The organism is Streptomyces sp. NPDC056128, from assembly GCF_042263835.1.
Taxonomy (GTDB): Bacteria; Actinomycetota; Actinomycetes; order Streptomycetales; family Streptomycetaceae; genus Streptomyces.
In genome coordinates this window covers 57,672-112,444 of record NZ_JBHJVQ010000005.1, presented here as the reverse complement: position 1 = coordinate 112,444, position 54,773 = coordinate 57,672, and the positions used below count along the sequence as shown (strand labels likewise).

Genomic DNA, 54,773 nt, shown 5'->3' with positions numbered 1-54,773 from the left:
TGCGGGTGCGGAGGCACCTGCATGCCGGGCTCGTCGGCGATGTCGTCGGGACCGTAGTGGTCGACGAAGCACCAGGCTCCGACCATGCGCCGGCCGAGGTTGGGCAGCAGTCGGCGGACCTCGGTGGACTCGCCGAGCTTGACGTTCCGAGGGCTGAGGAGTTCGCGCACGGGTTCCGTCACGACGAAGCCGCGGCCGCCGCACAGGCTGGGTACCGCCTCGCGATCAAGATTGCTCATGACGCCCAACCTAGCCCCGGACGGCCCCACGCGTCAGACGGTCGCCGGGGCGTCACCTTCGTGGGGCGGCAACCGGCCCGCGCCGAGGTGGTGGAATGTTCAACCACCTGTCGTGGTTGCAGGCTGTCGAAGGAGGTCACGAGTGGACATGACGTACTACGACCACGGAACGCCGGCCGAGCGCTGGGAGCGCGCGCGGATGTTCTTCGACGCCAAGGACTACGCGGCCGCCGCGCGCGTCCTGGACGGGCTGGTCGGGGAGGTGCCCGAGCAGACCGGACCGCGCCTGCTGCTGGCGCGCGCCTTCTACCACTCGGCGCAGCTGCGGCGGGCGGAGTCCGAGCTCCGGATTCTCGTCGAGCGCGATCCCGTCGAGCAGTACGCGCGGCTGATGCTGGGCCGGACCCTCGAACGGCAGGGGCGGCAGGAGGAGGCCGACGCCCAGCTGCGGATCGCCGCCGCCCTGGCGGGTGACTTCGCCGGGCGCTGAGCGGCGGCCGGGGCGCGGATGCGGTGGAGGAGCGAATACGGCGGAGCGGCGGGTGCGGCGGAGCGGCGGTGCGTGGCATCGGCGCCCCGCCGCCCGGTCAGCGGCCCGCCGCCACGCCTTCCGTCCGTGTCCGGCGTCCCCTCCGGTGGGCGATCTCGCCGAGTACGACGTCGAGCGCGACGAAGGCGGCCAGGGGAATGCCCAGCAGCGGGACGAAGTAGCCGAGCACGGCGACCGCCGCCAGCAGCGGGACCAGGAGCAGCGGCGGTACCTGCTGCCACGCGCCGCGCGGGATGGGACGGCCGAAGGCTGAGCCCCGGCCGCGCCGCCACCACATGAGGTAGCCCCAGACGATCAGCAGGATCAGGGACGCGGCGAGGAGCATCAGGCCGATCTGGTTGGGCAGCCCGAACAGGCTGCCGGTGTGCAGGTCGATGCCCCAGCGGCTGAGCTTGGCGAGCACCGGGTAGTCGGCGAAGCGGAGTACGTCCGTCACCTCGCCCGTCGCCGGGTCCACGGCGACCGAGTCCTGCTTCTCGGGCCAGCTGCGCTGCACCTGCTTGACGACGTAGGCGGAGGACGCGTCGGCGGGCGGCACGATCTCGACGGGGTCGCCGAGGCCCCTCGCACGGGCTGCGGCGAGGACCTTGTCGAGGCCGACGCCGTGCGCCGCGTCCCCGCCGGCGCCGGCCGCCGCGCCGTGGCCCGAGTGCTCGCCGCCCCCGGTGGCCGACGCCGACACGGACGGCGTGGTCTGGCCGAGCGAGACGCGCAGGTCCTCGATGTTCGCGCCGGCGTACGTCGACCAGGTGAGGCCGGTCGCCGAGAGGAGGATGAACCCGGCCGCGGCCCAGACGCCGACCGTGCCGTGCAGACCCAGGGTGCGGCGCCGGCCGGTGGTCCCGCGCAGCTTGCGCCGGGCCCGGCGGCGGGAGAACCACAGCACCAGCCCGGCGCTCGCGATCACCCACAGCCAGCTGGCGGCGAACTCGCTGTACAGCCGCCCGGTCTCCCCCAGGTGCAGGTCGCGGTGGAACTCGTCGATCCAGGTGCGCAGGGGCAACGCCCCGCTGGAACCGTACTGTTCGAGGGCGCCGCGCACCTTCGCCGTGTACGGGTCGACGAAGACCGCGAGCGTGCGGCCGGGGTCGACGCCTTCGACGCCGGACAGCATCACCCTGGTGGTGGCGTCGTCCTCGGGCGAGGGGCGTACGGCCGACACACCGCCCTCGGGGTGGGCCTGCCGGGCGGCGGCGACCTGCTCGGATATCGGCAGCTTGCGCTCGCCCACGTCGTCGACGGTCAGTTCGTGGGCGTAGACCAGCTTCTCGGCCTGGAACGAGGCGGCGTAGAGCAGGCCGGTGGTCGCCGCGACCAGCAGGAAGGGGGCCACGAAGAGACCGGCGTAGAAGTGCAGGCGCAGGATGAGGGGGCGCAGGGTGGACCATCTGCCGCGGGTGGGCGGCGGCGGCGCGGCCGTGTCCGGGGACTCGTCCGTCGAGGCCGGGGAGGTGGTGGTCATCGGTGGGCGCTCCGGGGACGTCGTGGGGAGGGGACGGTCCCAGTGGTCGGTTCGGACGCGCGTCGGGTTCCCGGCCTGTGAAGTGGCGTACGTCACAAGGGCAGCCTCGGCGGGGGTGGCGGCCGTGGCATGCTGGCGCGATGGGAACTCCGCGTAAACGCTCCCCTCTTGCCGAGCGGGTCGAGGAACTGCTGGCTCCCGGCGGTCCGTTGCCGATCGTCGAGGCCGGGGATCCAGTGCTGCGCCGCGCGGCCGAGCCGTTCGACGGGCAGCTGCCGCCCGCGTTGCTGACGCGGTTCGTCGAGGCGCTGCGGCTGACCATGCACGAGGCGCCGGGCGTCGGACTGGCCGCGCCGCAGGTGGGGGTGGGGCTGCGGATCGCGGTGATCGAGGACCCGGCGCCGGTGCCGGAGGAGGTGCGGGTGGCGCGGGGGCGGGTGCCGCAGCCGTTCCGGGTGCTGGTCAATCCCTCGTACGAGCCCGTCGGCGGCGGGCGGGCCGCGTTCTTCGAGGGCTGTCTGAGCGTGCCGGGCTGGCAGGCGGTGGTGGCACGCCCGGCGCGGGTGCGGCTGCGGGCGGTGGACGAGCACGGGCTCGCGGTGGACGAGGTGTTCTCGGGGTGGCCGGCCCGGATCGTGCAGCACGAGACGGATCATCTGGACGGCGTGCTGTACCTGGACCGGGCCGAGTCGCGGTCGCTGTCGTCGAGCCGGGCGGTGGCCGAGCTGTGGGCGCAGCCGACGCCGGAGCGGGCCGCGGCGGCGCTGGGGTTCGAGCTGCCGGGTCCGGCGGCCTGACCGGCCGCGGACCCGGCGGGCGCCGTCAGTTGTCGCGGTACGCCTCCAGGAGCCGCAGCCACACCTCGCTGATCGTCGGGTACGACGGGACGGCGTGCCACAGGCGGCTGAGGGGCACCTGGCCGACGACGGCGACGGTCGCGGAGTGGATCATCTCGCCGACGCCGGGGCCGACGAAGGTGACGCCGCGGATGATCTCGTCCTCCAGGTCGACGACCATGCGGGCGCGGCCCTTGTAGTCCTCGCCGTAGAGGCTCGCGCCGGCCACGGTGCCCAGGTCGATGTCGACGGCGCGGACCCGGTGCCCGGCCTGCTCCGCCTCGGCGAGGCTCAGGCCGACGGAGGCCGCCTCGGGGTCGGTGAACACCACCTGGGGTACGGCGGCGTGGTCGGCGGTCGCGGCGTGCGCGCCCCACGGGTCGGACTCCAGGATCGGCACCCCGGAGGCGCGGGCGGCGATGGCGGCGCCCGCGACGCGCGCCTGGTACTTGCCCTGGTGGGTGAGGAGGGCGCGGTGGTTGACGTCGCCGACGGCGTACAGCCAGTCGTGGCCGTCCACCCGGAGGCTGTCGTCGACGGACAGCCAGGAGCCCGGTTCCAGGCCGACCGTCTCCAGGCCGATGTCGCCGGTGCGGGGCACCCGGCCGGTGGCGAAGAGGATCTCGTCGGCCTCGATGCGGTCGCCGGTGTCGGTGACGGCGACGACGGTGCCGTCCTCGCGGGTGACGGACCGGACGGAGGTGCCGGTGCGGAGGTCCACGCCGGCCTCGGTGAGCGCCTCGGCGACCAGTTCTCCGGCGAAGGGCTCCATCCGGGCGAGCAGCCCGCCGTCGCCGCGCACCAGGAGCGTCACCCGGGAGCCGAGGGCCTGCCAGGCGGTGGCCATCTCGACGGCGACGACTCCGCCGCCGACCACGATGAGCCGGCCGGGAGCGCTCTCGGCGCTGGTGGCCTCGCGGCTCGTCCAGGGGCGCACGTCGGCGAGCCCGGGCAGGTCGGGCAGGGCGGCGCCGCTGCCGGTGCAGACGGCGACGGCGTGCCGGGCGGTCAGCACCCGGCGGGTGCCGTCGGGCGCGGTCACCTCCACCGTGCGCGGCCCGGCGAGCCGCCCGAGCCCGCGGTAGAGGTCGGCGCCGATGCCCTCCACCCACTGGACCTGGCCGTCGTCCTTCCAGTGGGATGTGAATCCGTCGCGGCGGGCGAGGACCGCCGGGGTGTCGAGGGGGCCCTGCGCCGAGTCGGCGAGGCCGGGCAGGCGGCGGGCGTCCGCGCGGGCGAGGACCGGGCGGAGCAGGGCCTTGCTGGGCATGCACGCCCAGTAGGAGCATTCGCCGCCGACCAGTTCGCTCTCCACGATCGCGGTGGACAGACCGGCCGCCCGGGTGCGGTCGGCGACGTTCTCCCCCACGGGGCCCGCGCCGATCACGACGACGTCGTACGCGATGGAATCCGATTGCGTCATGGGGTCAGTCTGGTGGGTGGTGTGCGACGTGGCCACATGGGTACGTGCGCGGAATACCCACCAGGTCGGCAGTGTTGTGCCGGCGGTTAGACCCCGATTCAGGAAGAGGGATCACCTCATGACCAGCACCGTGGAACTCACCAAGGAGAACTTCGACCAGACGGTCACGGACAACGAGTTCGTTCTGATCGACTTCTGGGCGTCGTGGTGCGGTCCGTGCAAGCAGTTCGCGCCCGTCTACGAGAAGGCCGCGGAGGCCAATCCCGACCTGGTGTTCGGGAAGGTGGACACCGAGGCGCAGCCGGAGCTGGCTCAGGCCTTCGGTATCCAGTCGATCCCGACGCTGATGATCGTCCGGGACCAGGTGGCCGTGTTCGCGCAGCCGGGCGCGCTGCCCGAGGACGCCCTGACGGACGTGATCGGCCAGGCCCGGAAGCTGGACATGGACGAGGTGCGCAAGGCGGTCGCCGAGCAACAGGCGCAGGCCGAGGGCGAGAGCGGCCAGTAGGACGGGCTCAGCTCGACTCGCGGTGGACCACCGCCGCGCCCAGCACCTTGTGACGCTCGGGCGCGGCGCCGGGGTCGTGGACCGCGCGGTCGACCAGTGCGGCCAGGTCGCGGCCGGAGGGCAGCTCCAGGTGGACGGTGCTGAGCCGGGGCCGGAGCAGGCGGCCCAGCATCAGGTCGTCGGCCCCGATCACGGCCGCGTCGCCGGGTACGGCGAGGCCGGCGTCCTGGAGGGCCCGCATCAGCAGCATCGCGTACTCGTCGTTGTACGCGAACACCGCGTCCAGACCGAGGGAGCCCCAGCGGGCGGCCAGCCGGGCGGCGTCCCGCTCCTCGTAGGCGAGGGGCAGTTCGGTGACGGTGGCGTCGGTGCCGCGCACGGCACGGCGGGCGCCGTCGAGGCGGGGCGCCGAGAAGACGTCGAGGCCGTGTTCCGCGGGCACGACCACGCCGATGGCGCGCCGGCCCCGGTCGTAGAGGTGGCGGACCGCGCCGTGACCGACGCTCTCCTGGTCCGTGAGCAGGGCGTGCGCTCCCTCGACGGCCTCGGGGCCGAGGGTGACGACCGCGCGGGCGCCGGAGCGCTTGAGGACCTCCACCCCCTGCGGGTCCAGGTCGGCGCCGGGCACGAGGACGGCGACCGGGCGCAGCTCCGCCCAGGCACGGGCGGCCTCGTAGCCGTGCAGCCCGACGCTGCCGTACTGCACGACCGTGTAGTCGAGGCGGGCCAGGGCCCACTGGAGTTCGCTGAGGAACCGGCTGTAGAGCGGGCCCGCGGGGAAGGACGGCGCGGGCATCAGGACCATCCGGCTGTGTCCGGCGCGCAGGGAGCGGGCCGCGGCGTGCGGGACGTATCCCAGCTCCCTGGCCGCCTCGTGCACCCGGCGGCGGGTGGGTTCGCTGATCCGGACGGCGCCGGTGTTGTTCAGGACGTAGGAGACGGTCGCGCGCGAGACGCCGGCCAGCCGGGCCACATCGGCGCTCGTGGGCACGGAGCGCGGTGCGAGGGACTCGGCGGCGGACGGTTTCGGTATCTGCACCATGACGTACGGCATCTTGGCAGAAGCCGGATACGGGGCTCCGGTCGGGGCTCAGGCGACCGGGGGCTCGGTGCGGGTGACCCGTGCGACCAGGTCCAGCCAGCCCTCGCGCAGCCGCTCCGAGGGCATCCCGCACTGTTCGGTGAGGTGGTGGATCAGGGCGACGTCGAGGTAGGCCAGCAGCGTGTGGGAGAGCAGTTCACTGTCTCCGTCCGGGACCGCCTGTCGCAGCAGCAGGGCCAGGTGACCGCGTAGGAAGCGGCGCGGCGCGAAGGTGTGGCGGCGCTCCGCGCTGGGCTCCGCGGCCAGTTGCAGGTCCAGTTCGTCGATCGAGCGGCGCAGCATCGCGCAGCCGAAGGCGCGCAGCCGCTCGACGGGCGGGGCGCCGGGGCCGAGCGGCGGCGGTCCGCTGAGCAGGGCGGCCTGGAACTTGCGCTCGGAGTGGTCGAGGAGGGCCGCGAGCAGCCCGGTGCGGTCGCCGAAGCGGCGGAAGACCGTCCCCTTGCCCACCGAGGCCGCCGCGGCCACCGCCTCCATGGTGACGCCGGCCGCGCCGTGCTCGGCGACCAGCCGCGCGGCGGCCTCCAGCAGCCGGGCTCGGTTGCGGGCGGCGTCGGCGCGCAGGCAGGGCTCGTCCTCGGCCGGTCCCGGGCCGAGTTGCAGCAACTCCAACTCGGTCTGGCCGACGGTCTCTTCGGACTTCGGGAAGGGCGGCGGGGCGGCGGACATGAACCCAGCGTAAAGCATGGGAAGAAAACTGGACCGCGGTCCGTTTGAGATGTTAGAAGTTAAACGGACCCCGGTCCGGATCTATCGCGGCAATCGTTTCAGTGGGAGTACTCATGTCTGTCCGCATCCTTGCGCTCGTCGGCAGCCTTCGCGCCGGTTCGCACAACCGCCAGCTCGCCGAGGCGGCCGTCAAGTTCGCGCCGGAGGGCGCCGAGGTGCACCTGTTCGAAGGGCTCGCCGACATCCCCTTCTACAACGAGGACATCGACGTCGAGGGCAGCGTCCCGGCCGCCGCCGCGAAGCTGCGCGAGGCCGCCCAGGCCTCCGACGCCTTCCTGCTCTTCTCCCCCGAGTACAACGGCACCATCCCGGCCGTCCTGAAGAACGCCATCGACTGGCTGTCCCGCCCGTACGGCGCCGGCGCCTTCGCGGGCAAGCCGGTCGCCGTGGTCGGCACCGCCTTCGGCCAGTACGGCGGCGTGTGGGCGCAGGACGAGGCCCGCAAGGCGGTGGGCATCGCCGGCGGCAAGGTGATCGAGGACCTCAAGCTGTCCATCCCCGGTTCGGTGACCCGTTTCGCCGAGACCCACCCGGCGGACGACGCCGAGGTGGCCGCCCAGCTGACGGAGGTCGTCGCGCGGCTGCACGGCCACGCCGACGAGACCATCGCCGCCTGAGCGGCACCCAGGACGCGTACGGGACCGGGGCTCGCCCGAGCTCCGGTCCCGTACGCGTGTGTGCCCGGCAAGCGTGACCGGCGTGTGTCAGGCCACCGCCGCGGCGGCCAGCGTGCGCAGTTCCGCCAGCGCCTGCGCGACCGCCGGCCGCCGGTGACCACCGCTCCGTGTGCAGGTCAGCAGCTTGCGGTGCGGGCGGTCCGCGCAGGGCACCCGGACGATCGGCAGCTCGGGGGTCAGCTGGGCGAGCCGGGGTACCAGCGCCACGCCGAGCCCGTGGGCGACCAGGTGGGCGGTGACGTTCCAGTCCAGCGCGTGGTGCACCACGTCGGGGGTGAACCCGGCGGCCCCGCACGCCGACATCACGTGCGGCCGGCAGGGGCTCTGCGGCACCGGCGCGATCCACGCCTCGTGCGCCACGTCGGCGAGGTCCGCCCCGTCCCGTCCGGCGAGCGGGTGGCCCGCGGGGACGACCAGGTCGAACGGGTCGTCCAGGAGCGGACGCTGGTCGAAGCGCGCGTCCGACCGCGTCGGGTTGGACGGCGTCGCCTCCACCACCGCCAGGTCGCTCTCCCCCTCGAAGAGCAGGTCGAAGCTCTCCGCCACCTCGACCTCCCGGATCCGGACCGACAGCCGGGGGTGCCGCTCGCGCAGCCGCGCGGCCATGGGCGCCAGCAGCACGGAGACGGCGACCGGGAACCCCGTGACCCGCAGCGGCCCGGCGGGGGCGCCCTCCCCCGCCCGCAGATCCAGTTCGGCCTCGTCCCAGCGGGCCTCGATGGCGTCGGCGTGCGCGAGCAGGCTCTCCGCGGCCGGGGTGAGCCGTACTCCGCGCCCCTGCGGTTCCAGCAGGTCCACGTCCAGGTCCCGGGCGAGCTGCCGGATCTGCTGGGAGGCGGCGGAGGGGGTGAAGTGCAGGGCGCGGGCGGCCGCGGTGACGGTGCCGTAGTGGGAGACGGCCCGGAGGACGTGCAGCCTGCGCAGATCAATCATGAAGTGCACGCTTCACGGTGGTGTCCGTAAAGTCAACCTGGACGTGAACGGATGCAGAGCCGCACTCTGGCTGTGTCGCGGCGGTCGACGCCGCGTCAGCTCCGCCGGCCCCACCGGCGCACCACCGAGGCACGAGGAGTCGCCATGCCCTGCACTACCGGTGTCGTCTGCCCGCACTGCGGGTGGCCCGACGGTGCCGAGCCCTTCCAGGTGCTGTCCGCGCACCCCACCGGGGCGGGCGGCACCCTGTGGACCCGGTGCGCCTGCGGTTCGCTCCAGGCCCGCGTCGTCGACGGCGGCGGCAGCCGCGTCGTCTCGCGCGGCCGGCCGTCACGGGCGGGCCGCTGACCCGCCGCCCCGCCCTGCGGATCAGGGCTGCTCCTGCCGCCGCGCCGCCCACAGGCTCGTCGCCGTGGTGACGGCGAGGACGAGCACGATGAAGCCGAGCGAGAACGGGATGCTGATCTCGGGGACGTGCACGCCGGACTCGTGCAGGGCGTGCAGCACCAGTTTGACGCCGATGAAGCCGAGGATGACCGACAGGCCGTACGAGAGGTGGACCAGCTTCTTCAGCAGGCCGCCGATGAGGAAGTACAACTGGCGCAGGCCCATCAGGGCGAACGCGTTGGCCGTGAACACGATGTACGGGTCCTGCGTCAGACCGTAGATGGCGGGGATGGAGTCCAGGGCGAACAGGATGTCGGTGAAGCCGATGGCGAGCATCACGACCAGCATCGGCGTCATGACCCGCCGCCCGTTCTCCTCCACCCACAGCTTGGTGCCGTGGTAGCGGTCGGCGACACCGAAGCGGCGCTCGATCGACTTCAGCAGCTTGTTCTCCTCGTACTCCTCGTCGTGGCCCCCCTTGCGGGCGTCCTGGATCAGCTTCCAGGCGGTCCAGATGAGGAAGGCGCCGAAGATGTAGAACACCCACGAGAAGGCGGAGATGATCGCCGCGCCGGCCGCGATGAAGGCGGCGCGCAGCACCAGGGCCACGATGACGCCGACCATCAGCACGCGCTGCTGGTACTGCGACGGCACCGCGAACTTGGCCATGATCAGGACGAAGACGAAGAGGTTGTCGACGCTGAGCGACTTCTCCGTGATGTAGCCCGCGAAGAACTCGCCGCCCGGACCGCCACCGCCGACCAGAATCAGCCCCACACCGAACAGACAGGCCAGGATCACCCAGACGGCGGTCCAGATCCCGGCCTCCCGGATCGACACGTCGTGCGGCTTGCGGCCGATGAAGAAGTCGGCGGCGACGAGGACGCACAGGCCCGCGACGGTCAGCAGCCAGACGCTGAGGGAGACGTTCACCGGTGCTCCTCGGGCGGGCGGGGACGGGAAGCGCGTACGGGTTCTCCGTCAGGTTGTTTCCGGGATGCGGCCCGGGCAACCCGGCCGCGCGTCCGGCCCGCGCACCGGTGTGGTCAGCTCGCCCACTCCAGCAGGCGGTCCCGGGTCTCGGGGGCGCGCAGATGGGCCAGCGAGGCCTTCTCCAGCTGGCGGACGCGTTCCCGGGTGAGACCCACGTGCTGGGCCACCTGGTGCAGGGTGCGGGGGCGGCCGTCGTGCAGCCCGTAGCGGAGGCTGAGGATCAGGGCCTCGCGGGGCGCGAGGGTGCCGACGGCCTCCCGCAGCTCGGCCGCGAGCGCCTGGAACTCGGCGACCTCCGGGGCCCGCAGGACCTCGGTGTCCGGGATGAGGTCGCCGACGACGGTCTCGCCGGTCTCGTCCACCGGGGTGTCCAGGCTGACCGCGTCCCGTCCGACCCGGCGCAGCCAGACGACCTTGTCGACGTCGATGCCGCTCTCGGCGGCGACCTCCTCGATGGTGGGCTCCCGGTCGAGGCCGCCGCGGAGCTTGCGTTCGACCTTGGCGAGCTTCTGGAGCTGCTCCACGACGTGGACCGGCAGCCGCACCGTGCGCGCGTGCGTCGCCAGGCCCCGTTCGATGGCCTGGCGGATCCACCAGGTGGCGTACGTGGAGAACTTGAAGCCCTTGGTGTGGTCGAACTTCTCCACGGCCCGGATCAGTCCGAGGTTGCCCTCCTGGATGACGTCGAGGAGGGGCAGCCCGCGGTGGGCGTGGCGCTTGGCCATCGACACGACGAGCCGCAGGTTGGCCCGCACCATGTGGTCCTTGGCCGCCTGCCCGTCGTGGACGGTCTCCTCCAGCGCGCGGCGCGTTCCGGGCGTGGGGGCGGGTTCACCGGTGTCGGCCGACTCCAGTTCCTCCCTGGCCCGGACGCCGGCCTCGATGCGTACGGCCAGCCGTACCTCGTCCTCGGCGGTCAGCAGGGGTGTGGCACCGATCTGGCTCAGGTACTGGCCGAGCAGGTCGGGTTCCTCGTCGGGTTCCGGGATCCGGCTGCGCAGCCGCGCGGTGCGGGCGGTGGCGCGGCGGTCCTCCCCCGTACCTGCCCGGGGGGTTCGTGCCAGGGGGGCCATGTCGCTTCCTCCGTCCCTGCCCGGCGCCGTGCCGTCGCGCTGCCGGCGCCCGGGTACGTCAGTGGTCGGGTGCGGCCCGGCTGATGTCCGCCAGCGCGGAGTGCGGGTCGTCGGCGGTGGCGAGGTCGCCGAGGGTGACCACGCCGACCGGGACGCCGCCGTGCTCGACCACGGGGAGCCGGCGCACGGCGTGGTGCCGCATCAGTTCGGCGGCGTGGTCGGTGGTGTCGTCCGGGTCGAGGGTGACGACGGGCGGCGGCGTGCACACCGCGCCGACGGTGGTCTCGTCGGGGTCCCGGCCGTCGGCGACGCCGCGGATCACGATGTCGCGGTCGGTGAGCATGCCGAACAGGTCGCAGTCGTAGGTCACCAGGACGTCGCCGACGTTCTCCTCCCTCATCAGCCGGGCGGCCCGCGCCACCGTCGTCATGGGCTCGACGGCCACCGCGGCCGGTGACATCACGTCTCGGATGCGCCGTGTCATGATCGCGCCTCCTGGGCGTCGCTACGGGGTTCCGCACGGCCCGGGTCGATCAGGGCCAGGCCGATGTCGGGGTGGTGGGTCTTGGCCAGTTCGGCCGGGCTGTCCCGCACGACGACCTCCAGCGTCGGCCAGACCCGGCCGGACAGCAGGTGCCCTCCGCGGGTGGAGCCGTCGGAGAGGCCCAGTACGGCGTGCAGGTGCGGGGTGGGCCCCTGGTCGGCCACGGCGACGTCGCCGATCAGCGACAGCACCTCGCACTGCTCCTCCACCGGGATGCGCCGGTAGTCCTTCGCCCGCCGGTCGAACCAGCCGACGACCGCCTCGGAGAAGGCGCCCACCGCGGTCACCTGGGACGCTCCGAGCGACCGGTCGCGGGCGAAGGCGCCGAGTTCGGCGACCGCGTCCTCGCCGGCCTCCAGCACCACCACGTACACCGCGGACGGACCGTCCTGCACCTGCTGCCACTTCATGCGCACCGGGTACCCGACGCGGGTCCGGGCAACCGGGCGACGGCCGGCCGCGAGGCCGTCGGCGGTCCGTGCGTCAGGGGCCCACCGCGAGGTCCGCCTCCAGGACCCGCGCGTGCACCCAGCCGTCCTCGCTACGACCCACGCGGCCTGCGCTCCCTGGTCGCGACGCTCGAAGCGGCCTCCCTGGCTGGGACGCGGTGCTCGCCTCGTACGAGGCGGTGCGCGTGGAGCACTGCCGCCGGGTGCGGTCCACCGCGCTGACCCCCGACGAGGAACCCGCGATGTTCACGCCGATCCCCCTGTCCCCAGCGCCCGCCTGATCGCCGCGAGCCAGTCGTCGACCGGCCCGAAGGTGAGCAGCCCGCTGCCCGCGCCCGCGAGTTCGCCGGACGCGGGCAGCAGCCGTTCGTGGGTGCGCTCCAGGGCCGCGCGGTCGCCGAGTCTTAGGGCGAGCGCGGCCTCGGCGCAGCACAGTGCCTCGTACAGGAGGTCGGGCGGCGGCCGGGTCAGGGCGGCGAGGGCCGTCCGGGCCTCGGCGGTGCGGCCGTCGGCGAGGAGGGCGAACGGCTCGGCCCACGGGCGGTACGGCCCCCAGTCCGCGCCCGGGTCCACCTCGGCCGGCCGGCCGTGGGCGAGGCGCAGGCCGAGCAGGGCGAGGGGCAGCAGCCCGCGTTCGAGGCCGGGCATGCCCGCGCCGTCGAGCCGGGTGGCGGCGGAGCGGTAGGCGGCCGCCGCGGTGTCGTACGGGCTGCCCGTGGCGGCCAGGCGCAGGGCCCGGTACCAGTCGGTGAAGACGGCCACCAGCGGCCGGTCGTGCCGTTCGGCCAGCCGGTCCACGGCCGTGGCCTGCTCGTCGGCGGCGGCGAGGTCGGCGAGGGCCGAGCGGGCCTGGAGGCGGATCAGGTGGCCGAGGACGGTGTGGTTGACCAGGCCGTGCCGGGTGCCGAGGGCGACGAGTTCGGCGCCGAGGGTGTCGCGGCGGGGGGCCAGCCCGGCTCTGGTGCAGGACTGCATGAAGACACCGTTAAGGGCGAAGGCGAGCAGCGCGGGGTCGTCCAGGCGGCGGGCGACGCGCTCGGCCTCGGCCGCCGCGCGCGGACCGCGCTCGGACCGTACGCCCCGGGACTCCAGGGCGACGGTGGCCAGCAGGCGGCAGCGCGCCGCGTCGGCGGTGGCGTCGTCGGGCAGGGCGGCGAGGGTGCGTTCTGCCGCCTCGACGATCCGGCGGGCGCGTTCGGGGTCGTCGCTGCGGGTCCAGATGGCGGGGACGTCGTAAGCGCCGATCACCCGGGCCGTCAGCTCCGCGTCGCCCGTCTCCTCGGCCGCCGCGATCGCCGCCGTCCGGTGCTCCCGGGCCGCCTCCAGCCCGCCGCCGCCGGTGACGGCGAGGGTGCGCAGCAGGCCCACGGTGGACTCCAGACGGGCGTGCGCGCCGGCGGCGACGGTGCGGTCGTACGCCTCGGTCGTCGCCGCCCACAACCGGGCCGCCGCGTCCGCCGGTTCACCGGGCGGGTCCAGTTCCGGGTCCTGGGCGAGGATGCGGGCCTCCAGGCGGCGCAGCCGGGGGCCGGGGTCGAGGCCGAGCTGTCCGGCCAGCCGGCCGCGGGCCCTGCGCAGCACGGCGAGGGCGTCCCCCTGACGGCCGGTCCGGTACAGGGCCAGGGCGAGCAGGCGCCAGGCCTCCTCGCGCCAGGGGTGCCCGGTGAGGTGCGCGTCCAGGTCGGGGACGGCCTCGGCGGCCCGGCCCAGGTCCACGAGCAGTTCAGCCCGGCGTTCCACGGCCCGCAGCCGCAGTTCGGTGAGCCGGGAGCGCTCGCCGCGGGCCCACTCCGCCCCGCTGAACTCGGTGTACGCGGGACCCCGCCACTCCTCCAAGGCCGCCCGGAGCCGCTCCGGGGCCTGCGCGGCGGGCCCCCGGTCGGCCTCGGCGACGGCCGTTTCGAAACGCCACGCGTCCACGGAGCCGGGCGCCGCGCGCAGGGCGTATCCGGGGCCTTCGGTGACCAGCAGGTGGGCCGGGGCGCGTGGCGGGCGGTCGGGCTCCAGGGCGCGGCGCAGGTCCCCGACGAAGGTGCGCAGCGCTCCCACGGCTCGCGGCGGGGGTGCCTCCCACAGGTCCTCGACCAGGCGGGCGACGGGGACGACCCGCCGCCGGGCCAGGACCAGCCGGGCCAGTACGGCACGGTGCCGGGGGCCCTTGAGGGCGAGCGGGTCGCCGCCGCGCTCGGCCGTGACCGGTCCGAGCACACCGAACGTGACCGCTTCCATGTTCCGTCCGTTCCGATCCGCCTCGCCCGTGCGAGCACCACGGTACGCGTGCTGATCGCTTGCTGATCCGGGCCCGGCAGGCTCGGAGGCAGTCACCGGCACGACGTACGGCAGAAGAGACGACGTACGACGGAAGACACGGCGTACGGCAGAAGAGAGGCACGGCTCCCCATGACACCGACCATCCCCGATTTCACCCACGACCGCGTCACGGTCGCCGACGGTGTCGCGCTGCATGTGGCGGTCGGCGGATCCGGCAGCCCGGTCGTACTGCTGCACGGCTTCCCGCAGACCCATCTGATGTGGCGGCATGTCGCCGCCGACCTCGCGGCCGACCACACGGTCATCTGCCCCGACCTGCGCGGCTACGGCGCCAGCGACAAGCCGTCCGATCCCGACGGCACCGCCTACTCCAAGCGGACCATGGCCGCCGACGTCGTCGCCCTCGCCCGGGCCCTCGGGCACGAGCGGTTCGCGCTGGCGGGGCACGACCGGGGCGCACTCGTCGCGGTGCGGGCGGGGCTCGACCATCCGGACGCGGTGACGCACCTGGCGGCGCTGGACGTGCTGCCGACCCTCGACATGTGGGACGTCCTGCACGGCACCACGGCCGCGGTCGGCTTCCACCTGTATCTGATGGCGCAGCCGCCGGGACTGCCGGAGCAGCTCATCGGCGCCGCGCCGGACGCGTTCTTCGGTCACTTCCTCGACGTCTGGACCCGCGACCCGGGGGCCCTGCCCGCCGATGTCCGGGCCGCGTACCTCAAGGCGTCCCGTGAGGCGGTGCCCTCCATCGTGGCCGACTACCGGGCCTCGGCCGGCATCGACGTCGAGCACGACCGGGCCGACCGGGAGCGCGGCGCCCGGCTGCGGATGCCGGTGTCCGTGCTCCAGCAGGACTGGGGCGCGGCCCTCGGTTACGACGCCGCCGCGTTGTGGCGGGCCTGGGCGCCGGATCTGTCGCACGACACCGTCGACTGCGGGCACTTCATGGCGGAGGAGGCGCCCGGTGAGGTCACGGGGGTGCTGCGGAAGCTGCTGGCGCGGTAGGGGCACGCCGGGGTACTGACGGCTCGGTCTTCGCGCCCCATCGGTACACAACTGCCAGTTGTGCTACTTCGGTGGTCGGTTGTTTGATCCGGGGGCGTCCGCTCGCTTGGATTTCGGGCGTGACGGAATCGGGTGCGGCGGAATCGGGCGGGACGGGCGGCAGGTCGCTGGGGCGGGGGTTCGGGTGGCTGTGGGCGGCGTACGCCGTCAGCACCTTCGGCACGCGGCTCGCGTTCGACGCCTTCCCGCTGATCGCGGTCCTGGTCCTGAACGCGGGTCCGGCGCAGGTGTCGGCGCTGGCGGCGGCCGGTCTCGCGGTGGGCGCGGTGGTGGCGGTGCCGCTGGGGCCGTGGGTGGAGTTCCGGCGCAAGCGGCCGGTCATGATCGCGACGGATCTGATCCGGTGCGCGGTGCTGCTGACCGTGCCGGTCGCGTTCGTATTCGGGCGGCTCGGCTTCGCCCAGTTGCTGGTCGTGTCGGTGGTCGTCGCCGCGGCCGACATCACGTTCCGGGCGGCCGCCGGTTCCTGTCTCAAGTCGCTGGTGCGGCGGGAGGACCTGCTGGCCGCGAACGGCCGCTTCGAGGCGACGAGCTGGACCGCGACGATGCTCGGGCCGCCGGTCGGCGGGGCCGCCGTCGGTCTCTTCGGGCCCGTGGTGACGGTGGCGGTCGACGCGGCCAGCTATCTGCTGTCGGCGCTGGGCATCCGTGCGATCGGCGACGGGGAACCCCTCCCCGAGCACGCGGGCCCTGCCCGGACTTCCCGGCTGCGGTCCAGTGACCTGCTGGAGGGCTGGCGGTTCGTCCTCACCTCCCCCGGACTGCGTCCGCTGTTCTTCAACACGGTCCTGGTCAACGGCCTCATCATGGCGACCGCGCCACTGCTGGCCGTCCTCATGCTGGGCGATCTGGGCTTCGCGCCCTGGCAGTACGGGCTCGCCTTCGCGGTGCCGTGCGTCGGGGGCCTGGTCGGCTCCCGGCTGGCCGGACCGCTCGTGGCGCGTTTCGGGGAGCACCGGGTGCTGGTCACCAGCGGGGTGCTGCGCGTGTGCTGGCCGGTGGGGCTGGCCTTCGTCGGCCCGGGCGTGCCGGGTCTGGTCCTGGTGATGGCCGTCGAGTTCGCGCTGATCACGTCGGTGGGGGTGTACAACCCGGTGTTCGCCACGCGACGGCTGGACCTGACCCCGCCGGACCGGGTCGCGCGCACCCTGACCGCCTGGACGATCAGCGGCAAGCTGACGACCGCGGCACTGACCGCCCTGTGGGGCCTCCTGGCGGCCCTGACCGGCCTGCGCACGGCGGTCGCCCTGGCAGGCGTGCTTCTCCTGGCGACGCCACTTCTGCTGCCACGCCGGGACGTGGGGTCCGGCCCGAAGGGGGGCCAGGGCTCTGCCCCGGCCTCGGCCTCGGCCCCGAATTCGGGCGCGGACCCGGACCCAGGACAGGGGACCGGTTCCCCGAGCCCGGTGGCGTAGCCCCGTCGAGCACCGGGAACTCCCGGCGGGCGACGGCCAACGGGACGGGCGGTCGTATCCGTGCGCATCCGCTGCCGCCGCGGGACGGCGGCGCCGATCGCGACAGCAGACCCGGCCCCGGACTCGCGCCCAGCAACGGGCTCCCCCAACCCGGCGGCCCAGCCCTCCCCAGCACGCCGCCGCAACGACGGCGCCCAAGCGCAGCACACAACAGATCCCGCCCCGAACCAGCAACCAACTCCCCTACCCCGGCGGCACAGCCCGCCCCAGAACCGGGAACTCCCGGCGCGCTGCCGCGAACAACGCCCGGCAGACCGAACCACGCGCCACCGCCCCCACAACGACAGAGCCCGAGCCGCAGCACGCAACAGATCCCGCCCGAACCAGCAACCAACTCCCCTACCCCGGCGGCACAGCCCGCCCCAGAACCGGGAACTCCCGCCGCGCCGCCGCGAACAACGCCCCACAGTCCGAGCCGTACGCAACCGCCGCCGCGAAGACCGCGCCGATCGCGGCACGCAAGGGGTCCGGGTCGGCGGCGGCGCGCAGCGCGGGCAGGGCCATGGTCCGCCGTAGTGGCTTGCCCTGGCAGTCGGTGGACGTGTCCACCGCTGCCGCCGCGATGCGCTCGTCGGTGAAGAAGCGGTCCCAGACCTGGCAGGGGTCGTCGAACGGGGCCGGCAGGGGCTCCCCCCGGTCCAGCGCGGCCAGCGCGGCCGATATCCAGTCGAGGTCGGCCAGTCCCGCCACGGTGAGGGCACGGTGCGCCGCCCACCGCGCGAGGCTCCGCTGCGTCGCCGGACTCGCCGCGTCGACGGCGTCGAGGAGGTCCCGGTCCAGCGGTACGAGCCCGCGCGCGTCGGCGCCGACCTCGCGCACCCGGCGGCTGGGCAGCCGGCCGCCCCAGGAGCGGACCTCGGCACGCTCACGCTCGGTCGGCGCCCCGCACCGAGGGGCGGGCAGCGCGCGGGCGTACCGGTGCCGGTCCCGGGCGCTGCGCGAGGTCTGCCGGACGACCAGGTCCGCGGCGGGCGGGGCCGGCCAGAACTGGAGCAGATAGTGGCCGACGGGCCCGGCAGCCGCGGGAGCGCGGAGGCCGGCCGCCTCACCCCGGTCCAGACCGCGCCCGCAGTAGCGCACCCGGTGGTCGGCCGGCGGCAGGTCCACCTCGCACAGCGCCGCGTGTCCGCAGGGCAGGACGGCCGTCGACGCGGAGACCGGCCGGAAGGACGCCTCCACGACCTCCTCCCAGCCGTCGTCGAGGGGCGGTGCCGCCCGGTGCACCTCGACGGTCAGGCCGACCCTCCCGGTGCACGGCCCCGTGTCCAGCAGGAGACAGCCCGGGACGGCCGCGCCGCACAGACCGTTGGTCTGCCCGGCGCAGGCCTCCGACGGCCCCGGGCCGTACGGGTCCCGGCGGCTGTCCACGTGGAACCGCCCCTGGACGACCGGCAGTTCACCTCTGTACACCGTCCGCACGCCCCATCCCCCTCACATCCGGCACATCCGGCTCCCTGAGGCCACCAGTATGCGGAGGGGGACTGACAACGGGCCGGTTCAGCGGGCCCCGGGCACGTCCTCCGTGACGCCGTTCAACGGCGAGGACGGGTCGCTCCCGTAGGGGCGGGTGAAGGCTTCCATGCCGTGCCCGGACGGGTCGGTGAAGTACACGCCCCGGCCGCCGTCGTTGCGGTTGATCCGGCGCGGGTGCCGGCCGGGCGGGTCGGCCTGGATGGGGACCCCGTCCGCCACGAGCCGGGCGAGGATCGCGTCGAAGTCGTCCTCGGAGACGAGGAACGCGTAGTGCTGCACGGGGATGTCGATGTCGACGGTGGCGAAATCGAGGGTGACGCCGTTGGCGGTCGTCACGGGCAGGAACATTCCGGCCGGTTCGCCGACCTCGAGACCCAGGATTCCGGCGAGGAAGTGCGCGGACCGCTCCCGGTCGCGGGAGAGAACGATGGTGTGGTTGAACTCGACTGACACGGGTCAATGCCTCCACGGGCATCCGCGGCGCCTCCATGCCTCACCCAGACGGTGACCGACACGCGATGCCGCGCGGTGGATCTTATATCCCTGTTCCGCCCCCGGGGTACCCCCCATGTGTCCCCCACCCGTCCCCTACTCGCCCCCGACTTGTCCCCGAGATGTGTCAGGAATCTTTGACAGGTCTCCGCGCCCCCTGTCAGCCTTCACTGACAGGTACGACGGAAAGGGGCCGCGATGCCCGAGGCCCCACCTCCGGCACCGACCGGCGACGAGCTGCTCAAGGTGCTCTCCGCACTCGGCAACCCGCACCGCATGCGGATCGTCGCGGCGCTCCTGGAGAGCCGGAACTACGTCAGCGCGCTGGCCCGGCTGATCGGCATGGGTCGCCCGCTGCTGCACATGCACCTGCAACGGCTGGAAGCGGCGGGGCTGGTCGTCGGCACGCTGGAGGTCGGAGAGGACGGCAAGTCGATGAAGTACTACGACGTCACCCCGTTCCTCTACGAACTCACCCCGCGCGTCGTCGCGCAGGCGGCCGCGACGCTCACCGAGACCACCGACCCCGACCGCACCGCCGGCCGGACCGCGAAAGAGGAAGCGAAGTGAACGAGGACGTGGTGACTCTCGCCGCAGGAGCCGAGGAACTGGGGGTCCTGGTCGGTGCCGTGGGCGCGGCCGGGTTCTTCGGTCTGATGATCGTGATCGTCTGGCAGGTCGCGGCCACCTGGCGGGCCCGGATGCTGGCGGCGCGCGAGGAGCAGTACAAGGAGCTCGCCACGAGGTACGCGCGACTCCTGGAGGACACCGTGGAGCTGCAGCGCCGCACGGCGGAGGAGCAGCGGCAGACCCTGGACGAGCTGACGCAGACCCGGCTCGCGGTCGGCTCGATGGAGAAGATGATGCGCGAGATCGAGTAGCCGCCGCAGACGTACGGCCGGGAGCGGCAACTCCCGGCCGTACCACGGCGGAACACCCCGGACATCGTCCGATGCCACACCCGAGACACACATCCGTCCCGTACACCGCGGCAGGTCGACACACCTCAGCGCCGCGGTGCGGGTCCCGTGCGCCCCGCGCCGGTCACCGACCGGCGGGCGCGTTCCCCATGAAGGAGATTACTCATGCGTGCGCTGTTGCGGCGTGTCGCCCGTGCGCCCGGTGGGCGGCGCGGCAAGTGGTTCGTCCTGGCGGCCTGGCTGATCGTGGCCGTCGCCCTGGGGCCGCTGGCCGGCCGTCTGGGCGACGTCGAGGACTCGAGCGCCAACGCCTTCCTGCCGCGCGGCGCGGAGTCCGCGCGGGTCAACACGGAGCTGGAGCGGTTCCGTACGGACACGCTGATGCCCGCCGTGGTCGTCCACACCGGTGCGGGCGCCGAGGCGCAGGCGGCCGCCGACCGTTCGGTGCTCGCCCGGTACGTGGCCGAGGGCGAGGAGGTGTCGCCGCCCGTCCCGTCGGAGGACGGCGACGCGCTGATGACGGTGGTGCCGCTGGACAGCGAGGACGACATCACCGCGAAGATCGACGAACTGCGCGACCAGGTGGGCGCCAACGCGCCACCCGGTGTGGACGTCGTCGTGGGCGGCCCCGCCGCCTCGCTCACCGACCAGGTCGCCGTCTTCGACAGCCTGGACGCCACCCTGATGATCGCCACCGGGCTGGTGGTGGCCGTGCTGCTGCTGATCACGTACCGCAGCCCCGTGCTCTGGCTGCTGCCCCTGCTCTCCGTCGGTTTCGCGGCCGTGCTCACGCAGGTCTGCACCTACCTGCTGGCCCGGTACGCCGGACTGCCGGTGGACCCGCAGAGCGCGGGCGTGCTGATGGTGCTGGTCTTCGGCGTCGGCACCGACTACGCGCTGCTGCTCATCGCCCGCTACCGCGAGGAGTTGCACCGCCACGCCGACCGGCACGAGGCGATGCGGATCGCGCTGGTCCGCTCGGGTCCGGCGGTTCTGGCCTCGGCCGGCACCATCGCGGCGGGCCTCGCCTGTCTGGGCTTCGCGGACATCAACTCCTCCCGGTCGCTGGGCCTGGTGGGCGCCGTGGGCGTGGTGTGCGCCTTCCTCGCGATGGTCACCGTCCTGCCCGCCCTGCTCGTGATCACCGGCCGCTGGGTGTTCTGGCCCTTCGTGCCGCGGGAGGGCACGCCCGCCCGCTCGTCGCGCACCGTGTGGTCCCGCGTCGGGGCCGCGGTGGCCCGGCGTCCCCGCTGGTCGTGGCTGATGTCGGTGGCCGTCACCGGGGCCCTCGCGCTCAGCGCGGCCGGCATCTCGATGGGGCTGACCCAGGCGGAGATGTTCCAGGACAAGCCGGAGTCCGTCGTCGCCCAGGAGCGGATCTCGGCGCACTACCCGTCCGGTGCCTCCGACCCGGCGAAGATCGTCACCGCCACCGGGCAGGCCGACGCGGTACGGCGGGCCGCGGCGGACGTCGAGGGCGTGGCCCGCGTGGAGCCGGGCGGCGACCGCAGCCCGGACGGCACGCTCACGCTGCTCTCCGTCGTCCTGGCGGACACCCCGGACAGCGAGCGCGCCGAGGACACCGTCGACGGCCTCCGGGACGCCGTGCACGGGGTGGCGGGTGCCGACGCCCTGGTCGGCGGCACCACCGCGCAGAACCTGGACACCCAGCGGGCCGCCGGCCGCGACCTGACGACGGTCGTGCCGATCGTGCTCCTGGTCGTGCTGGCCGTCCTGGTGTGGCTGCTGCGCGCCCTGGTCGCGCCGGTGCTGCTGCTGGCCACCGTGGTGCTGTCGTACCTGGCGGCGCTGGGCGCCTCGAACCTGCTCTTCGAACACGTGCTGGGCTTCGCGGGCATCGACTGGTCGATGCCGCTGATGGGCTTCGTGTTCCTGGTGGCCCTGGGCATCGACTACAACATCTTCCTGATGCACCGGGTGCGGGAGGAGGCCGCCCGGCTCGGGCACACCCGCGGCGTGCTGGAGGGCCTGACCAGCACCGGGGGTGTCATCACCTCGGCCGGTGTCGTCCTCGCCGCGACCTTCGCGGTGTTCGCGGGGCTGCCGCTGGTGACCATGGCGCAGATGGGCGTCCTGGTCGGGATCGGCGTCCTGCTGGACACCTTCCTGGTCCGTACGGTGCTGGTGCCCGCGCTCGCCCTGGACCTGGGCCGCTGGTTCTGGTGGCCGGGGAGGCTGTTCCACCGCGGGCCCGGGGACGAAGTGCCGTACGCCGACGCGGAGTCGGCGCCCGCGCCCGAGCGGGTCTGAGCGGCGTACGTGAGCGCACGCGACGGGTGCGGGCGAGTGCACGCCCGCACCCGTCGCGTGCCGCGCGCGTCAGCCGGACGCCTGGTCGCTGTCCTTCAGCGAGCCCCAGCCGTGCCAGCGCTCCACCTCGATCCAGGCGCTGACCCGGGGGCGCTCCCGGTTCGGGTACGGCTTGCCGGTGTACTGCGTGGAGAGCCGGTCGATGCCCGTGAGGTCCTCGTCGTCGCGCAGCTCGGTGACGCGGCCGATGAGGGTGACGTGCGTGTACCAGTCGTCGTCCGCGAGGACGGTGAGGGTGACGCGCGGGTCGCGGCGCAGGTGTCCCAGGCGGACGCGCCCGGCGTCGAGGTTGACCAGCACGCGGCCGTCGTCCTCCCACAGGTACCAGGTGGCCGTGGAGACGGGCGCGCCGTCCGAGCGGAGGGTCGCCATGACGGCCGGGTTGGGACGGCGCAGCAGTGCGACGGCCTCGGGCGGCAGCGGTGGCTTGGACATGCGGGCTCCTTCTCGTCCTCGTGTGCGCCGAGATCGGCTCGGCGTCGCGGTCTCACGTTCCCCGGTACCCCGGGCGCTCAGGGGGACGACTTCTCCTCGAAACTGGCGAAGTACGCCGCCGCCATGTCCTCGTCGCCGTGCCCCTGCGCGGCGGCGCGTGCCAGGCGGTCCGCGCCGGCGGCGGCGAGGTCCAGGCGGACGCCATTGGCCTCACCGGCCTCGACGATGAGCCGGGCGTCCTTCTCGGCGGTGCCGACCGCGAACTGGGCGGGTGTCAGCGCGCCGTCGCGGATCAGGCCCGCCTTGGCACGCAGATAGCCCATGTCGAGCGGCCCGCCGGCGATGGCGTCGAGGAAGGCGTCCGGGTCCACGCCCAGGGCCTTGGCGAGCGAAAGGCTCTCGCCCGCCGCGTTGTTCACGGCGAGCACCCAGCTGTTGGCCACCAGCTTCAGCCGGGTCGCGCTGCCGGCCGCGCCGTCCTCGCCGGTCCACACGGTGCGGGAGCCGACGGCGTCGAACACCGGCCCCACCGTGTCCCGGGCCGCGGCCGGACCCGCGGCCAGCACCAGCAACTGCCCGGCCTCCGCGGGCTGCCGGGTGCCCAGCACGGGCGCGTCGACGAAGAGGAGGCCGTGCTCGTGGGCGAAGGCGGCCAGGTCGGCGACCGCGTCGACCCCGGCGGTGGTGGACTGCGCCCACACGGTGCCGGGCCGCAGACCTGGTACCGCGCGCCCCATGACGTCGAGCGCGGCCGGGCCGTCGTACAGCATGGTGAGGACGACGTCCGCGCCCCGTACGGCCTCCTCGGGGTCGGCGGCGACATACGCGCCGTCGGCGGCCAGCGGCTCGGCCTTGTCCCGGCTGCGGTTCCAGACGCGGACGGCGTGTCCGGCGCGGGCGAGGTTGCGGGCCATCGCGGCACCCATGATGCCGGTGCCCAGGACGGTCACGGTGAGCTGGTCGGTCATGACGTCGCTTTCTGACTCGTACGGTCGCGGCCACGCCCCCGGGCGGCGGAAGCGGGGGCCCGGTGATCAGCCTGCCACCCGATCACGAGCGGCGCCGACCCGAGGCGGGCGAGCCGGGGGACCACCCGTGGGCGGCCGAAGGGCGGCGACCCGGGGCCGGGGGCACACTGCGGCCACGGCGGGGCGGCCGGGACCCGCCACAGGTCCCCCTCACAGCCCCGCCGCGGCGTCCCGTACGGTACGGCCCGTGAGCGCCTCTACCGACGACATCGACAGCCACGACGACACCGTCCCCGGCCGTTTCGGTCCCTCCGCGACGACCGAGGCCGACCCCGGGAGGGTGGGCCGGGTCCGGACCGAGTACTCCCCCGCGCACGACGGCGATCCCGATCCCGGTGAGATCGTCTGGACGTGGGTGCCCTACGAGGAGAACGACGGCAGGGGCAAGGACCGGCCCGTGCTCGTCGTCGCCCGGGAGGCGGCCGGGACCGTGCTGGCGGTGCAGTTGTCCAGCAAGCGGCACGACGGGGACCGGGAGTGGGTGCCGATCGGGAGCGGGCCGTGGGACCGCTCCGGGCGGGACTCGTGGGTCGACGTGGACCGGGTGCTGAGGCTGCACGACGCCGGGATGCGCCGCGAGGCGTGTGCCCTGGACCGGATGCGGTTCAATCTCGTACGGCAGCGTCTTCGGGAGCGCTACGGCTGGAGCTGAGGCGCTCTCGGCCGCCGGTCACCCGCCCTCGGGGAAGGCGCGCGCGAACGCCTCCCGGACCGTGCCGCCCGGGGTGCGGTCCAGGATGCCGAACGCCACCTGTTCGAACGCGGTGGCGAAGCGTCCGCCGGGCCCGAGCAGCGTCCGGAACGCGCCGGCCACCTGGGCCGGGTCGTTGCGGAACACCCCGCAGCCCCAGGCGCCGAGCACCAGCCGCCGGTACCCGTGGGCCGCGGCCGTCTCCAGCACCCGCTCGGCGCGCGCGGCCAGGGCGGCCGGCAGTTCGGCGGCGCGCTCCGGGGCCGTGCGCAGCACCACGCCCGCGTTCGGCGCGGCGGAGGTCAGGAATCCGGCCGTGTACGGCTCGTCGAGCAGGCGGCCGCGGTCGTCCCGGAAGACGGGCACGGCCGGCGAGTGGATGACGCGGTCCGTGTAGAACGGGTCGCGGTGGGCGCGGTGGTGGTCGTAGAACTCGCGCGCCCGCAGCAGGCAGGTGTACAGCGCGGAGCCCCGGCACAGGGCCTCCTCCTGCGCCTGGGCGCCGTTGAGGTAGCCGCCGCCGGGATTGCGGGCGGAGGCGAAGTTGAGCACGGCGACCTCGCCGCCGAGCCGCCGGGCGGCCTCCAGGCTGCTCTCGCCGGTGACTTCGAAGACGGTCCGCACCGGGGTGAGAACGCCGAGTGCCACGGGCTCCGGCCCGTACATCCGCGTGCCCTCGCGGGCCCGTTCGACCGCCGCGCCGACCGGCACCTCGCGGCCGTCCGCCGTGCGGTAGCTCCCGGCCGCCGCGATCTGCTCGGTCTGCTGTGCGAGGCCCCGCAGGCGCGCGCTCACGGCGCCACCCCCGTGGACGCCCTGACCACGCGCCGCGCGGTCTCCCCCGTCGTGCTCATGCGGGAATCCTGGGTGATGCTGGTGGTGCGTCGCAACGGAGTTTTGCTGTCGGCAGACACCGGGGAAAGCCCCCGGAAACAACCGGGTCGCGGACATTACCGATCTGGAACGTCCCGAAATGCATCCTTGTGCGGACCGGCACGAGGGTCTTGGGTGGGACGAGTGTGCCGACCCGGCCCACCTGTTCATGGGTCGGCGGCATGGTGGAATCTCAGGAGGATCCCGACATGTCAGATTCGGTTGGTGGCTGTATCCGGCCACGTACCGCCGTCAGTGAGGCCGAGGTCGAGGCGCTGGTCCACGGCATCTGCTTCAAGACCGGTCCGCCCAGGCTCCTCGGTGTCGAGGTGGAATGGCTGGTCCACGAGTCGCGCGCGCCGCGGCTCCCCGTATCACCCGAACGGCTCCAGGCGGTGTACACCGCGCTGCGGGCCGTGCCCCTGAGGTCGGCGCTGACCGTCGAGCCAGGTGGCCAGCTGGAGCTGAGTTCGCTCCCCGCGGCCTCCCTGATGGAGTGCGTCCGCACCGTCTCCGCCGACCTGGACGCCGTCCGCGCGGTCCTGCGCGAGGACGGTCTCGCCCTCGTCGGCCTCGGCCACGATCCCTGGCACGCGCCCCGCCGCTTCCTGCGGCAGCCGCGCTACGACGCCATGGAGGCCTGTCTCGACCGTACCGGCCCCGCCGGGCGGTTCATGATGTGCACCTCCGCGTCCGTGCAGGTCTGCGTGGACGCCGGGCACGAGGAACCCGGCCCGATGGGGCACGTACGCCGCTGGTGGCTGGCCCACCAGCTGGGCGCGGTCCTGGTGGCCGCGTTCGCCAACTCCCCGCTGGCCGGCGACCGGCCCACCGGCTGGCGGTCCACCCGGCAGCTGCGGTGGGCGCAGATCGGCGCCGCCCGGGCCGGCGGCCCTCCGCTCGACTCCGACCCGCGCGGCGCCTGGACCCGGCACGTCCTGGACGCCCCGGTGATGTGCGTACGCAACGACGGCGGGCCCTGGGACGTACCGGAGGGCATGACCTTCCGGGAGTGGACGAGGAACCGGTCGCCGAGGCCGCCGACCCGGGAGGACCTCGACTACCACCTGACCACGCTGTTCCCGCCGGTCAGGCCGCGCGGCCACCTGGAACTGCGCATGATCGACGCGCAGCCCGGGGAGGACGGGTGGATCGTGCCGCTCGCCGTGACGGCGGCGCTGTTCGACGATCCGGAGGCCACCGAGACCGCCTATCGGGCCGTCAAGCCGCTCGCCGAGCGCACGCTCGGCCGGCCCGGCCCGCACAACCCGCTGTACGAGGACGCGGCGCGCGACGCCGTCGCCGATCCGGAGCTGCGGGAGGCCGCCGTCACCTGCTTCACGGCCGCGCTCGACGCGCTGCCCCGGCTCGGCGCCACGACCGAGGTCACGGACGCCGTCGCCGGGTACCTGGAGCGTTACGTCCGCAGGGGCCGCTGCCCCGCCGACGATCTGCTGGACCCGCCGGACGGCGCGAGCCCTGGCCCGCACGGGAGGGAGACCCGCTCATGACCGACCCCGCCATGGACACCGCCACCGACACCCACACCGCCACCGACCCCGGCGACGGCGACGCGCTGCGCGAGCGGGCCCTGTCCGCGCTGGTCCGGGCCCGCGCCCGCACCACGCTGCTGACAAGCTGCGTCGAGGGCCCCGACCTCACCGGCCAGGTGTCGCCGCTGATGTCCCCGCTGGTCTGGGACCTGGCGCACATCGGCAACCAGGAGGAGCAGTGGCTGCTGCGCGCCGTCGGCGGGCATGAGGCGATACGGCCCGAGATCGACAGCCTGTACGACGCCTTCGAGCATCCCCGCGCCGAACGGCCCCGGCTGCCGCTGCTGTCGCCCGCCGAGGCCCGCGGGTACGCGGCCGACGTGCGCGGACGGGCGCTGGACGTGCTGGAGGGAGTCGCGTTCCACGGGACCCGGCTCACCGAGGCGGGCTTCGCCTTCGGGATGATCGCCCAGCACGAGCAGCAGCACGACGAGACCATGCTGATCACCCACCAGCTCCGCAAGGGCCCGCAGGCGCTGACCGCCCCGGACCCGGACCCGGTGCCGCTGTTCACCGGCCCGTCGGAGGTCCTGGTGCCCGGGGGGCCGTTCACGATGGGCACCTCGACCGAGCCGTGGGCGCTGGACAACGAACGGCCCGCGCACCGGCGGGAGGTGGCGCCGTTCTTCCTCGACACCACGCCGGTGACCAACGGCGCGTACCGGGCGTTCATCGACGACGGCGGCTACGACGACCCGCGCTGGTGGGCGCCGGAGGGCTGGGACCACATCCGCCGGCACTCCATCACCGCCCCGCTGTTCTGGCGCCGGGACGGCGGGCAGTGGCTGCGGCGCCGCTTCGGGGTCACCGAGGTGCTGCCGGCCGACGAGCCGGTGCTGCACGTGAGCTGGTACGAGGCCGACGCGTACGCCCGCTGGGCCGGGCGCCGGCTGCCCACCGAGGCCGAGTGGGAGAAGGCGGCCCGGCACGACCCGGCCGGCGACCGCACCGCCCGCTACCCGTGGGGCGACGCCGATCCGGGCCCGGAGCACGCCAATCTCGGCCAGCGCCATCTGCGCCCGGCGCCCGCGGGCAGCTACCCGGCCGGTGAGTCGCCGCTCGGGGTGCGGCAGTTGATCGGGGACGTGTGGGAGTGGACGTCGAGCGACTTCGCCCCGTACCCGGGCTTCCGGGCGTTCCCGTACAAGGAGTACTCGGAGGTGTTCTTCGGCCCCGAGTACAAGGTGCTGCGCGGCGGTTCGTTCGCCGTGGACGCGGTGGCCTGCCGGGGCACGTTCCGCAACTGGGACTATCCGATCCGGCGGCAGATCTTCTCCGGGTTCCGCACCGCGCGGTCGGCGGAGGTCGCCTGATGTGCCGGCACCTCGCGTACGTCGGCCCCGAGGAGCCGCTCGGCCGGCTTCTGGTGGCGCCGCCGCACGGCCTGTACCGCCAGTCGTGGGCGCCCCGGCACCAGCGGTACGGCACGGTCAACGCCGACGGGTTCGGCGTCGGCTGGTACGCCGCGGGCGACCCGGTGCCGGCCCGGTACCGGCGGGCCGGGCCGATCTGGGCGGACCAGTCCTTCGCCGACCTGGCCCGGGTGGTGCGCACCGGGACGCTGCTGGCCGCCGTACGGGACGCCACGCTGGCGGGCGCCGACGCGGAGGCCGCGGCCGCGCCCTTCGCGGCGGACACCTGGCTGTTCAGCCACAACGGAGCCGTGACCGGCTGGCCGGACACGCTGGCGGGGGTGGCCGGAACGCTGCCGGCCGGGGAGCTGCTGTCGCTGGAGGCCCGCAACGACTCGGCGCTCGTGTGGGCGCTGGTGCTGGCCCGGCTGCGGGCCGGGGACGACGACGGCCGCGCGCTGGCCGAGACGGTGCTGGAGGTCGCCGCGGCGGCCCCCGGCTCCCGGCTCAACCTGCTGCTCACCGACGGCGCCACGATCACGGCGACCACCTGGGGCGACACCCTGTGGTACCTGACCCGCCCCGGCGGCGGCACGGTCGTCGCCTCGGAGCCGTACGACGACGACCCGCACTGGCAGGAGGTCCCCGACCGCACGCTGCTCGTGGCGGGCCGCACGGAGGTGCAGCTCACCCCGCTGAAGGAACCGGGCGATCCCGCCCCCGCAGACGCTTTCGCCTCTCCCAAGGAGCCCCGCACGTGAGCCAGTTCCGACTGACCCGCACCCTGCCCGAGGACGCCACGGGCGCCGCCCTGCGCGCCGACGTCCTGGCGGGCCTGACGAGCACGCCCAAGTGGCTGCCGCCCAAGTGGTTCTACGACGCGCGGGGCAGCGAGCTGTTCGAGGAGATCACCGCGCTGCCCGAGTACTACCCGACCCGGGCCGAGCGGGAGATCCTCGTCGACCGGGCCGGTGAGATCGCCGCGGCGACCGGCGCCCGGACCCTGGTGGAGCTGGGTTCCGGTTCCTCGGAGAAGACCCGGTTCCTGCTCGACGCGCTGACCGGCCTGCGCGGCTACGTGCCGGTCGACGTCAGCGAGAGCGCCCTCACCCAGGCCGGGGAGGCGATCGCCGCCGAGCGGCCGGACCTCCAGGTGCACGCGCTGATCGCCGACTTCACCGGCGGGCTGACGCTGCCCGACACGCCGGGGCCCCGGCTGGTGGCGTTCCTCGGCGGCACGATCGGCAACCTGCTGCCGGACGAACGTGCCGCGTTCCTGGCCGCCGTACGCGCCCTGCTCTCCCCCGGGGACGCCCTGCTGCTGGGCACGGACCTGGTCAAGGACGAGGGAGTGCTGGTCCGGGCGTACGACGACGCGGCCGGGGTGACCGCCGAGTTCAACAAGAACGTGCTGTCCGTGATCAACCGGGAACTGGAGGCCGACTTCGCGCCCACCGCCTTCGAGCACGTGGCGCGGTGGAACGCCGAGCGGGAGTGGATCGAGATGCGGCTGCGTGCGCGCGGCGCGCAGACGGTCAAGGTCCAGGCGCTCGACCTGGCCGTGGACTTCGCGGACGGGGAGGAGTTGCGTACCGAGGTGTCCGCGAAGTTCCGGCGGGAGGGCGTGCGGGCCGAACTCGCCGCGGCCGGGCTGGAGCTGACCCACTGGTGGACCGACGGCGAGGACCGGTTCGCGCTGTCGCTGAGCGTGGTGCGCTGAACCCGCGCGGGGTCAGCGGGCGTTGACGTCCAGCAGTTCGGTGATGCGGTCGGAGGCCCGGCGGGCCTCCGACTTCGCGTCGGACCCCGAGAGCACCTTGGTCATGTAGTCCTTGATCGGGTTGTCCGCCTCGACGGCACCCCAGCGGGGCGTCCCGGGGGTGGCCCGGCCCTGGGCCGCCCCGGCCGCCATGGCCTCGGCGCCCTCCTCGCCCGCGACGGCCTTGGCGAGGGACTTCTTGTTGGGGACGTAGTTCATGGTGCGGGCCAGGTCGGTGTTCCACTTGGCGCCGGCCAGCGCGTCGACCACGGCGAGGGCTCCCTCGTGTTCGTCGGCGTTCTTCGGGACGACGAGATCGGAGCCGCCGGTGAAGACGGCGCCGGGCTTGTCGGCCGTCTTGCCGGGCACCGGGAAGAAGCCCAGCTCGCCCTTGAGTTCGGGGTTCGCGCGGACGATGGACTGGGCGAGGCCGGGCACGGCGACGATCTGCGCGACCTGCCCCTTGGCGAACACGTCGCCCTGCGGGGGGTGTTCCTCGTCGGCGTCGACCGGCCCGTCGCCGAGGGCCTGCAGTTCCTGGTAGAAGTCCATGCCGCGCAGGGCGGCCGCGGAGTCCAGGGCGCCCGTCCAGGTGCCGCCGTCACCGGCCTGGGTGGCCAGCTCGCCGCCCTCGTCCCAGATGAAGCCGGAGAGCGTGTACCAGTCCTGTCCGGCGAGGTAGATGCCCTGGCGGCCGTCGGCGTCGAGCTTCTCGGTGGCGGTGATCCACTCCTCGCGGCTGCGGGGCGGCTCGGCGACGCCGGCCTGCTCGAAGAGGTCCTTGCGGTAGATGACGACGCGGTTGGCGGCGTACCAGGGGATGCCGAACTGCTGGGACATGTACTGTCCGGGTTCGGCGAGGCCGGGCAGCCAGTCGCGGATGCCCCAGTCGCGCATCGACTCCAGGGTCAGGTCCTGGAGCCGGCCGCCCTCCGCGTACTGCGGCACCTGGGTGTTGCCGACCTCGATGACGTCCGGCCCGTCCGTGCCGTCGCCCTTCAGCGCGGTCTGCACCTTGCCGCCGATGCCGGTCCACTCCTGGATGCGGATGTCGAGGTCGAGGTCGGGGTGGTCCTTCTCGAAGTCCTCGGTGAACCGCCGCAGGAAGTCCTGCGAGGCGCTGTCCTTCATCAGCCACACGGTGACGGTGCGCCGCTCGCTCCCGCCGTCCTGCGAGATCAGTCCGCAGCCGCTGAGCAGGGAGGCGGACACACAGACAAGGGCGAGGGGGCGTCGTCTCACGAGGGGTCCTTCTGTCTGACGGACAGGGGGCGGAGGCGGACAGGGGTGTCCTGCGCACGCGAAGGGAGACCCGACATGGGGGGCGAGCCCGAGGCTCGAACGGGTGTCTGGGATTTTGGTATGTACCAATAGGAGGGGTCAAGGGGGTGACGCAGGGTTACCCGCACGGAGAGCGATGCCTCGCGCTCCGCCGCGACTTGGGGCACGGTGGAGTGACGCATGACACACCGCCGCCCGCGCGGAAGGAGCACCCGCATGTCGAACCACACCTACCGGGTCACCGAGATCGTCGGCACCTCGCCCGACGGCGTCGATCAAGCCGTCCGCAACGGCGTCAGGCGCGCCCACCGGACGCTGCGCAACCTGGACTGGTTCGAGGTGACCCAGGTACGCGGCCAGATCGAGGACGGCGAGGTCGCGCACTGGCAGGTCGGCCTCAAGGTCGGTTTCCGCCTGGAGGAGTCGGACTGAGCCCTCGGCGGCTCACCGGACGGTCAGGTGCGCCCCTCGCGCTCCTGCGCCACCCGCAGCTCGGCCGAACGCTCCGCCCAGCGCGCCCGGACCACGGCGAAACCGGCCCGCGCGGCGTCGTCGCAGACCAGCTCGTCGTCGTCGACGAGGACCCGGACCTCGCGGGTGCGGGCGAGCCGCCGCAGGATCTCCAGCTTGGTGCGCCGGGCGGGCCGCCGGTCGGCGTTGCCCCGCATGTGCACCGGCCCCTCGGGCAGTCCGTGCGCGGCCAGCCAGTCGAGCGTGTCGCGACGGCAGCGCTCGGGCCGCCCGGTCAGATAGACAATCTCGCACTCCTCGGCGCGCTCCCGCACCAGCGCGATGCCCTCCGCGAGCGGCGGATCGTGCGGGGCGGCGGCGAAGAACGCGTCCCAGTCGCGCGGCCGACGCTCCAGGAAGCGCTGCCGGTGCGCGGTGTCGGCGAGGGTGTTGTCCAGGTCGAACACGGCCACCGGGGGCCTGCTGCTGTCGGTCACCCGACCACACTAGAACCCGGCACCGGGAATCTGTGCGGGCCCCGGGCGTTGAACCGGATGTGACCTCGACGATCGCCACCACGCGCTTCTCCGTCCTCGACCGCTCCCGCATCCGGGCCGGCCGGACCGCGGCGGAGGCGCTGCGCGACACCGTGGAGCTGGCGCGGGAGGCGGAGCGGCTCGGTTACCACCGGTTCTGGGTGTCGGAGCACCACGGCGTGCCCGGGGTGGCGGGTTCGGCGCCGACCGTGCTCGCGGCCGCGGTGGCCGGCGCCACCAGCCGCGTACGCGTCGGCACCGGGGGCGTGATGCTGCCCAACCACCGGCCCCTGGTGGTCGCCGAGCAGTTCGGCGTACTGGAGTCGCTCTTCCCCGGCCGGATCGACATGGGTCTTGGCCGCTCGGTGGGCTTCACCGACGGGGTCCGCCGGGCGCTGGGCCGGGACAAGGACGACGCCGACGACTTCGAGGGGCAACTGGCCGAGCTGCTGGGCTGGTTCCGCGGGAGGTCCCCGACCGGCGCGCACGCCCGCCCGGCCGAGGGGCTGACCGTGCCGCCCTTCGTCCTGGCGATGGGCGAGGGCGCGGCCGTGGCGGCCCGCGCGGGCCTGCCGATGGTCATCGGCGACCTGCGCGACCGCGACCGCATGCGCCGGGGCATCGACCGCTACCGCGCCGGGTTCAGCCCCTCCGAGTGGAGCCCGGAGCCGTACGTCGTCGTGTCCGGCACCGTCGCCGTGGCCGGCACCCCCGAGGCGGCCCGGCGGCTCCTGGTCCCGGAGGCCTGGTCCATGACCCACGCCCGCACCCGCGGCACCTTCCCGCCGCTGCCCCCGGCCGAGGAGGTCGAGGCGCGGACGATGACCGCCAAGGAACGCGACCTGTACGAGTCCGGACTCGCCGGGCACATCGCCGGCACCGAGGAGCAGGTCGCCGACGCACTGGAGACGCTGGTGAAGGAGACCGGCGCCCAGGAGGTGCTGGTGACCACGAGCACGTACGACCGCGAGGCGCTGCTGGACTCCTACCGGCGGCTCGCCCGCGTCGTCGGCGCGGGGACGTCCGCCGCCGCGGCGTAGGATCGCGGGGTGCACATCCCCCACGACCCGTACGTCCGGGTGCGCGACGCCCGTGAGCACAACCTCAAGGGCGTGGACGTGGACGTCCCCCGGGACGTGGTCGCCGTCTTCACCGGTGTCTCCGGGTCCGGGAAGTCGTCGCTGGCCTTCGGGACGGTCTACGCGGAGGCGCAGCGGCGCTACTTCGAGTCGGTCGCGCCGTACGCCCGCCGGCTGATCCACCAGGTCGGTGCGCCGAAGGTGGGCGAGATCACCGGGCTGCCGCCCGCCGTGTCGCTCCAGCAGCGCCGCGCCGCTCCGACGTCCCGGTCCTCGGTGGGCACCGTCACGAACCTCTCCAACTCCCTGCGGATGCTCTTCTCGCGCGCCGGCGACTACCCGCCGGGCGCCGAACGCCTGGACTCCGACGCCTTCTCGCCGAACACGGCGGCCGGGGCCTGCCCCCAGTGCCACGGGCTCGGCCGGGTGCACCGCACGACCGAGGAACTGCTGGTCCCGGACCCGGCGCTGTCGATCCGGGACGGCGCGATCGCCGCGTGGCCGGGCGCCTGGCAGGGCAAGAACCTGCGGGACGTCCTCGACGCGCTCGGGTACGACGTGGACCGGCCCTGGCGCGAGCTGCCCGCCACCGAGCGCGAGTGGATCCTGTTCACGGACGAGCAGCCCGTGGTCACGGTGCATCCGGTGCGCGACGCGGGCCGCATCCAGCGGCCGTACCAGGGCACGTACATGAGCGCCCGGCGGTACGTGATGAAGACGTTCTCGGACTCCAGGAGCGCCACGCTGCGGGCGAAGGCCGAGCGCTTCCTCACCAGTACGCCCTGTCCCGTCTGCGGCGGCGGCAGGCTGCGGGCGGAGTCGCTGGCGGTGACCGTCGGCGGCCGCACCATCGCCGAACTGGCCGCGCTGCCGCTCACGGAGCTGGCCGGGGTGCTGCCGACCGAGGGCGAGACGGCGAAGGTGCTCACCGGGGACCTGGTCTCCCGCATCACGCCCGTGGTCGAGCTGGGCCTCGGCTATCTGAGCCTGGACCGCCCGACGCCCACCCTGTCGGCGGGCGAGCTGCAGCGGCTGCGGCTGGCGACGCAGCTGCGCTCCGGGCTGTTCGGGGTGGTGTACGTCCTGGACGAGCCGTCGGCGGGGCTGCACCCGGCGGACACCGAGGCGCTGCTGACGGTGCTGGAGCGGCTGAAGGCGGCCGGCAACTCGGTGTTCGTGGTGGAGCACCACCTCGGCGTGATGCGCGGCGCCGACTGGATCGTGGACGTCGGTCCCATGGCGGGCGAGCACGGCGGACGGGTGCTGTACAGCGGCCCGGTCGCCGGACTGGCGGAGGTCACCGGGTCCGCGACCGCCCGTCACCTCTTCGACCGCTCCCCCGCCCCCGTGCGCCGGGCGCGAGTCCCCCGGGGCACCGTGACGGTCGGCCCGGTCACCCGGCACAACCTGCGCGGGGTGACCGCGGGCTTCCCGCTCGGCGTGCTCACCGCGGTGACGGGCGTGTCCGGCTCGGGCAAGTCGACGCTCGTCGGCGAGATCACCGAGGACCTGCCGGGGGTGGGCCGGCTGGTCTCCGTCGACCAGCGCCCGATCGGACGCACCCCGCGCTCCAACCTGGCCACGTACACGGGCCTGTTCGACGTCGTGCGCAAGGTGTTCGCCGCCACCGACCAGGCCCGGGAGCGCGGGTACGGCGTGGGCCGCTTCTCCTTCAACGTGCCCGGCGGGCGCTGCGAGACCTGCCAGGGCGAGGGGTTCGTCAGCGTCGAGCTGCTGTTCCTGCCGAGCACGTACGCGCCGTGCCCCGACTGCGGCGGGGCGCGCTACAACCCCGAGACGCTCGAAGTGGCGTACCGGGGACGGAACATCGCCGAGGTCCTCGACCTCACGGTGGAGGACGCGGCGGAGTTCTTCGCGGACACTCCGCCGGTGGCGCGCAGCCTGGCCGCGCTGCTCGACGTCGGGCTCGGCTATCTGCGCCTGGGTCAGCCGGCCACCGAGCTGTCCGGCGGGGAGGCGCAGCGCATCAAGCTGGCGAGCGAACTCCAGCGGGGCCGCCGCAGCCACACCCTGTATCTCCTCGACGAGCCGACGACCGGCCTGCATCCGGCGGATGTCGAGGTGCTGATGCGCCAGTTGCACGGTCTGGTGGACGCCGGGCACACGGTGGTCGTCGTCGAGCACGACATGACCGTGGTGGCGGGCGCCGACCACGTGATCGACCTCGGGCCGGGCGGCGGTGACGCGGGCGGGCGGATCGTCGCCGCGGGGGCGCCCGGCGAGGTGGCGCGTGCCGACGGCAGTGCCACCGCGCCCTATCTGGACCGGGCCCTGGACGGCGGGACGCGCCGGTGAAGCCGGTTCACCGGCGCTCGTTCTCGCGGTGAGGGCGGGGAACGGTCACTCGCGGCCCCGCGCGATGTCGTCCTCGTCGAAGGACTCGGTCTCGGCCTCGATCCGCTCCTTGCGGACCTGGCCGCGCACCGTCTCGTTCTCGGTGTGCTCCTCCATGGTCATCCGTACGCGCTCCACCGGGACCGCCTCAGTCTCCACGACGGGGCGTTCCGCGTGCAGCGTGATCTCGTGCTCGGCCTCGCTGATCTCCGGCCCGGACAGCGCGTCGCCACGGTTGGCGTCCGTGATCGGCTCGCGCACCACGCGCACTTCCTCGTGCTTCAGGGGCACGGTCTGCTGCACCTCTTCGGTGACCACGTACTTGCGCAGCCTGGCGCGGCCCGTCTCCCGTCGTTCGACGCCGACGTGCATCTGCTCCTCGGAGCGGGTCATGGCCTCGTCTTCGCGCAGGCCCGTACGGTCGGGGGCGTCCCGGCGCCCGGCCATCCCGGCCGCGCTGCCCTTGCCCATGTCCGTACCGGTGCCCATGTTCGTGTCACGGCCCATGCTCGTGTCACGGCCCATGTCCGTGTCGCCGGTCCCACGGGTCGTGCCGGCCAGACCCGCGGCGCCCGCCGCGCCGGCGGCTCCCGCCGTGCCCGCCGGTCCGGGACCGGCGGCCCAGCGGCCGTCGTCGGTCCGCTCGGCCTCGGACAGCACGCTGTCCCAGTTGATGCCGTAGTAGTCGTACAGCCGGTGTTCCTCGGTCTCCGACAGATGGCCGCCCGCGTCGACGTCGACACTGGGCGCGCCCTTGACCTGGTCCTTGCCGTAGGGAACCTCTAGGTGGTCCTGCACCAGCGCGGCGTCGCGAATGGGCACGAAGGACTCGCTGGAGCCGAACATGCCCGTCTTGACGCTCACCCACTCGGGGCGCCCGGTCATGTCGTCGAAGAAGACATGCTTGGCGTCGCCGATCTTGTTGCCGTCCCCGTCGTAGACCGGTTGGTCCAGGACGTTGGCGATCTCTTCACGGGTGATCATCTGCCATCACCCTCCTTTCGAGTGCCTGCCTTCCGGTTGTCCGCATCCAGCACTACGGAAACGGCACATACCTCACAAAACACACATACTTTTCGAAGGTGCTTTCCCCAGGTGACCGTGCGGGTCGCCGGGCGGAGCCATCCGCTGAGCCGCCTCCGCCAGGGAGCGGCGGTCGCGGTGGCCGCCCGGCGGCAGCACGGGGCACACCTCCACCTCGGCGGTCAGCCCGCGCGCCGACGCCACCCGCCACATCGAGGCGAGCAGGGTGTCCGCGCCGACGAACGCCGGTGCCGTGCTCACCCCCCGCTCCCCGGCCCGGTACCGAAGACGCACCGGCTGGACCGGCACCCCGGCGTCCAGCGCGGCCTGGAACACGGCCCGGCGATAGGCACCCCGGGCGCGCCCGCACCAGGTGCTGCCCTCGGGGAAGGCGGCGACGGCGGCGCCCGCGCGCAGGGCCAGCGCGAGCGCGGCGACCGTGTCCGGCAGCGCCCGCAGCCGGTCGCGTTCGATGAACAGCACCCCGCCGCGTGCGGCCAGCGCGCCCGCCACCGGCCAGCCCCTGATCTCGCTCTTGGCCAGCATCCTGGCGGGGCGTACAGCGGCCAGCAGCGGGATGTCGAGCCAGGAGACGTGGTTGGCGACGAGGAGCAGCCCGCCCGCGGGCACGGCGGCACCGGTGACACGGACCCGCACACCGGCGGCCCGCACCACCCACCGCGACCAGCGCGCCACCACGACGGCCGGCACCCGCCGCCGGGCCGGCGTCAGCACGACCGCGACCGCGGCGAGGACCAGCACGGCAACCGCGGCGAGCCGCAGCACGGCGCGCGGTACGGCCACCGCGGCCCGGGACGGGTCCACGCAGGTCGCCGGGGTGCAGGGGGCGACCGGCAGCCAGGCGCCCATCAGGCCGGGACGAGCGAGAGGAAGTGCCGCAGGTAGCGCGGGTCGACCCGGCTCATCGGCAGCAGCACGTACAGGTCGGCGACGCCGAAGTCCACGTCGTGCGCGGGTTCCCCGCAGACCCAGGCGCCGAGGCGGAGGTAGCCGCGCAGCAGGGCGGGCAGCTCGGTGCGGGCGGCGGGCGCGGCCGTGCGCGGGATCCACGGCAGCAGCGGCCGCACCCGGTAATCCTCGGGCGCCAGGTGCTTGGCCCGCACCCGGTCCCAGGTGCCGGCGGCGAGCGATCCGCCGTCGGCGAGCGGGAGCGAGCAGCAGCCCGCCAGCCACTCGTGGCCCCGGTCGGTCATGTAGCGGGCTATGCCGGCCCAGATGAGCCCGATGACGGCGCCGTCACGGTGGGCCGGGTGCACGCAGGAGCGGCCGACCTCGACCAGTCCGGGCCGGATCGCGTCGAGCGCCGTGAGGTCGAACTCGCTCTCCGCGTACAGCCGTCCGGCGACGGCCGCGCGCTCCGGGGGCAGCAGCCGGTAGGTGCCGACGACCTGCCCGGTCGTCTCCTCGCGCACGAGCAGGTGGTCGCAGTACGCGTCGAAGGGGTCGACGTCGTACCCGGGCTGCGCGCTCGCCAGCAGCGCGCCCATCTCCCCGGCGAAGACATCGTGCCGCAGCCGCTGCGCGGCCCGCACGTCGTCCTCGTCGCGGGCGAGGGCGACCGTGTAGCGGTGGGGTGCGGCGGGCTTGGAAGGACGGTCTGCGGTCAGTACGCCGGTCATGGGTGCTCTCCTGGTCGCGGTGCGGGTCCGCCACAGTTCTTCCGACGCCGGCTGTACTGCGCGTGACCAGTGCCGGGAGAGCGGATGTGCGCTTGCTGAATGCCGGGAGCGAACGCGAGACGGGGCCGGGGGGAGCACCTCCCCCGGCCCCGCCCGTCCGCACCTGACGGCGAACGCTCACTACACGCGCCCCAAAGGGGCGCGGGGAACTGCGCGACCAGCCACGACACACCCGCAGCCGCCCGACAACAGCACCCTCTACGGCGCTACCGCTGCACCTTCCTCGCAGCCCGCAGCCACTCCTTGTTCATGCTGGTGATGGACACGAGCGGAATCCCCTTGGGACAAGCAGTCGCACACTCACCCGTCAGCGTGCACCCACCGAACCCTTCCTCATCCATCTGCCCCACCATGTCCAGCACCCGCGTCTCCCGCTCGGGCGCCCCCTGCGGAAGCACGTTCAGATGATTGACCTTCGCGGACGTGAACAGCATCGCCGCCCCGTTCGGGCACGCGGCCACACACGCCCCGCACCCGATGCACTCCGCGTGCTCGAACGCGAAGTCGGCGTCCGGCTTCGCCACCGGCGCGGCATGCGCCTCCGGCGCGGCACCGGTCGGCGCGGTGATGTAGCCCCCGGCCTGGATGATCCGGTCGAAGGCGGACCGGTCGACGACCAGATCCTTCACGACCGGAAACGCGGATGCCCGCCACGGCTCGATGTCGATCGTGTCGCCGTCCTGGAAGGACCGCATGTGCAGCTGGCAGGTGGTGGTGCGCTCGGGTCCGTGCGCGTCGCCGTTGATGACCAGCGAGCAGGCGCCGCAGATGCCCTCGCGGCAGTCGTGGTCGAAGGCGACGGGGTCCTCGCCCTTGAGGATGAGTTCCTCGTTGAGGGTGTCGAGCATCTCCAGGAAGGACATGTCGCGGGAGATCCCGTCCACCTCGTACGTGGACATGGCGCCGTCGGCGTCGGCGTTCTTCTGCCGCCAGACGCGCAGGGTGAGCTTCATGCGTAGCTCCGCTGAGTGGGGTGGACGTACTCGAAGACCAGGTCTTCCTTGTGCAGGGTGGGCGCGTCGCCGGTGCCGGTGAACTCCCAGGCGGCGGCGTAGCCGAACTCGTCGTCCTTGCGGGCCGCCTCCCCGTCGGGGGTCTGGGACTCCTCGCGGAAGTGGCCGCCGCAGGACTCGGAGCGGTGCAGCGCGTCGAGGCACATCAGCTCGGCGAGCTCCAGGTAGTCGACGACGCGGTTGGCCTTCTCCAGGGACTGGTTGAACTCCTCGCCGGTGCCCGGGACCTTGATGCGCCGCCAGAACTCCTCGCGGATCTGCGGGATGCGCTCCAGCGCCTTGCGCAGGCCGGAGTCGGTGCGGGCCATGCCGCAGAACTCCCACATCAGCTCGCCCAGTTCGCGGTGGAAGGAGTCCGGGGTGCGGTCGCCGTCCACGGAGAGGAGCAGGCCCAGCCGGTCCTCGGTCTCGGCGACCACCTCCCGCACCGCCGGGTGGTCGTCGTTCACCTCGTCCTTGTGCGGGTTGCGGGCGAGGTAGTCGTTGATGGTGGCCGGGAGGACGAAGTAGCCGTCCGCCAGGCCCTGCATGAGCGCGGAGGCGCCGAGCCGGTTGGCGCCGTGGTCGGAGAAGTTGGCCTCCCCGACGGCGAACAGACCGGGGACGGTGGTCTGGAGGTCGTAGTCGACCCACAGACCGCCCATCGTGTAGTGCACGGCGGGGTAGATCCGCATCGGCACCCGGTACGGGTCCTCGTCGGTGATCCGCTGGTACATGTCGAAGAGGTTGCCGTACTTGGCCTCGACCGCCTTGCGCCCCATGCGCGTGATCGCGTCGGCGAAGTCCAGGTACACGCCCTGGCCGCCGGGGCCGACGCCCCTGCCCTCGTCGCAGACGTTCTTCGCGGCGCGGGAGGCGATGTCGCGGGGGACGAGGTTGCCGAAGGACGGGTAGACGCGCTCCAGGTAGTAGTCGCGCTCGTCCTCGGGGATCTTGTTCGGCGGCCGGTCGTCGCCCTTGGCCTTCGGCACCCAGATCCGGCCGTCGTTGCGCAGCGACTCGCTCATCAGCGTGAGCTTGGACTGGTGGTCGCCGGTGCGCGGGATGCACGTGGGGTGGATCTGCGTGAAGCAGGGGTTGGCGAAGTAGGCGCCGCGCCGGTGCGCCCGCCAGACGGCGGTCGCGTTGGAGTTCATGGCGTTGGTCGACAGGTAGAAGACGTTGCCGTAGCCGCCGCTGGCCAGCACGACGGCGTCCGCGAAGTAGGTGTCGATCTTCCCGGTGATCAGGTCCCGGGCGACGATGCCGCGCGCCCGCCCGTCCACGACGACCAGGTCGAGCATCTCGGTGCGCGGGTGCATCTCGATGTTGCCGGCCGCGATCTGCCTGCTGAGCGCCTGGTAGGCGCCGAGGAGCAGCTGCTGGCCCGTCTGGCCCCGCGCGTAGAAGGTGCGGGAGACCTGAACGCCGCCGAAGGAGCGGGTGTCGAGGAGGCCGCCGTACTCGCGGGCGAAGGGCACGCCCTGCGCGACGCACTGGTCGATGATCTCGACCGAGATCTGCGCCAGCCGGTGCACGTTGGACTCGCGGGAGCGGAAGTCGCCGCCCTTGACGGTGTCATAGAACAGGCGGTGGATCGAGTCGCCGTCGTTGCGGTAGTTCTTCGCGGCGTTGATGCCGCCCTGCGCGGCGATGGAGTGGGCGCGGCGCGGGGAGTCCTGGTAGCAGAACTGGACGACGTGGTAGCCCTGTTCGGCGAGGGTCGCGCCGGCCGAGCCGCCCGCGAGGCCGGTGCCGACGACGATGACGGTCTGCTTGCGCCGGTTGGCGGGGTTGACCAGCTTCGCCTCGAAGCGGCGCGTGTCCCAGCGCTCGTTGACCGGGCCCTCGGGGGCCTTGGTGTCGGCGACCGGCTCACCGGTCGTGTAGTCGGCGTAGGTTGTCATGTCAGCTCACCACTCCGGTCATGACGCCCACGGGTACGGCGACGAAGCCGACCGTGAGCAGCAGCGCGAGGACGTTCGCGACGGTCTTCAGGGCGCGGTCGCGGGTGCGGCTGCCGACGCCGAGGGTCTGGGCGGCGCTCCACAGGCCGTGCCGGACGTGGAAGCCGAGGGCGACCACGGCGGCGATGTAGATGACGTTCCCGTACCACGTGGAGAACGTGTCGATGATGTTCTGGTACGGGTGCAGGTGCTCGTAGCCGCCCGGGTGCACGGTGCCGGTCGTCAGGTCCAGGATGTGCCAGACGATGAACAGGCCGAGGATGATCCCGCCCCAGCGCATCGTGCGGGTGGCGAAGCTCTTGCCCGCCTTCTTGTTCGCGTACTTGGTGGGGCGCGCCTTGATGTCGCGGCGGCTCAGCTGGTACGCGGAGGTGGCGTGCGCGACCACGGCGGCCACGAGGACGACCCGGATCAGCCAGAGCGTCCACTCGTAGTGCATGAACGGCTCGCCGACGGTACGCAGCCAGTGGGCGTAGTGATTGATCTCCTCCGGCCCGAAGAAGATCTTCAGGTTCCCGATCATGTGGGCGACCAGGTAGAGCAGCATGACGAGACCGCTGACCGCCATCACTGTCTTCTTGCCGACGGTCGAGTCCCACACGGTGCGCGCCATGGACGGCCGTCGGTCCGTCCGCGTTGCCAGAGCCATGTCACAGGACGTTACGGGGAGGGTGCCCCATCGGTCCAAGACATGGTCTGCCTGGATTCCATAGGTACTCTCTATCGACGGCGTATGCTCGCCGTATGCAGTTGCAACAGCTCCAGTACTTCGTGGCGGTCGCCGAGACGCGGCACTTCACGCGCGCCGCGGAGGCGGTCCATGTGGCGCAGCCGTCGCTGTCCCAGCAGATCAAGGCGCTGGAGCGGGAGCTGGGCGCGGACCTGTTCCTGCGGGCCCGCGGCAACATCACCCTCACCGACGCCGGGGAGGCGCTACTGCCGCTGGCCCGGCGCATCCTGGCCGACGCGGACACCGCACGGCACGAGGTGCTGGAGCTGGTGCAGCTGCGTCGCGGCCGGGTCCGGCTGGGCGCGACACCGAGCCTGTGCACGGGCCTGCTCCCCGACGTGCTGCGCGCGTTCCACGACCGGTACCCCGGCATCCAGCTGCTGATCGAGGAGGGCGGCTCGCTCGACCTGGTCCGGGAGCTGGCGCGCGGCGCGCTCGACCTCGCGCTGGTCGTACTGCCGCTGCCCACCGCCTCGCCGGCGCTGACCACGGTGGAGCTGCTGCGGGAGGACCTGGTCGTGGTGTCGTCCCCGGAGTCGGCCCGGCCGGGCGGCGGACGCCGGGCCGTGGACATCGCGGACCTGGAGGGCGAACGCCTGGTGATGTTCCGGCACGGCTACGACCTGCGGGAGCTGACCGTGGCCGCGTGCCGCTCCGCGGGGTTCGAGCCGGACTTCGCGGTGGAGGGCGGGGAGATGGACGCGGTGCTCGGTTTTGTACGGGCGGGACTCGGTATGGCCGTGGTTCCTCGGATGGTCGCGGCGCGGTCCGGGCGGGGGCTGCGGGTGACGCCGCTGGCGCGGCCCGGGCTGCATCGGACCATCGCGCTGGCGCACCGTAGCGATGTGGCTCCGCCGCGGGCGGCTCGGGAGTTGCAGCGGATGCTGCTCGAGCGGTGACGGTTCTTTGCCTGCGGGGCCCGGTGGCGCCGTTGATGGTCAGCGCCGTCCGGGGCCGCGGGTCTGTTGTGGCTGGTCGCGCAGTTCCCCGCGCCCCTGCGGGGCGCGGACGCTACGCCGTCGCGTCGACCAGGGCCAGTTCGTGCAGCCGGTCCGGTGGGCCGGGGCGGGCGTAGTACCAGCCCTGGGCCGTGTCGCAGCCCAGTATGCGCAGCTGTTCCGCCTGGGCGCCGGTCTCCACGCCCTCGACGGTGACCGAGAGGTCGAGGCTGTGGGCCAGGGCGACGATGCCCTCGACGATCTTGAGGTCCACGGGGTCGGCGGGGAACTGCTGCATGCTCTGCGTGAAGGAACGGTCCAGCTTGAGGACGCTGACCGGCAGCCTGCGCAGGTTGGCGAGGTTGGAGTAGCCGGTGCCGAAGTCGTCCAGGGCGATGTCGACGCCCATCTCGGCCAGCCGGCGCAGCGGCTTGAGCAGGTCGTCGTCCGCGCCGATCAGCGCCGACTCCGTCACCTCCAGGCACAGCGCGTCGGGCGCGACCCCGGTCCGCTCCAGGATCTCGACGGTGTCCTGGACCAGGCCCGGGTGGGTGAGCTGGCAGGGCGAGAGGTTGACGTTGATGCGCAGCGGGCCCGCCGCGGTCGTCTCGCCGTACCGTTCCCGCCAGGCGCGGGCCTGCCGCACGGACTGCTCCAGGACCCAGCGGCCCAGCGGCACGATCAGCCCCGTGTGCTCGGCGAGCGGGATGAACCGGTCCGGGCCGAGCACCCCGTGCTGCGGATGCAGCCAGCGCACCAGCGCCTCGGCGCCGCGCACGCTGCCGTCGCCGAGGTGGACCAGCGGCTGGTACTCGATGAAGAACTCGCCGCGCTCCAGGGCGGCCGGCAGCGCGGTGGTGAGCCCGTGCCGGGTGATGACGCGCGCGTCGGCCTCCGGGTCGGCCAGCTCGAAGCGGTTGCCGCCCGCCGACTTGGCCCGGTACATGGTGATGTCGGCGCTGCGCAGCACCTCCGCCGGGCTGCGTTCGCCCGCCGGGCCCTCGACGATGCCGATGCTGCCGCGCACGGTCAGTTCGCGGCCGTCGACGCTGATCGGGGCGAGCAGCGCGTTCATGATGCGGCCGGCCAGCTCGTCGACCTCGTGCCGGGTGTCCGGGCCGGTGGTCAGGGCGACGAACTCGTCGCCGCCGAGCCGGGCGACCATCTCGCCGGGCGCCGTGGCGCAGGCCTGGAGCCGGTCGGCGACCTCCACCAGGAGCCGGTCGCCGGCCGCGTGGCCGAGGCTGTCGTTGACGGTCTTGAAGCCGTCGAGGTCGAGGTAGCACAGGCCGAAGCGCTGGCCGGGCCCGGCGTTCAGGGCCTTCTCCAGGCGTTCGAAGAAGAAGCTCCGGTTGGGCAGTCCGGTGAGCGCGTCGTGCGTGGCCTCGTAGCGCAGCCGCAGGTTGAGCAGCCGCCGCTCCGTGGTGTCCTCCATCAGCGCCAGCTGGTACTGCGGGGTGCCGTCGGCGTCCCGCAGCAGGGAGACGGTCAGGTTGGTCCACAGGACCGTGCCGTCGGGCCGGTAGAAGGCCTTCTCCACGTGGTAGTGCTCGCGCTCGCCGCGCACCAGCTCGTCGTAGAGCCGCCAGGTCTGCGGCGCGTCGTCGGGGTGCGTCCACTCGGTCGCCCTGCGCCCGCCGAGCGTCGGGTCGGCGATGCCGAACATGCGCATCAGCGCGTCGTTGACCTGGAGGACGTTGCCGTCCAGGTCGGCGATGCCGATGCCTATGGCGGCGCCCTCGAAGACCGCGCGGAAGCGGGCCTCGCTGGCGTGCAGCGCCTCGGCCACCACGCCCTGCGCCTTCAGGGCGGCCTGCGCGATGGCCTCCTGTTCGGCCAGGGTCCTGGCCCGCAGCGCCCCGGCGAACCCGGCGGCCATGGCGTGCTGGAGCCGCGCCGAACGGGCCCGGAGGTCCTCGGGGTCGCCGTCCTCGCCGCAGTAGAGCACCAGGTAGGCGTCGACGCAGTCGAGCGTCCGGGCGAGCGCCTCGGGGTCGGTGCAGTGGGCGTCGACGAGTGCGGCGCCGACCGCCCGGGCCTCGGCGGCGTCGAAGCCGTGGGCGCGCAGTACCTCGCTCAGCCGGCGGGCCAGCGGCAGCAGTTGGTCCTCGAACTCGGGGCGGGTGGACGACGTCGAGGTCACCGGGAACACGGCCCGGCTCCAGATCGTCGCGAACCTGCGCAGTCTGTCCTCCGGCCCGTCCGGCTCCGCCCTCACGCCGTACGTCCCACGCCGGCGAACCCGGAGAACGCGTACGGGTCCTCGTCCTCCGGCGACCCCTCGGGCCGCCAGCGCGGCATCGGAACCAGTCCGGGTTCCACCATGTCGTACCCCTTGAAGAACCGCGCGATGTCGTCGCGCGAACGCATGATCAGCGGATTGCGGATGTCCCGGTACACGTCCACCGCTCCCCCGGCCCGCTCGGCGGGCAGCGGGATTCCCTCGTACGAGGCATGCGTGAGCACGAGCAGGCTGCCGGGCGCGAGCGCGTCGCTCAGCTCGGCCACCGCCGCGTACGGGTCGTCCGCGTCTTCCACGAAGTGCAGTATGGCAACCAGCAGGAGGGCGACCGGTCGATTCAGGTCGATCAGCCGCCGCACCTGGGGGCTGTTGAGGATCTCGCCCGGTTTGAGGAGGTCCGCCGCCACCACGCCGGCGTCGTCGTTGCCCGCCAGGACGGCCTCGCTGTGGGCGACCGCCACCGGGTCGTGGTCGACGTACACGACCCGGGCGCCGGGGCGGGCGCGTCCGGCCACCTCGTGGACGTTGCCGAAGGTCGGGATGCCGGAGCCGATGTCCAGGAACTGGTCGATGCCCTGTTCTGCGGCGAAGCGCACGGCGCGGCGCATGAACGCCCGGTTCGCCTGCATGATCTTCGGGAGCCCCGGCATGAACTCCATGGCACGGCGGGCGGCTTCCCGGTCGACCTCGAAGTTGTGCGAACCGCCCAGGTAGAAGTCGTAGATCCGGGACACGCTGGGCACCGAGATGTCGATGCTGCGGGGGGCCCAGGCGGGACGCTCCATCCAGTTCTCCAAGGCGTAGCCGGTCCGGTGTTCGAGCTGAGGCTACTGATCGCCCGCCAAAGGAGCGAGCCCAAACGGAAATTGACCGTCCGTTCCCGGTCACTGCCTGCGGCACATGCGGGGCACCAAGGCACATCAAAGCGCACGAACGGGACCGTCCCCTCCGTCTGGGTACGGAGGGGACGGCCCGCTGCGCGCGCCGAGGGTGGAGAGCCGCTACTTCTTCGGCGCGCCGACCGGCTTCCCGTCGGGCTTGACGGCGTACCAGGTGCCGCCGACGCCCTGCCCGTTGGTGTCACCGGCCTTCTTGTCGCCGGCGAAGGTGTAGATCGGCCAGCAGTCGATCGTCTGCTGGGTGGCGCCGTCGGGCCGGGTGAAGCTCATCAGGCCCTTCTTCTCCACGCCCTTGGTGTCGTTGGCCTCGACGGGGGCCACGACCGGCCACTTCTCCAGGCAGGCGCCGGTGCACGCCGAGACGGGCTTCGGCCAGGCCTCGTCCTTCATGAAGCGGTAGACGGTCATGCCGTTCTTGTCGACGACGATCTCGCCGAGCTTCGGATCCTCGCGGGTGGAGAGCCCGGCCAGGTCGGCCGCCTTGGCCTTCTTGCCGTCGGCGGCGAGCGCGAACCACTTGCCGCCGACCCCTTGGCCCTTGGCGTCCCCGGCGGCGGCGTCCTTGGCGTAGCGGTACGCGGGCCAGCCGCCGATCGTCAGCTGCTTGGTGCCGTCGGGGCGGGTGACCTCGCCGAGCAGGTCCTTGTCTATGCCCTCGCCGGCGAGGGCGTCGTCCGCGGCCACCGGCGGCCAGGCGGTGGCGCAGTCGTTCTCGCAGGTCGTCTTGGGCGGCTTGGCGGTGTCGGCGTCGAAGCGGTAGAGGGTGTGGCCCGCTCCGTCGGTCACCACCTCGCCGATCTGGGCGTTCGTGGACACGGACAGCTTGCCCGCGGGCTCCGGCGCGCTCGCCGAACCCTGGGGCTTGGCCGAGCCGTTGCCGATTCCGTCGCCGGCCCCCGCCCCGATGTCGCCGACGTCGCCGGGCGCGGCCGTGGCGCCCACGTTCTGGCTGCCCGGGGCGGCGCCGCCGTCCTGGCCGCACGCCGTCGTCAGCGCCAGCACCACCGCAGCGCTCGCCACGAGTGAGGCGCTCCGCCAGGAGGTCTTCATCGTCAATCCCCGATCATCGTGATGGTGTTGCGGCTCCCGTCCGGGCCGCCGCACGACACTGGGTACGCACGGGGGTGCCGGTTGTGTTCAACGGGGGGGCGGGATTCTTTCCGGCCGCCGCCGCGGGCCGGTGTCGTACACGGGTGCGGGGTCCGGCGCGGACGGGCCGGCGAAGGTCAAACCGCTGGTCGGCCCGTGTCCCTCCTTCGGGGCAATCACCGGGCACTCGGGCGTGGCCCGGTGCGGCAGGCTCCATGATCTGCGTCGTGCATGGACCCGAACCGACCCGATCCGCCGCTGCCGGACGGGTGTTGGCCCTGGTGACGCTGACGTTCACGCTCGTCGGCGTGCCGGTCGGCCCGGCGCAGGCGGACGCCTGCGCCTACGCGTCGACCGGACCGGGCGGTACCGACGCGGTGGCGGTGGCCGGGAGCAGCGCCTCCTGGCCCACCTTCCCGCCGTGCCCAAAACCCTCACCGCCGCCGAAGCCGACCCCCACACCGACACCGACCCCGCCCCCCGAACCTCCGCCCCCGAAACCCACTCCCCCACCGCCCCCCGCACCGAAGCCCCCGCCCCCGCCACCCGCCGCCAGACCGGAACCGCCGCCACCACCCCCGCCGCGACCGGCCCCCGCACGTCCCGCGCCGACGCCGACTCCGAGCCCCACCCCCAGGCCGGCCCCTCCCCCGGCGCCCGCCCCCTCCCCGTCGGCCACGCCCAAGCCCCGCCCGTCGCTGAGTCCGGTGCACTACCCGCGCCATCGCGCCGCCCGGCCGGCGCAGCGGTCCTCGCGCGGTGCCACGTCGCCGCTCGTCTTCGTCCTGCTCATCACGGTGCCCGCGGTGGTCGCCGTCGCCGCGCTCCGTGCGCGCTGAATCCTGGAGGCCTCTCTTGCCGGAATGGCTTGTTCTCACCCTCGCGATGCTGGCCGCCTGCGCCGTGGTGGTCGTCATCACCCTCCTACGGCACCGCGCGGCGTCCGACGACGAGGACATCACCGAGACCCCGGACGTCATCGAGTACATGACGATGTGGATCGGGGTGGTGTACGCCATCGTCCTGGGCCTGGCCATCGCCGGTGTCTGGGAGGCGCGCAGCGCCGCCCAGGACAACGTGCAGACGGAGGCCGTCGCGCTGCACGAGATCTCGGAACGCGTCCGGTCCTATCCGCCCGACGTCCGTGACCGCATCCGGGAGGATGTCAACGCTTATGTCGGACACGTCGTCACCACCGAGTGGAAGGCGATGGCCGACCGCGGCGAGGTGACCGAGCGCGGCACCGAGCTGCTCGACCGGGTCCGCGCGGACGTCACCGACTACGAGCCGAAGTCCGACTTCGAGGCCCAGGCGTACCAGCCGCTGGTCGACCAGGTGGCCGCGGCGGACCAGGCCCGCAGCGGCCGGGCGCAGTCGACGGGCGAGACCATGCCGGGGGTGGTGTGGTTCGGGCTGATCGCCGGGGGCGTCATCACGATCGGGATGGTCTTCGCCCTCCAGATCCGGCGCACGACGCGCGAACTGGTCCTCGCCGGTCTGTTCTCGGCGCTGATCGCGTTTCTGCTCTTCCTCATCTGGGACTTCGACGCCCCCTTCAGCCGAGGGGTCGCCGCGTCGACCGATCCGTTCCTGAGCCTCTTCCCCGACGTGAAGGGCTGAGCCGGGCCAGGGGGCGCCGAGGCGTCCGACACGCCGCCACCGTCCCCTGAGCGGCCCACAAGGTTGCCCCATTCGCGCGACTGCGATCGCGTCCCCGGGTCCCGTTTCCTAGCGTTTCGGACATCGAGGTGCGTTTCTGGCGCGAGCGGAACAGGTCCGCCGCCGCTCCTCGGGGACCCGGAGGATTCACCATGCGCGCGATACCCGTCGCCTCGGTCGCACTGCTGGGGGTCGCCGCCCTCTCCGCCTGCGTACCGGCCGGGGCCGCCGTGGGCGGACACGACTCGACGTTCGACTTCACCGTCACCCCGGCGACCGTCGCCCCCGGTGACGAGGTCACGCTGGGGGTGGGCCGCACCGACGCCGGGTGCCGCGGACGGGTCACGGTCACGTCGCCGGTGTTCGACACGGTGACCATCCCGCGGCACGACTACTCGACGACGACGCGGGTGCACCGCGACGCCCGGCGCGGGGCGGTCTACCAGGTGACGTTCGCCTGCAGGAACAGGACCGGCACCGTGGACCTGACCATCGCGGGCGGCTCGCACCACTGGACGCCCGAGTCCCACCACCCCAAGGGCGTGCACGCCGGTGAGGGCGGCAGCATCGCCGGGCTCGACATGAAGCAGCTCGGGCTCGGTGCCGCGCTCGTGGTCGGCTCGGTGGGCGTCGCGTACCACCTCTCGCGCCGCCGGTCCGGCGAGGACGGCGCCTGACCCCCGCGCGCACGGTGCTTCGCCCCGGAACCCATGGGGTCCGGGGCGAAGCACCGTGCGCGTGCGGACGGGGCGGAGGAGAAGGCGTCAGATGCGCCGCTCCGATCGGCGGCGCAGCCAGAACAGGCCACCGCCGGCGGCGGCCGCCGCGACGAGCCCGCCGCCGATCGCGATGTCCGTCGACGTCGCCCCGTCGGAGCTGCTGCCGCCGATGCCGCCGCGGACACCGCCGATGACCGTGAAGGCGGCCGGGCGGGTGAGCCGCCTGCCCGAGCAGTTGACGGTGATGTCGTACGAGCCCGGGCGGGCGTTCTCCCTGATGGTGGCGGTACCCCGGGACGTCTCGTTGGCTCCCCTGACCGGGGTCAGGTGGGTGGTCCGGAAGGCGTCCGAGGTCATCGTGCCGCCCTGCGGGCAGCCGTCGACCGTGACGGTCATCTGACCGCCGCGGGCGATGACGCTGGGCAGGGCGACGATGTTGCGGGGCTGGTTGTGGTCGCCGCCGGCGGTGGCCGTGGGGGCGGCCAGCCCGAGGACAGCGACCGCGGCGCCGGCTGCCGCGAGGGCACGAGTGTTACGCATCTGATCCTCCGCGGAAGACGCCCCGGGTCCCGTTCCCGGTCGATCGGCGAGAAAGCGCCTCCCAGAAAGACCCTCAGTTGCCTTGCGCGGGCCCGCATTTCGGGAATGGTCCGTACTGGTGAGGGGCGTACCGGGCCACAACCGCGCCAGTGGATATCGCCGCAGGTCACACACCGTCAGAAATTTCCTGCCGGCCGCGTCCCGGATGGCTCACGCGAGGACGCGCCCGCCACCCGTTCGCCGCCGCCCCGTCGCCGGTCGCCCGCGCGGCGCTTAGCGTGCTGCTATGCGCGGATGATCCGGCGACGGCCGGGTCGAGAGGGGATGGCGAATGTACGACTCCGAGTTGGCCGAAGAGGAGGAGCGGCGGAGGAGGCGCGCTCCCTGGGGCGTCATAGCGCTTGTTCTGCTGACCGGCCTCGCGCTCATCCGGAACGGCTCGGGGGAATTCGACGTGGGCCCGCCGCAGCCGGCGTCCGCCGCAGCCTCGGACACCCGCGTGGCGGCCGGTGACGGCGCGGCCAAGGGGGTGGCGCCGCTGCCGTACTCGGTGCCGGACCGGGTCGCGATCCCCGGCATCCAGGTCGACGCGCCGATCATGCCGGTCGGTCTGGACGCGGAGGGCTGGGTGGACGCGCCGCCGCCCGAGGACCCGAACCTGGCCGGCTGGTTCACCGGCGCCGTCTCTCCCGGGGAGAAGGGCACCGCGGTCGTAGTCGGTCACGTCGACAACCAGCAGGGCCCCGCCGTCTTCTACGGACTCGGGGCGCTGAAGAAGGGGAACAAGGTCGAGGTGCACCGCCAGGACGGAAAGACCGCGGTGTTCGAGATCTACGGCATCGAGGTGTTCGAGAAGGACAACTTCCCAGGCGACCGGGTCTACGCCTCGAAGGGCGGCCCCGAACTGCGGGTCATCACCTGTGGGGGCGGTTTCTCCAAGCAGAACGGCTACGACGGGAACGTCGTCGCCTTCGCCCGCCTGGTCGAGGTCCGCTGAGCGGCCCCGGCCCGGCGGGCCCGGCGAGGTCAGACGTGGCTCCGCCGGGGGACGGTGAGGTGGTAGCCGTCGTCCAGCAGCTCGGGCAGGTAGCGCCGCAGGGCGCGGACGCTCTGTGAGCGGTCGCCCCCGGCGTCGTGGGAGAGCACCACGACGCCGGGGGCGGCGCCGTCCTCGACCCGGTCGACGATGGTGCGGGTGCCGGGGGTGGTCCAGTCGAGGGTGTCCACGGTCCAGGCCAGCGGTTCCATGCCCAGCTCGGCGCCGAGCCGGAAGGCGTTGCGGTTCCACGCCCCGTACGGCGCCCGGAACCAGCGGGGCGGCTCGCCGTAGGCCTTGTCGATCACCTCGCTGGTGCGCTCCATCTCGGAGCGGACGCGGCGCCGGGAGAGCGTGGTCAGCAGCGGGTGGGACCAGGTGTGGTTCCCGACCACGTGCCCCTCGTCGGCCATCCGGGCGAGCAGGTCCCGGTTGAAGTCGGCCATCTCCCCGCACACGAAGAACGTGGCGCGCACGTCGTACTTGGCCAGGGTGTCCAGGATGTCCGGCGTGTACTCGGGGTGGGGTCCGTCGTCGAAGGTGAGCAGCATGGTGCGGCCCCGGCCCGTCATGCGCAGGATCGGCTCGCTGCGGACCGGTGGCCGCCCGGGTGCGGCGCCGGGCGCGCCGTATCCGGTCAGGGGCTGGAGGCGGTAGGCGGAGGGTTTGAGGGGGCCGCGCCGCGGGGGCCCGGGAGCGGGCGCGGCCGGCGGGGCGGGGCCGTTTCCGAGGCCCGCGGCGAGTGCGCCGGCGGTACCGGCCGCCGCCGCTGCCGCGGCGCCGGCGAGCAGCCCCCGGCGCGAGAGCAACTGATCCTTCTTCATGACTCATCACTCGCCCGGTCACGGACCGGCGCACCTGTGCAACACCGGTGCGGCGGCACGGAACCACCCGCCCGGCCCAAGATCATCAACGACTCCGATAGCCTCACCGCGTGACGGAACACCACTCCCATCAGTTCGAACGGGGCACGGACGGGCCGAAGGTCATCGTCATCGGTGTCGACGGCTCCGACTCCTCGCTCCGGGCCGCGGCCTACGCCGGCGGTCTGGCCCGGCGCCAGGGCGCGCTGCTCGCGGTGGTGTACGTGCAGCCGATGCTGGCCGGGGGCGCGGCGCTCGGGGCGCCGGTGGCGGAGACCACCGACGAGATCGCCGAGGACCTGGTGGCCCAGATCCGGGAGGCGACCGAGCGGGTGAAGGGGATATTCGACATCCGCTGGGAGTTCCACACGTTCCGCGGCGACCCCTACAACGGTCTGGTGGCGACGGCCGACCAGCTGAAGGCGGACGCGGTGGTGGTGGGCGCCTCCGAGCAGGCGGGACACCGGTTCGTCGGCTCCGTCGCGGTGCGGCTGGTGAAGGCGGGGCGCTGGCCGGTGACCGTGGTGCCGTAGCGAACCCTCGGACGCGGTGTGCGTCGCGGCTTCCGTAGCGGACGTGTGTGAGTCATCATGATCCACCGTCAGCCGTTTGCCGTTCACAAAGAGGTGAGGCGCGTGGCCCGGTTCCGCATGGGTGAGGGTGTTCTCCGCCGCAAACCCATCGAGCACATCGAGGAGACGGAGCGCGGCGGGGGTCTGGAGCGCTCGCTGGGGTTGTGGCAGCTGACCGCGATCGGCGTGGGCGGCATCATCGGGGCCGGCATCTTCACGCTGGCCGGCACGGTCGCCAACGGCACCGCGGGTCCCGCCGTCCTCGTGTCCTTCCTCATCGCGGGCGTCGCGAGCGCGGCGGCCGCGCTGTCGTACGCCGAGTTCGCCGGGCTGATCCCGAAGGCGGGCTCCGCGTACACCTACGGCTACGCCGTCCTCGGGGAGCTGGTGGGCTGGTTCATCGGCTGGGACCTGCTGCTGGAGTACACGGCGATCGTGGCGGTGGTCGCGATCGGCATCTCCGGCTACTTCAGCTTCCTGGTCAACGAGATGGGCGCCGACCTGCCGAACTGGATGCTGGGCGCGCCCGGCACCGGTGACGGCCACCGGGTCGACCTGTTCGCGGCCGTGCTCTGCCTGCTGATCGCCTATCTGCTGACCCTGGGCATCAAGAACGCGGCCCGGTTCGAGATGGTCGTGGTGGTACTGAAGGTGCTGGTGGTGCTGCTGGTGATCGCGGTCGGCGTCTTCCACATCAACACCTCGAACTACAACCCGTTCTTCCCGTACGGGGTCGGCGGGGCGTTCACCGGTGCGGCGACGGTGTTCTTCGCGGTCTTCGGGTACGACGCCATGTCGACGGCGGCCGAGGAGTCCAAGGACGCCCAGCGGCACATGCCGAAGGCGATCATCTACTCCCTGGTCATCTCGATGGTGCTGTACGTGGCGGCCTGCCTGGTCCTCACCGGTATGCAGAACTACAAGGAGATCGACCCGGAGAGCGGCTTCTCCACGGCGTTCAAGTCGGTGGGTCTGGGCGGGCTGGCGGACATCATCGCGGTGGGCGCCATCATCGGCATCCTGACCGTGATGTTCACGTTCATGCTGGGCGTCACCCGCGTGTGGTTCTCCATGTCGCGGGACGGTCTGCTGCCCAAGTGGTTCGCCAAGACGCACCCGACGCGGCACGTGCCGACCCGAGTCACCTGGATCGTCGGTGTCGCCTCGGCCGCGATCGCCGGGTTCCTGCCGATCGGCGAGGCGGCCGAGCTGACCAACATCGGCATCCTGCTGGCGTTCGTGGTGGTGTGCGCGGCGGTGATCGTGCTGCGCTACCGCCAGCCGGACCTGCCGCGCACCTTCCGCACCCCGTGGATGCCGTTCGTGCCGGCGGTCGGCATCGTCTTCTCGATCTGGCTGATCACGTTCCTGCAGTGGCAGACTTGGGCGCGGTTCGCCGTGTGGTTCCTGCTGGGTCTGGTGATCTACTTCGCCTACTCGTACCGGAAGTCGGAACTGGCGCGCCGTTAGAGGGCGTGCAGGAGGCCGGTACGGCCCTCGACGACGTCGACGGCTCCTGAGCTACTTCCCCATCACCAGCCCGTCCTCGGCCGCGCCCCGGCCGAGGACGACGTCGCGGATCCGGTCGCGCACGGCACGTACCTCGGCGCCCTTCTCCAGCGCCTGGTTGAGGTTCACCACCCGGCCGGCGTCGACGTCGAACAGCTGCGGGACGAACTCCGCCTTCGTCACCCGCCAGCGTTCGCCGGACCGGGCGGGCGGGGCGAAGGTGAAGCGGCCGATGGTCGACTGGTTGCCGCGCGGATCGCGGGCGCCCGAGTCGTTGATCATCTCGCCGGCGATCTGGTCGCCCATGCCGTAGATCACCCAGGTGCCGTTGACCTTCTCGTACGCCTGCGGGACGTGGGCGTGGGTGCCGAGGATCAGGTCGATGTCGGGGCGGTCGCCGGTGCGTGACGCGGTGAGGCTCTCGGCGAGGGCCAACTGGTCGCCGTCGGGCTCGTCCTGCCACTCGGTGCCCCAGTGCATGGACACGACGACGACGTCCGCGCCGGCCTCCCGGGCGGTCCGCGCGTCGGCGATGATCCGCCCCTCGTCGATCATGCCGACCGCCCAGGGCTGCCCGTCGGGCAGGGGGTGGCCGTTGGTGTGGAGGGTGTAGGCGAGGTGGGCGACCTCGGCGCGGCCCGCGCGCAGGACCGTGGTGGTGCGCGACTCCGGTTCGGTGCGCGCCGTCCCGGCGTGCCGCACCCCGGCCCGGTCGAGGGCGTCCAGGGTCCGGCGGATGCCGTCGGCGCCGTCGTCGACGCTGTGGTTGGAGGCGGTGGAGCAGCCGTCGTAGCCGGTGGCGGCCAGTGCCTTGGCCACCTCGGGCGGGGACTTGAAGAGGGGGTAGCCGCTGTAGTCGCCGTGCGCGCCGTACACGGTCTCCATGTGGCACAGGGCGAGGTCGGCCCGCGAGACGACGGGCCGGGCGCCGGCCAGCATGGGACCGAAGTCGTGGCCGGTGCCGCCGGCGT

The 54,773-nt window shown here is 73.3% G+C and carries 54 protein-coding genes and 1 pseudogene (2 of these 55 cut by a window edge); 25 read left to right on the top strand and 30 right to left on the bottom strand.

Features of this window, described 5'->3' with window-relative positions:
- Positions 1-239: the 5' end (the start) of a pirin family protein gene (locus ACFC1X_RS13550; RefSeq protein ID WP_376352442.1), read on the bottom strand. Its footprint begins 727 nt before the window's first position; the window shows 239 of its 966 coding nt (coding positions 1-239); the start codon lies at positions 237-239; its stop codon lies beyond the left edge, outside the window.
- 142 nt (positions 240-381) lie between these two features.
- Between ACFC1X_RS13550 and ACFC1X_RS13545 the strand changes: the two genes are divergently transcribed.
- Positions 382-729, top strand: coding sequence for a tetratricopeptide repeat protein (locus ACFC1X_RS13545; protein WP_376352439.1), 348 nt, complete (start codon positions 382-384; stop codon positions 727-729).
- Positions 730-826: 97 nt separating this feature from the next.
- Here ACFC1X_RS13545 and ACFC1X_RS13540 read toward each other — a convergent pair whose 3' ends face one another.
- Positions 827-2,251: a PepSY-associated TM helix domain-containing protein gene (locus ACFC1X_RS13540; RefSeq protein WP_376352436.1), complete on the bottom strand. Its 1,425-nt coding sequence runs from the start codon at positions 2,249-2,251 to the stop codon at positions 827-829.
- Positions 2,252-2,391: 140 nt separating this feature from the next.
- On the opposite strand from ACFC1X_RS13540, the gene ACFC1X_RS13535 reads away from it, so the two are divergent.
- A complete protein-coding gene (locus ACFC1X_RS13535; RefSeq protein ID WP_376352433.1) occupies positions 2,392-3,048 on the top strand; it encodes a peptide deformylase in 657 nt (218 codons plus the stop codon).
- A gap of 25 nt (positions 3,049-3,073) precedes the next feature.
- On the opposite strand, the gene ACFC1X_RS13530 is transcribed toward ACFC1X_RS13535, so the two are convergent.
- Entirely contained in the window at positions 3,074-4,510 is a 1,437-nt protein-coding gene (locus ACFC1X_RS13530) for a dihydrolipoyl dehydrogenase family protein (protein ID WP_376352430.1), read from the bottom strand.
- Positions 4,511-4,628: 118 nt separating this feature from the next.
- Between ACFC1X_RS13530 and trxA the strand changes: the two genes are divergently transcribed.
- Positions 4,629-5,018 carry a thioredoxin gene (trxA, locus tag ACFC1X_RS13525; protein WP_376352427.1) on the top strand — a complete coding sequence of 130 codons (390 nt, stop codon included), beginning with the start codon at positions 4,629-4,631 and terminating at the stop codon, positions 5,016-5,018.
- Between the two features lie 7 nt (positions 5,019-5,025).
- Here trxA and ACFC1X_RS13520 read toward each other — a convergent pair whose 3' ends face one another.
- Complete coding sequence (locus ACFC1X_RS13520; RefSeq protein WP_376352425.1) at positions 5,026-6,060, bottom strand: LacI family DNA-binding transcriptional regulator; 1,035 nt, start codon at positions 6,058-6,060, stop codon at positions 5,026-5,028.
- A 48-nt stretch (positions 6,061-6,108) separates the two neighbouring features.
- Positions 6,109-6,786 (bottom strand): TetR/AcrR family transcriptional regulator, encoded by a 678-nt coding sequence (locus tag ACFC1X_RS13515; RefSeq protein WP_376352422.1) that lies wholly within the window; start codon positions 6,784-6,786, stop codon positions 6,109-6,111.
- A 113-nt stretch (positions 6,787-6,899) separates the two neighbouring features.
- Between ACFC1X_RS13515 and ACFC1X_RS13510 the strand changes: the two genes are divergently transcribed.
- The gene (locus ACFC1X_RS13510; RefSeq protein WP_376352420.1) at positions 6,900-7,463 is read left to right on the top strand and encodes an NAD(P)H-dependent oxidoreductase; all 564 of its coding nucleotides are present in this window, start codon (positions 6,900-6,902) and stop codon (positions 7,461-7,463) included.
- Positions 7,464-7,550: 87 nt separating this feature from the next.
- Here the strand turns inward: ACFC1X_RS13510 and ACFC1X_RS13505 are convergent, their stop codons facing one another.
- Entirely contained in the window at positions 7,551-8,456 is a 906-nt protein-coding gene (locus ACFC1X_RS13505) for a LysR family transcriptional regulator (protein ID WP_376352417.1), read from the bottom strand.
- Positions 8,457-8,600: 144 nt separating this feature from the next.
- Between ACFC1X_RS13505 and ACFC1X_RS13500 the strand changes: the two genes are divergently transcribed.
- Complete coding sequence (locus ACFC1X_RS13500; protein WP_376352414.1) at positions 8,601-8,804, top strand: hypothetical protein; 204 nt, start codon at positions 8,601-8,603, stop codon at positions 8,802-8,804.
- Between the two features lie 21 nt (positions 8,805-8,825).
- On the opposite strand, the gene ACFC1X_RS13495 is transcribed toward ACFC1X_RS13500, so the two are convergent.
- From ACFC1X_RS13495 to ACFC1X_RS13475, 5 genes are all read right to left on the bottom strand, one after another.
- Positions 8,826-9,776, bottom strand: a complete 951-nt coding sequence (locus ACFC1X_RS13495; protein WP_376352411.1) for a TerC family protein — start codon at positions 9,774-9,776, stop codon at positions 8,826-8,828.
- Between the two features lie 113 nt (positions 9,777-9,889).
- A complete protein-coding gene (locus ACFC1X_RS13490; protein WP_376352408.1) occupies positions 9,890-10,909 on the bottom strand; it encodes an RNA polymerase sigma factor RpoD/SigA in 1,020 nt (339 codons plus the stop codon).
- Positions 10,910-10,967: 58 nt separating this feature from the next.
- A complete protein-coding gene (locus ACFC1X_RS13485; protein WP_376352406.1) occupies positions 10,968-11,393 on the bottom strand; it encodes a CBS domain-containing protein in 426 nt (141 codons plus the stop codon).
- A complete protein-coding gene (locus ACFC1X_RS13480) occupies positions 11,390-11,863 on the bottom strand; it encodes a PPC domain-containing DNA-binding protein (protein ID WP_376352404.1) in 474 nt (157 codons plus the stop codon). The genes ACFC1X_RS13485 and ACFC1X_RS13480 overlap by 4 nt, the downstream gene beginning before the upstream one ends.
- A gap of 285 nt (positions 11,864-12,148) precedes the next feature.
- The gene (locus tag ACFC1X_RS13475) at positions 12,149-14,131 is read right to left on the bottom strand and encodes a BTAD domain-containing putative transcriptional regulator (protein ID WP_376352401.1); all 1,983 of its coding nucleotides are present in this window, start codon (positions 14,129-14,131) and stop codon (positions 12,149-12,151) included.
- A 171-nt stretch (positions 14,132-14,302) separates the two neighbouring features.
- Here ACFC1X_RS13475 and ACFC1X_RS13470 point away from each other — a divergent pair, with 171 nt between their 5' ends.
- The gene (locus ACFC1X_RS13470; RefSeq protein WP_376352398.1) at positions 14,303-15,181 is read left to right on the top strand and encodes an alpha/beta fold hydrolase; all 879 of its coding nucleotides are present in this window, start codon (positions 14,303-14,305) and stop codon (positions 15,179-15,181) included.
- 110 nt (positions 15,182-15,291) lie between these two features.
- The gene (locus ACFC1X_RS13465) at positions 15,292-16,656 is read left to right on the top strand and encodes an MFS transporter (protein ID WP_376353050.1); all 1,365 of its coding nucleotides are present in this window, start codon (positions 15,292-15,294) and stop codon (positions 16,654-16,656) included.
- 399 nt (positions 16,657-17,055) lie between these two features.
- On the opposite strand, the gene ACFC1X_RS13460 is transcribed toward ACFC1X_RS13465, so the two are convergent.
- Together ACFC1X_RS13460 and ACFC1X_RS13455 are read right to left on the bottom strand one after the other, a co-directional pair.
- Positions 17,056-18,135 carry a hypothetical protein gene (locus tag ACFC1X_RS13460; RefSeq protein ID WP_376352395.1) on the bottom strand — a complete coding sequence of 360 codons (1,080 nt, stop codon included), beginning with the start codon at positions 18,133-18,135 and terminating at the stop codon, positions 17,056-17,058.
- A 78-nt stretch (positions 18,136-18,213) separates the two neighbouring features.
- Positions 18,214-18,642 (bottom strand): VOC family protein, encoded by a 429-nt coding sequence (locus tag ACFC1X_RS13455; RefSeq protein ID WP_376352393.1) that lies wholly within the window; start codon positions 18,640-18,642, stop codon positions 18,214-18,216.
- 237 nt (positions 18,643-18,879) lie between these two features.
- Here ACFC1X_RS13455 and ACFC1X_RS13450 point away from each other — a divergent pair, with 237 nt between their 5' ends.
- The 3 genes from ACFC1X_RS13450 to ACFC1X_RS13440 all read left to right on the top strand — a co-directional run bounded on the left by ACFC1X_RS13450 (position 18,880) and on the right by ACFC1X_RS13440 (position 21,872).
- Positions 18,880-19,251 (top strand): ArsR/SmtB family transcription factor, encoded by a 372-nt coding sequence (locus ACFC1X_RS13450; protein ID WP_376352390.1) that lies wholly within the window; start codon positions 18,880-18,882, stop codon positions 19,249-19,251.
- Positions 19,248-19,562 (top strand): hypothetical protein, encoded by a 315-nt coding sequence (locus tag ACFC1X_RS13445; protein ID WP_163015692.1) that lies wholly within the window; start codon positions 19,248-19,250, stop codon positions 19,560-19,562. The genes ACFC1X_RS13450 and ACFC1X_RS13445 overlap by 4 nt, the downstream gene beginning before the upstream one ends.
- 204 nt (positions 19,563-19,766) lie before the next feature.
- Positions 19,767-21,872: an MMPL family transporter gene (locus ACFC1X_RS13440; RefSeq protein WP_376352388.1), complete on the top strand. Its 2,106-nt coding sequence runs from the start codon at positions 19,767-19,769 to the stop codon at positions 21,870-21,872.
- A 69-nt stretch (positions 21,873-21,941) separates the two neighbouring features.
- On the opposite strand, the gene ACFC1X_RS13435 is transcribed toward ACFC1X_RS13440, so the two are convergent.
- Together ACFC1X_RS13435 and ACFC1X_RS13430 are read right to left on the bottom strand one after the other, a co-directional pair.
- Positions 21,942-22,367 carry a PPOX class F420-dependent oxidoreductase gene (locus ACFC1X_RS13435; RefSeq protein WP_376352385.1) on the bottom strand — a complete coding sequence of 142 codons (426 nt, stop codon included), beginning with the start codon at positions 22,365-22,367 and terminating at the stop codon, positions 21,942-21,944.
- Between the two features lie 77 nt (positions 22,368-22,444).
- Positions 22,445-23,362: pseudogene (locus ACFC1X_RS13430) on the bottom strand (NAD(P)-dependent oxidoreductase); the annotation flags it as partial.
- Positions 23,363-23,582: 220 nt separating this feature from the next.
- On the opposite strand from ACFC1X_RS13430, the gene ACFC1X_RS13425 reads away from it, so the two are divergent.
- Positions 23,583-24,047: a type II toxin-antitoxin system PemK/MazF family toxin gene (locus ACFC1X_RS13425; protein ID WP_376352382.1), complete on the top strand. Its 465-nt coding sequence runs from the start codon at positions 23,583-23,585 to the stop codon at positions 24,045-24,047.
- Between the two features lie 18 nt (positions 24,048-24,065).
- Here ACFC1X_RS13425 and ACFC1X_RS13420 read toward each other — a convergent pair whose 3' ends face one another.
- The gene (locus ACFC1X_RS13420; protein ID WP_376352379.1) at positions 24,066-24,881 is read right to left on the bottom strand and encodes a TIGR02452 family protein; all 816 of its coding nucleotides are present in this window, start codon (positions 24,879-24,881) and stop codon (positions 24,066-24,068) included.
- Positions 24,882-25,168: 287 nt separating this feature from the next.
- On the opposite strand from ACFC1X_RS13420, the gene egtA reads away from it, so the two are divergent.
- Genes egtA through egtD form a run of 4 tightly spaced genes read left to right on the top strand, consistent with a single transcriptional unit; the run spans position 25,169 to position 29,584 of the window.
- On the top strand, positions 25,169-26,470 hold the full coding sequence (gene egtA, locus ACFC1X_RS13415; RefSeq protein WP_376352376.1) for an ergothioneine biosynthesis glutamate--cysteine ligase EgtA: 1,302 nt from the start codon (positions 25,169-25,171) through the stop codon (positions 26,468-26,470).
- A complete protein-coding gene (egtB, locus tag ACFC1X_RS13410) occupies positions 26,467-27,825 on the top strand; it encodes an ergothioneine biosynthesis protein EgtB (RefSeq protein ID WP_376352373.1) in 1,359 nt (452 codons plus the stop codon). Before egtA ends, egtB begins: the two co-directional genes overlap by 4 nt.
- Positions 27,825-28,625 (top strand): ergothioneine biosynthesis protein EgtC, encoded by an 801-nt coding sequence (gene egtC, locus ACFC1X_RS13405; RefSeq protein ID WP_376352370.1) that lies wholly within the window; start codon positions 27,825-27,827, stop codon positions 28,623-28,625. The genes egtB and egtC overlap by 1 nt, the downstream gene beginning before the upstream one ends.
- Positions 28,622-29,584: an L-histidine N(alpha)-methyltransferase gene (egtD, locus tag ACFC1X_RS13400; RefSeq protein WP_376352367.1), complete on the top strand. Its 963-nt coding sequence runs from the start codon at positions 28,622-28,624 to the stop codon at positions 29,582-29,584. The genes egtC and egtD overlap by 4 nt, the downstream gene beginning before the upstream one ends.
- A gap of 12 nt (positions 29,585-29,596) precedes the next feature.
- Here the strand turns inward: egtD and ACFC1X_RS13395 are convergent, their stop codons facing one another.
- The gene (locus ACFC1X_RS13395; protein ID WP_376352364.1) at positions 29,597-30,865 is read right to left on the bottom strand and encodes an extracellular solute-binding protein; all 1,269 of its coding nucleotides are present in this window, start codon (positions 30,863-30,865) and stop codon (positions 29,597-29,599) included.
- 255 nt (positions 30,866-31,120) lie between these two features.
- Here ACFC1X_RS13395 and ACFC1X_RS13390 point away from each other — a divergent pair, with 255 nt between their 5' ends.
- Complete coding sequence (locus ACFC1X_RS13390; RefSeq protein WP_376352362.1) at positions 31,121-31,336, top strand: dodecin; 216 nt, start codon at positions 31,121-31,123, stop codon at positions 31,334-31,336.
- A gap of 23 nt (positions 31,337-31,359) precedes the next feature.
- Here the strand turns inward: ACFC1X_RS13390 and ACFC1X_RS13385 are convergent, their stop codons facing one another.
- On the bottom strand, positions 31,360-31,851 hold the full coding sequence (locus ACFC1X_RS13385; protein WP_376352359.1) for a hypothetical protein: 492 nt from the start codon (positions 31,849-31,851) through the stop codon (positions 31,360-31,362).
- 59 nt (positions 31,852-31,910) lie between these two features.
- On the opposite strand from ACFC1X_RS13385, the gene ACFC1X_RS13380 reads away from it, so the two are divergent.
- Together ACFC1X_RS13380 and ACFC1X_RS13375 are read left to right on the top strand one after the other, a co-directional pair.
- Positions 31,911-32,930 carry an LLM class flavin-dependent oxidoreductase gene (locus tag ACFC1X_RS13380; protein ID WP_376352357.1) on the top strand — a complete coding sequence of 340 codons (1,020 nt, stop codon included), beginning with the start codon at positions 31,911-31,913 and terminating at the stop codon, positions 32,928-32,930.
- Between the two features lie 9 nt (positions 32,931-32,939).
- Positions 32,940-35,285 (top strand): ATP-binding cassette domain-containing protein, encoded by a 2,346-nt coding sequence (locus tag ACFC1X_RS13375; RefSeq protein WP_376352354.1) that lies wholly within the window; start codon positions 32,940-32,942, stop codon positions 35,283-35,285.
- A 45-nt stretch (positions 35,286-35,330) separates the two neighbouring features.
- Here ACFC1X_RS13375 and ACFC1X_RS13370 read toward each other — a convergent pair whose 3' ends face one another.
- The 6 genes from ACFC1X_RS13370 to ACFC1X_RS13345 all read right to left on the bottom strand — a co-directional run bounded on the left by ACFC1X_RS13370 (position 35,331) and on the right by ACFC1X_RS13345 (position 41,619).
- Positions 35,331-36,308 (bottom strand): DUF2382 domain-containing protein, encoded by a 978-nt coding sequence (locus tag ACFC1X_RS13370; protein WP_376352351.1) that lies wholly within the window; start codon positions 36,306-36,308, stop codon positions 35,331-35,333.
- Positions 36,309-36,380: 72 nt separating this feature from the next.
- The gene (locus ACFC1X_RS13365; protein WP_376352348.1) at positions 36,381-37,217 is read right to left on the bottom strand and encodes a lysophospholipid acyltransferase family protein; all 837 of its coding nucleotides are present in this window, start codon (positions 37,215-37,217) and stop codon (positions 36,381-36,383) included.
- Positions 37,217-37,987 (bottom strand): GNAT family N-acetyltransferase, encoded by a 771-nt coding sequence (locus tag ACFC1X_RS13360; protein ID WP_376352345.1) that lies wholly within the window; start codon positions 37,985-37,987, stop codon positions 37,217-37,219. Before ACFC1X_RS13360 ends, ACFC1X_RS13365 begins: the two co-directional genes overlap by 1 nt.
- 266 nt (positions 37,988-38,253) lie before the next feature.
- Complete coding sequence (locus ACFC1X_RS13355; protein WP_376352343.1) at positions 38,254-39,000, bottom strand: succinate dehydrogenase/fumarate reductase iron-sulfur subunit; 747 nt, start codon at positions 38,998-39,000, stop codon at positions 38,254-38,256.
- Positions 38,997-40,946 carry a fumarate reductase/succinate dehydrogenase flavoprotein subunit gene (locus ACFC1X_RS13350; protein WP_376352340.1) on the bottom strand — a complete coding sequence of 650 codons (1,950 nt, stop codon included), beginning with the start codon at positions 40,944-40,946 and terminating at the stop codon, positions 38,997-38,999. Before ACFC1X_RS13350 ends, ACFC1X_RS13355 begins: the two co-directional genes overlap by 4 nt.
- Position 40,947: 1 nt before the next feature.
- Complete coding sequence (locus ACFC1X_RS13345; protein ID WP_376353048.1) at positions 40,948-41,619, bottom strand: succinate dehydrogenase; 672 nt, start codon at positions 41,617-41,619, stop codon at positions 40,948-40,950.
- A 131-nt stretch (positions 41,620-41,750) separates the two neighbouring features.
- Between ACFC1X_RS13345 and ACFC1X_RS13340 the strand changes: the two genes are divergently transcribed.
- The gene (locus tag ACFC1X_RS13340) at positions 41,751-42,635 is read left to right on the top strand and encodes a LysR family transcriptional regulator (RefSeq protein WP_307016585.1); all 885 of its coding nucleotides are present in this window, start codon (positions 41,751-41,753) and stop codon (positions 42,633-42,635) included.
- Between the two features lie 112 nt (positions 42,636-42,747).
- Here ACFC1X_RS13340 and rmdA read toward each other — a convergent pair whose 3' ends face one another.
- From rmdA to ACFC1X_RS13325, 3 genes are all read right to left on the bottom strand, one after another.
- Positions 42,748-44,892, bottom strand: a complete 2,145-nt coding sequence (gene rmdA, locus ACFC1X_RS13335) for a cyclic Di-GMP phosphodiesterase RmdA (RefSeq protein ID WP_376352337.1) — start codon at positions 44,890-44,892, stop codon at positions 42,748-42,750.
- Positions 44,889-45,701: an SAM-dependent methyltransferase gene (locus tag ACFC1X_RS13330; RefSeq protein ID WP_376352334.1), complete on the bottom strand. Its 813-nt coding sequence runs from the start codon at positions 45,699-45,701 to the stop codon at positions 44,889-44,891. Before ACFC1X_RS13330 ends, rmdA begins: the two co-directional genes overlap by 4 nt.
- Before the next feature lie 216 nt (positions 45,702-45,917).
- Positions 45,918-46,865, bottom strand: a complete 948-nt coding sequence (locus tag ACFC1X_RS13325) for an SCO0930 family lipoprotein (protein ID WP_376353046.1) — start codon at positions 46,863-46,865, stop codon at positions 45,918-45,920.
- Between the two features lie 746 nt (positions 46,866-47,611).
- Between ACFC1X_RS13325 and ACFC1X_RS13320 the strand changes: the two genes are divergently transcribed.
- The 3 genes from ACFC1X_RS13320 (at position 47,612) to ACFC1X_RS13310 (ending at position 49,240) form a co-directional block, all read left to right on the top strand.
- The gene (locus ACFC1X_RS13320) at positions 47,612-47,743 is read left to right on the top strand and encodes a hypothetical protein (RefSeq protein ID WP_307016582.1); all 132 of its coding nucleotides are present in this window, start codon (positions 47,612-47,614) and stop codon (positions 47,741-47,743) included.
- A gap of 16 nt (positions 47,744-47,759) precedes the next feature.
- Positions 47,760-48,524, top strand: a complete 765-nt coding sequence (locus ACFC1X_RS13315) for a DUF4239 domain-containing protein (RefSeq protein WP_376352330.1) — start codon at positions 47,760-47,762, stop codon at positions 48,522-48,524.
- 191 nt (positions 48,525-48,715) lie between these two features.
- Positions 48,716-49,240 carry a hypothetical protein gene (locus tag ACFC1X_RS13310; protein ID WP_376352327.1) on the top strand — a complete coding sequence of 175 codons (525 nt, stop codon included), beginning with the start codon at positions 48,716-48,718 and terminating at the stop codon, positions 49,238-49,240.
- 87 nt (positions 49,241-49,327) lie between these two features.
- On the opposite strand, the gene ACFC1X_RS13305 is transcribed toward ACFC1X_RS13310, so the two are convergent.
- A complete protein-coding gene (locus ACFC1X_RS13305; protein WP_376352325.1) occupies positions 49,328-49,822 on the bottom strand; it encodes a hypothetical protein in 495 nt (164 codons plus the stop codon).
- A 331-nt stretch (positions 49,823-50,153) separates the two neighbouring features.
- Between ACFC1X_RS13305 and ACFC1X_RS13300 the strand changes: the two genes are divergently transcribed.
- Positions 50,154-50,819 (top strand): class F sortase, encoded by a 666-nt coding sequence (locus ACFC1X_RS13300; RefSeq protein ID WP_376352322.1) that lies wholly within the window; start codon positions 50,154-50,156, stop codon positions 50,817-50,819.
- Between the two features lie 29 nt (positions 50,820-50,848).
- Here the strand turns inward: ACFC1X_RS13300 and ACFC1X_RS13295 are convergent, their stop codons facing one another.
- Positions 50,849-51,682, bottom strand: coding sequence for a polysaccharide deacetylase family protein (locus ACFC1X_RS13295; RefSeq protein ID WP_376352319.1), 834 nt, complete (start codon positions 51,680-51,682; stop codon positions 50,849-50,851).
- 110 nt (positions 51,683-51,792) lie between these two features.
- Here ACFC1X_RS13295 and ACFC1X_RS13290 point away from each other — a divergent pair, with 110 nt between their 5' ends.
- Both ACFC1X_RS13290 and ACFC1X_RS13285 read left to right on the top strand, forming a co-directional pair.
- A complete protein-coding gene (locus ACFC1X_RS13290) occupies positions 51,793-52,254 on the top strand; it encodes a universal stress protein (protein ID WP_376352316.1) in 462 nt (153 codons plus the stop codon).
- 102 nt (positions 52,255-52,356) lie between these two features.
- Positions 52,357-53,763, top strand: coding sequence for an amino acid permease (locus ACFC1X_RS13285; protein ID WP_376352313.1), 1,407 nt, complete (start codon positions 52,357-52,359; stop codon positions 53,761-53,763).
- Between the two features lie 51 nt (positions 53,764-53,814).
- Here ACFC1X_RS13285 and ACFC1X_RS13280 read toward each other — a convergent pair whose 3' ends face one another.
- Positions 53,815-54,773, bottom strand: the 3' portion of a protein-coding gene (locus tag ACFC1X_RS13280) for a CapA family protein (protein ID WP_376352311.1). 196 nt of this gene lie beyond the right edge of the window; 959 of the gene's 1,155 nt are visible here — the last part of the coding sequence; its start codon lies beyond the right edge, outside the window — the gene reads right to left on this strand; the stop codon is at positions 53,815-53,817.

What these genes read in the sequence shown, in the direction of transcription:
- ACFC1X_RS13360 (WP_376352345.1), bottom strand. Translation starts at nt 37,987, where the DNA reads ATGACCGGCGTACTGACCGCAGACCGTCCTTCCAAGCCCGCCGCACCC.
- egtC (WP_376352370.1), top strand. Translation starts at nt 27,825, where the DNA reads ATGTGCCGGCACCTCGCGTACGTCGGCCCCGAGGAGCCGCTCGGCCGG.
- trxA (WP_376352427.1), top strand. Translation starts at nt 4,629, where the DNA reads ATGACCAGCACCGTGGAACTCACCAAGGAGAACTTCGACCAGACGGTC.
- egtB (WP_376352373.1), top strand. Translation starts at nt 26,467, where the DNA reads ATGACCGACCCCGCCATGGACACCGCCACCGACACCCACACCGCCACC.
- ACFC1X_RS13370 (WP_376352351.1), bottom strand. Translation starts at nt 36,308, where the DNA reads ATGATCACCCGTGAAGAGATCGCCAACGTCCTGGACCAACCGGTCTAC.
- ACFC1X_RS13365 (WP_376352348.1), bottom strand. Translation starts at nt 37,217, where the DNA reads ATGGGCGCCTGGCTGCCGGTCGCCCCCTGCACCCCGGCGACCTGCGTG.
- ACFC1X_RS13490 (WP_376352408.1), bottom strand. Translation starts at nt 10,909, where the DNA reads ATGGCCCCCCTGGCACGAACCCCCCGGGCAGGTACGGGGGAGGACCGC.
- ACFC1X_RS13350 (WP_376352340.1), bottom strand. Translation starts at nt 40,946, where the DNA reads ATGACAACCTACGCCGACTACACGACCGGTGAGCCGGTCGCCGACACC.
- ACFC1X_RS13310 (WP_376352327.1), top strand. Translation starts at nt 48,716, where the DNA reads ATGCGCGCGATACCCGTCGCCTCGGTCGCACTGCTGGGGGTCGCCGCC.
- ACFC1X_RS13530 (WP_376352430.1), bottom strand. Translation starts at nt 4,510, where the DNA reads ATGACGCAATCGGATTCCATCGCGTACGACGTCGTCGTGATCGGCGCG.
- ACFC1X_RS13500 (WP_376352414.1), top strand. Translation starts at nt 8,601, where the DNA reads ATGCCCTGCACTACCGGTGTCGTCTGCCCGCACTGCGGGTGGCCCGAC.
- ACFC1X_RS13305 (WP_376352325.1), bottom strand. Translation starts at nt 49,822, where the DNA reads ATGCGTAACACTCGTGCCCTCGCGGCAGCCGGCGCCGCGGTCGCTGTC.
- ACFC1X_RS13505 (WP_376352417.1), bottom strand. Translation starts at nt 8,456, where the DNA reads ATGATTGATCTGCGCAGGCTGCACGTCCTCCGGGCCGTCTCCCACTAC.
- ACFC1X_RS13480 (WP_376352404.1), bottom strand. Translation starts at nt 11,863, where the DNA reads ATGAAGTGGCAGCAGGTGCAGGACGGTCCGTCCGCGGTGTACGTGGTG.
- ACFC1X_RS13345 (WP_376353048.1), bottom strand. Translation starts at nt 41,619, where the DNA reads ATGGCGCGCACCGTGTGGGACTCGACCGTCGGCAAGAAGACAGTGATG.
- ACFC1X_RS13450 (WP_376352390.1), top strand. Translation starts at nt 18,880, where the DNA reads ATGCCCGAGGCCCCACCTCCGGCACCGACCGGCGACGAGCTGCTCAAG.
- ACFC1X_RS13330 (WP_376352334.1), bottom strand. Translation starts at nt 45,701, where the DNA reads ATGGAGCGTCCCGCCTGGGCCCCCCGCAGCATCGACATCTCGGTGCCC.
- ACFC1X_RS13325 (WP_376353046.1), bottom strand. Translation starts at nt 46,865, where the DNA reads ATGAAGACCTCCTGGCGGAGCGCCTCACTCGTGGCGAGCGCTGCGGTG.
- ACFC1X_RS13515 (WP_376352422.1), bottom strand. Translation starts at nt 6,786, where the DNA reads ATGTCCGCCGCCCCGCCGCCCTTCCCGAAGTCCGAAGAGACCGTCGGC.
- ACFC1X_RS13520 (WP_376352425.1), bottom strand. Translation starts at nt 6,060, where the DNA reads ATGGTGCAGATACCGAAACCGTCCGCCGCCGAGTCCCTCGCACCGCGC.
- ACFC1X_RS13340 (WP_307016585.1), top strand. Translation starts at nt 41,751, where the DNA reads ATGCAGTTGCAACAGCTCCAGTACTTCGTGGCGGTCGCCGAGACGCGG.
- ACFC1X_RS13435 (WP_376352385.1), bottom strand. Translation starts at nt 22,367, where the DNA reads ATGTCCAAGCCACCGCTGCCGCCCGAGGCCGTCGCACTGCTGCGCCGT.
- ACFC1X_RS13485 (WP_376352406.1), bottom strand. Translation starts at nt 11,393, where the DNA reads ATGACACGGCGCATCCGAGACGTGATGTCACCGGCCGCGGTGGCCGTC.
- ACFC1X_RS13540 (WP_376352436.1), bottom strand. Translation starts at nt 2,251, where the DNA reads ATGACCACCACCTCCCCGGCCTCGACGGACGAGTCCCCGGACACGGCC.
- ACFC1X_RS13475 (WP_376352401.1), bottom strand. Translation starts at nt 14,131, where the DNA reads ATGGAAGCGGTCACGTTCGGTGTGCTCGGACCGGTCACGGCCGAGCGC.
- ACFC1X_RS13510 (WP_376352420.1), top strand. Translation starts at nt 6,900, where the DNA reads ATGTCTGTCCGCATCCTTGCGCTCGTCGGCAGCCTTCGCGCCGGTTCG.
- egtA (WP_376352376.1), top strand. Translation starts at nt 25,169, where the DNA reads ATGTCAGATTCGGTTGGTGGCTGTATCCGGCCACGTACCGCCGTCAGT.
- ACFC1X_RS13295 (WP_376352319.1), bottom strand. Translation starts at nt 51,682, where the DNA reads ATGAAGAAGGATCAGTTGCTCTCGCGCCGGGGGCTGCTCGCCGGCGCC.
- ACFC1X_RS13300 (WP_376352322.1), top strand. Translation starts at nt 50,154, where the DNA reads ATGTACGACTCCGAGTTGGCCGAAGAGGAGGAGCGGCGGAGGAGGCGC.
- ACFC1X_RS13390 (WP_376352362.1), top strand. Translation starts at nt 31,121, where the DNA reads ATGTCGAACCACACCTACCGGGTCACCGAGATCGTCGGCACCTCGCCC.
- ACFC1X_RS13440 (WP_376352388.1), top strand. Translation starts at nt 19,767, where the DNA reads ATGCGTGCGCTGTTGCGGCGTGTCGCCCGTGCGCCCGGTGGGCGGCGC.
- ACFC1X_RS13470 (WP_376352398.1), top strand. Translation starts at nt 14,303, where the DNA reads ATGACACCGACCATCCCCGATTTCACCCACGACCGCGTCACGGTCGCC.
- ACFC1X_RS13355 (WP_376352343.1), bottom strand. Translation starts at nt 39,000, where the DNA reads ATGAAGCTCACCCTGCGCGTCTGGCGGCAGAAGAACGCCGACGCCGAC.
- ACFC1X_RS13535 (WP_376352433.1), top strand. Translation starts at nt 2,392, where the DNA reads ATGGGAACTCCGCGTAAACGCTCCCCTCTTGCCGAGCGGGTCGAGGAA.